Origin of the sequence: Selenomonas sp. oral taxon 136 (assembly GCF_001554015.1) — a bacterium.
In the GTDB taxonomy this organism is placed as follows: domain Bacteria; phylum Bacillota; class Negativicutes; order Selenomonadales; family Selenomonadaceae; genus Centipeda; species Centipeda felix.
Genome location: NZ_CP014239.1, coordinates 950,426 through 1,008,096 on the forward strand (window position 1 = coordinate 950,426; position 57,671 = coordinate 1,008,096).

Consider the following 57,671-nt stretch of genomic DNA (forward strand, 5'->3'; position numbering starts at 1 on the left):
ATGCACTTGTCGAGATTCATGACCATCGCGATCTGTGCTTTAATCTTCAAGCCAATCTACCTCCTCCATGCGCCGCACGACGACATACGAGTCGCGCTGGTTGCCCGTCGGGCCGTAGTAATTAAATCCATAGCTGAGCTGCCCATAGCCGCCGATGAGGTGGGTGGGCTTCATGTGAATGTGCGTCGGGGTGTTGTGCGTCCCCGCGCGCGTTCCGGAGAGCTTCGAGCCCGGCACGTTGATGTGGCGGTCCTGCGCGTGGTGCATAAAGACTGCGCCCTGCGGGATGCGCGGCGAGACGACGACGCGCGAGGCGACAACGCCGTTGCGGTTGTAGAGTTCGATCCAGTCGTTGTCCTTCACGCCGATCTCCGCCGCGTCCTTCTCACTCATCCAGACGCTCTGGCCGCCGCGGAACATCGTGAGCATCTGCTGCGCATCGAAGTACATGCTGTGCGTACTCCACTTGTTGTGCGGCGTGAGATACTTCAGCGTGATCTCCTTCTGCGGACCGTTCAGCGACTTGTTCATGGGGCGGAAATCGAGGATCGGGCGGTAGACCGCCTGTGCCTCGCCGAACTCGCGCATGACCTCATGATCCATGTAGAAATGCTGGCGTCCCGTCAGCGTGCGGAACGGAATCAGCTCCTCCACATTGTTCGTAAAGGGCGTGTAGCGGCGGTTCTGATTGCTGCCCGTAAAGGTCGGCGCCGTGATCGTCTCACGCGGCTGCGCAATGACCTGATCGTAGGTAAAGCGCTCCTCCTCGCGATCCTTCGCGAGCTTCGTGAGGTTCGAAAGTCCCGTGCGCTTTTCGACCGCCGCCCATGCACGGACGGCCGTCCTGCCGCAGGTCGTCGGCGACATGCCGAGCACCGCGTCGATCGCCTGCCGTGCCTCGTAGATCGAGGGGCAGCCGTAGGACACATAGTCCTTGTTGTCGATGATGCCGTTGCGCCGACGGATCTCCTCGTAGTCCTCTGCTGAGTCCCACGTATTGCCGTGGCTCGCCGTCTTGCCGCCCGCATTCGGCCCGAGTGCAATCCACTTCTCATAGAGTTTCGTGTAGTCGATCGTATTCGCGGCGATGTTCGGCATCGTCTTGCCGGGGATCGGCTCACACTCTCCCTTTTTCCAGTCGCGCACAACGCCGTCGGGCTGTGCCAGCTCTGCCTCGCTGTCGTGCCCGAGCGGGGTCGCGGCGATGTTCGTGTACGGAGTGAGACCCACATCCTTTGCGACGGCGGAGACCGCCTGCGCGAGCGTGCGATAGATATCCCAGTCCGTTCGCGACTCCCAGAGCGGATCGACCGCCGGCTGGAACGGATGGACAAAGGGATGCATATCCGTCGAGGAGATGTCGGTCTTCTCGTACCACGTCGCCGTCGGCAGGACGACGTCGGAGTAGAGCGCGTTGCCCGCCATGCGGAAATCGAGCGCGACGAGCAGGTCGAGCTTGCCGTCGAGCGCGCCGCCCGGCTTTTCGAGCTCCTCCTTCTCACGCCACTTGACCTCCTGCGGACGGATGGCGGCATCCTCCTCCTGGAAGATGCTGTTCTCTGTGCCAAGGAGATACTTGAGGAAGTAGTCGTTGCCCTTCGCGGACGAGCCGAGGAGGTTGCAGCGCCAGACAAAGAGGTTGCGCGGGAAGTTCTGGGGTGCATCGGGGTCCGCCCACGCGAAGTCGAGGCTGCCGTCCTTCAGACTCTTCACGACATACTGCTTGATGCCGTCCGCGCCCTCGTAGCCCGCCGACTTCGCGTCTGCGGCGATCTGGTTCGAGCCGCGGTTGAACGTCGGATAGGCGGGTGCCCAGCCGAGACGTGCCGCGAGCAGGGCGTAGTCTGCCGGATGCGTATAGCGCGCCGTCTCGTTTGCCGCCGCGAGCGCGTCCGTCTGGATCTCGTCGCTGCGCCACTGATCGGTCGCAAAATAGTAGAACGACGTGGAGTTCAGCATCTTCGGCGGAGCCTGCCAGTCGGAGCCCGACATGATGCGCGCCCAGCCCTCGTTCGGGCGGAGCTTCTCCTGTCCGACGTAGTGCGCCCAGCCGCCGCCGTTGCGTCCCTCGCAGCCCGTGAAGAGCAGGAGGTTGATGATCGTGCGGTAGACGATGTCGGCGTGGAACCAGTGGTTGATGCCGCCGCCCATGATGATCATCGTGCGCCCGTTCGTCTTGATCGCATTGTCCGCGATCTCGCGCGCCGTCTTGATGACGAGGTCGGGTGCGATGCCTGTGTACTTCTCCTGCCATGCGGGCGTATAGGGCGTATCGTCCTCGTAGGAGCCCGCACTCTCGCCGCCGATGCCGCGGTCTATCGCGTAGTTCGCGAGCGTCAGATCGTAGACTGTTGTGACGAGCACCTCGCCGTTTGCCGTCTTGACACTGCGCACGGGGAGCGCGCGCGTCAGCGTGCGCTTTTCGCGGTCGTTGCCGAAGTACGGCAGCTCGACCTCCACCGTCCCCGTCTTGTCGTCCCAGACGGAGAGACGCGGGCAGATCTCTGCGCCCGTATCGCGGTTCTCCTCGCGGATGTTCCATTTCTCCTGATCGCTCCAGCGCTCGGCAAGCGTGCCGTTCGGGATGACGATCTCGCCCGTCACATCGTCCACCACATAGTAGCGGAACTCCGCGTGCTTCTCGTCGCGTCCCATGTCGCGCGAGGAGAGCATGCGCCCCGGGATATACGTGCCGTCCGCGCGCTTTTCGATGCGCACGAGGAACGGGAAGTCCGTGTATTTCCGCGTGTACTCGACGAAGAACGGGACGGTCTTGTCAACATAGTATTCCTTCAGGATGACGTGTCCCATCGCCATCGCGAGGGCAGAGTCACTGCCGACCTTCAGCGAAATCCACGTGTCCGCGAACATCGACGACTCGGCGTAGTCGGGCGCGATGGAGACGACCTTCGTCCCCTTGTAGCGCACCTCCGCCATAAAATGTGCGTCCGGCGTACGCGTCAGCGGCACATTCGAGCCCCATGTGATGAGGTAGCCCGCGTTGTACCAGTCGCTTGACTCGGGCACGTCCGTCTGCTCGCCCCAGATCTGCGGGCTCGCAGGCGGGAGGTCGGCGTACCAGTCGTAGAACGAGAGTCCTACGCCGCCCATCAGCTGCATGAAACGGATGCCCGCCGCATAGCTCAGCATCGACATCGCCGGGATAACGGAGAAGCCGAAGATTCGGTCGGAGCCGTAGGTATACGCCGTATAGAGCACGGAGGCGGCGATCAGCTCGCTGACCTCTTCCCAGTTGGAGCGCACAAAGCCGCCCATGCCGCGTGCCTCTTTGTACTTTTTCTGCTTCACGGGATCCGAGGCGATGCTCTTCCACGCCTCGTATGCATTCGCGTGCGACGCACGCGCCTCACGCCAGAGAGCCGCGAGCTCCCCGCGCAGGTATGGGAACTTCACGCGATGCGGACTGTAGAGATACCAGGAGAACGTCGAGCCACGCGGACAGCCGCGCGGCTCGAAGTCCGGCATGTCCGGCGCCGTCTCCGGGTAGTCCGTCGCCTGATTCTCCCACGCTACGATCCCGTTCTTGACGTGGACGTTCCAGCTGCACGAGCCCGTGCAGTTGACGCCATGCGTCGTGCGTACGGTCTTGTCAAATGACCAGCGATCACGGTACATGTTCTCCCATGTACGTCCGCCCTCGCGCGTCTCCTGATGACCATCCGCAGAAGTCGACGTAGGAATCAGATACTTGAATTTTTGAAAGATACTGCTCACGCCTTCACCCCTCCGCTGTTCTGTTTAGGAATCGCTGAATTTATCAGTGCTTCCTTTACACAGAAAAAACAATTACATAGGTTCTTTTATGTTACTATAATCCTTGTCTCTAGAATGTGAGTTATATCACAGTTTTGGGCAAATTTCACAATCGAATAACATTCTCAATTCATATATGACGAATCTTGCGTGAGATTCTCATTATTGCTTCATGGCCATGCTAATTGCGTGAACATTTTGCTCATAAAAAAGGAGCACCGCACGAAGCCCTCAGCCTCATGCGGTACTCCCGTGAGTGGAAAAATGCACCGATCAATTCGACAATGTTATCTAATCAAGGTTACACCCCAAGCGTCCCTGTCAAGCGTTTTACCTCTTCCTGTGACAGTTCTGTTGCCTCAGCGATCTGAGAGAGCGTGAGCTTCCCCAGCGCGAGCAATGCCGTCGCCGTCCGACGTGCCGACTCGATACGACCTTCGGCACGCCCCTCAAGACGTCCCTCTTCCAACTTCTTCTCGCCAAATTTTTCCATCAGTTCACACATGGCATTGCCCCCCTCTGCTTCTGCCTTAAAGTAATCGGCTCGTTTCGCAAGTTCCGCATAATTCATCTGCTCCGGACATGTGGAGGATTCTAGGGCACAGACAAGGGGAAAAAGATGTACTAAGACGACGGTGCTGAGTTTATCAGTGCTTCCCTAGCCCCGTATGATACTGGTCACGGTAGGCGAAGGTCTCTTTTTCTCCCATACATCCATACGGGTCGGCAAAAACATCTTACAGTGCCAGAATCTCCGCACGCGTCAAACCGCTCGACTTCTCGATCACCTCGAGAGGGACGTTCAGCTTGAGCAACGAGCGTGCCATGTCCAGCATTCCCTCACGGTGCCCTTCAAGACGCCCTTCAAGACGCCCTTCGGCACGCCCCTCTTCCAACTTCTTTTCGCCAAATTTTTCCATCAGTTCACACATGGCATTGACCCCCTCTGCTTCTGCCTTAAAGTAATCAGTTCGTTTCGCAAGTTCCGCATAATTCATCTGCTCCGGACGCTCACAGAAGAAATCCTGCATCAGCCGCCCGAGCGGTGTATCGTCTCGGTTCGCTCCGTTAACGTAGAGGATATGCGCCCCATCATCGAATGGACGCTGCGTTTCTTGGACGATCCGCTCGACGTGATACAGTGGACATCCTTCTTGATAGATATCGTTTTCCGTGATGAAGATCACCCACGTCTCCGGGAGTGCCGCGAACTCCGCTCCTTTTGCCAGCGCGCGCGAGTCCATCATGCTGCTGTTGTATCGCGCCCGGCGCGCAGCTGCGCCTTCGTTTGCCCGCTGGACTTCGCAGTCGTAGAGTTTCCCCTCGCTGTCCTCTGCCAGCACATCAAAACGAACTCCGCGCCCGTAGAGATTGTCCGCACTCTGCTGTGTAACAACGCGCCGAACAACGAGATCATCTCGATCAAGGAAGATGCGCAGCAGGAGCTGCATCCCTTCGGTATAGTTATCAAAACAGACATTAAAGAATGTATCGTCGATCAGGCGGAGTTTCTGAATCAGTACACGATACTCCGCAGGAATGTCCTTCTTGATGATGCTCACTAACCCACTTCCTCCTCTTACTCTACTATCATAGTATGCATTGGGGCGAATATTGTCAAGGCGGGAATATCAAGGCGCTCCTCGTTCAACGACAAAAAGAGCACCGCACGAAGCCCTCAGCCTCATGCGGTACTCCCGTAGATCGTTTGACTAATGGAATCGCTGATAAAGCAGCCCCTCAGTTTAGCATAGATTTCCGCCGACGTGCGGGAAAAAAGATGCGTCAAGACGATTGTGCTGAATTTATCAGTGCTTCCCTAATGTATTGCCGAACGCTTTGCGGCTTCCCTGCGTTCAAAAATCTTGTCCAGTACCGCCGCTTCCTGTTCACGCCATGGGCGATTTGGATCATCCACATGCATTTGCTTAAGATCCTTAATCACTTCATCGCGCAGAAGATCAAACAGTGTACTCGACTGCACATCTCCCGCTTTTCGCTGCGACTGACGGCGCAGGAACGGATGAAAGGGAGAGAAGCCGAACATATCGGAGATGAGATTGTTCACTTGATAGCGTTCTTCGCGTGAAAGCCCCTTCATCGCGTCGACGAACGCGCGTTTTTCCTCAAACGAAGCATCCCGCGGCGGGTAGTAAAAGAGCGAACCGTCAGGATTCTTCTGACAGACAACAAGGCGTCCGCCGATACGCGGCTTCGCCATGGTGGAATAATCACGCAGATCATCGTTATAGAGAGCCGCAATGAGTGCCTCATCATCCGGTTCCGGATAATGCTCCGGATCAACAGACCACTTGCAAATATTCTCCACTGAGTTCCGCTTCGCGTCGGAATCGGATGTCGACAACGCCTCGCCGAGCATCGCGGCAAAAACTTCTCCATCAGCTGCCTTTTTCGACGGTTTGGCGGCGGATGAGTGGACGCGCGCCGCATCATCTGTTCCATGTACACTCAAATATGCCATATCAAGCCTTCCTTTCTTTTCTTCTAAGGAATCGCTGATAAAATGAAGTCTGCCAGATTGGCGTAGATTTTTCGTCCGAACAAGGAGGCAAACCGGACGCATAGCAAGGGCTATGTGGAGGATTTGCCGACACAATGCGGGCAAAAAAGATGCGTCAAGATGGTAGTGCTGAATTTATCAGTGCTTCCTTAACAATATTATCGTAAAAATCGCCCCCCCTTAATCCAAAATCAATTTTTATTGATGATATCCATCATCTGCCATGACGCATTGACAACAAATGTCCTTCTTATTGTATGAATCCTTCAACTGTACTATAATGTAAGATAAGTTATTGTATCTTTTCGATACGAAAGGCAGGGTTATGCAGGTACAGGTGAATGTAAAGCACATCGGCAAGCACAGGGATGCCATCGAGACGCGCCCGTATGAGATTGGCGCGGTGCACGATATCGGCGAACTGATCGATGCGTTTGTGACGGCGGAGGTCACGCGGTTCAACGCGCGTGCAGAGACGGGCGAGACGGCGCTCCGCTATCTGACGAGCGCGAAGATCGCGGATGCGAGCACGGTCGGCAAGGTCGGCTTTGGCGTGGACTATCGCGGGCAGGTGCAGAGTGCGGCGGCGGCGATTGAGAATGCGCGGCAGTCGTTCGAGGACGGCATCTACCGCATTTTCGTGAATGGAGAGGAGCTCGGCGAGACGTGCGATACGCCCGTCACGCTGAAGGAGAACGATGAGATCACCTTTGTGCGCCTGACGATGCTCGCGGGACGTATGTGGTGAGGGAGGATGTTATGCGTATAGTAACTGGAGGAATACGATGATCAACTGGTATCTGGGCGATGAGGACATGGCCGCCCTTCTCGCGGAGCTAAAGGCGGCGATGCCCGCGCTGAATGAGCAGAGCCAAAAACTGCTGAATTTTCTCTTTTTCCGCACGGACAAAAAGGGCGAGCCCGACTATGACTGGGATGTCGTTGTAGCGAATTTCCGCCGCAACAAGAAGGACGTGGTCTGTACGGTGGACGATGATGTCCTGCCGCCCGCGCTCTACCCCGCCTTTGACCTCATGATGGGCGAGGCGCTGCGGAAGGATCTCGTCGCTATCGCACACAATCTCGCCGACTATCCCTACACAACCCGCTATACGCGCCGTCTCATCCGCTCGCGTGACTATCATCAGCACGTCGGGCGCATCTGGGCGCTGGTAGAGCGGCTGATTCGCCAGCGTTTCTCCGGACTGACCGTGCCGCAGATTCTGCGCGGCGCCTACGATGTGGAAAAGTACGGCAGCAGCTTCCTCGTGCCCGAGCAGATCGCCGTGTGGATTGACCGCGGCGATGAGGAAGTCCTCTCCATCATCCGCGAGATGCTGCTCAGCGAGAACAACACGAAGGTCCTCACCTACGATGTGTTCCGCGCCATCTTCAAGGCACGCAATACGGAGCTCGCAGAACTCGTCGGCAAGCTCCTCCTCGCGGGGAAACTGCAGGAGGGTCTGCGGCAGGCGATCTGCGAGACGATGGACTGCGGGCGGCAGGAGCATTTCGTCTACATCATGGGGCTGATCGAGGAGCAGAATCTCATCCGTTTCTCGTCCGTGCGCCGCGCCATCGCGACGACCATCGGCATCGGCACGGACAGCGAGCGCGTGGACAAGAAGCTCCTCGCGCTCATCATGCGCGTGCTGCGCGATCCCGCGGAGGGAGATGCCTTCGTCCACAGTGAGGACAATGTCGAGGCGATGGTCGGGCTGTGGAGCAAGGGGCTGCACGACGTCAAGGATCTCATCGCCGCCATGGAGGAGATCATTGGGGAGGGGCGTCCGCACTCCGTCCTCCTCGTCTCGTACTTCCTGCACGCCCTGCAGGACGGCGCGGCCGAGCGGAGCGTCGCCAAGCGCGTTCTCCTCGGCATCACGGATGCGGAACTCAGTGCGGCGGATATGCAGAAAATCGCCTGCTATCTGTCCTATGTGACGGGCGATTTCTACATCCTGCGGGAACTCGACGACTTTGTCAAAAAGTTCGACGCACAGGCATATTTCGCGGACGCAGAGGAGGCCACGCGTTTCTTCGACCTCTGTGAACGCGCCCACGCACGCATGAAGCGCAAGGAGGAGGAATACCGTCCGTGCATTTTCCCGTGGTACGGGGTGACGCTGACAAAGGAAGCGCTGTCCAATGCGATGGTGCTCGCCGCCCTCTGTGCCGGCACTGCGCTGACGGATCGCGTCGCGCCCATCCTCCCCGCCTGCTACACGGGACAGCGGGCTGCGCCGCTCCTGCTCAAGGCACCGCTGAGCGCCGTGCAGGAGCAGGCGCTCATCGACCTCCTGCGCCAAGCCCCCGAGACGGCGGCGCGGATCATCCGTGAGAACCCAACGGCGTCGGTGCCCGATACGGAGGTCACCGACACGCTCCGCACGGCACCTGAGACAGCAAAGGGTCTCATGGGCGGGGACTTCGTCACGCGCCACTGTGCCGACATCGCCGCCCTGCTGCGCCTCAAGACGGCGAATGTACGCCGCACGGTGCTCGATCTCCTCTACGGGCAGGCCGACGCACAGCTCCGCACGACGATGGCAGACCTCCTCACGCAGCGTGACGTGAACAAGCGGCTCGGCGCGCTCGACCTGCTCCTGCGCTGCAAGGCGGACGGGCGCATCCCGCAGGAGGAGCTGCTCGCCCTCGCACAGACGATCAAGAAGCCGACGTCGGACGAGCAGGTGCTGATCGACGAGCTCGCACGCACGGGCGCGGCGACAGAGGCGGAGGACGCGCTGTTCGACGCAAAATATGCGCCGGACTTCTCCATAGACATCCGCGGTGCGGAGGATGCCGCCGGCATGATGGGAGGCTATGATGCGGCGACGAACACCGTACACGTCATGAATACCGTCACGCTCGAGGATATTTTCCCGTGCACGGACGAGGAACTGCTCTCGATCGTCGAAAAACTCGACGCGCTCTACACGGAACACGAGGACTATGAGTACAAGAGCCGCTGGAACGGCAGGGAGGAGACGACGCTGGCCTCGGGCTTTTACGAGCGCGCGGATACCGAACACACGAAGAGGGCACCCAACAATATCAAAGACTACCCGCTCCCGGAGGTCTGGGAGGAGTTCTATCGAAAGGAGATCAAAGACTTCCTCGTGCTCTATCAGCTCGCCATCGCCGTTCTCATGGCAAAGGCGGAGGATGCCCTCTTTACGGAGGGGCTGACGCGCATCACGGGGCGGGACTGGACGGCGTTCCCCGCCGCCCTTGCCGCGCAGAAGCTGAGTTACTTCGGCAAGGGGTACGTCGGACGGCAGACGGGGAAAAACGTCATCCGCGTGCTCTATGAAACGCACGCCGAGGAGAACCGCCCGTTCGTCTTTGCCGCAGGGCTGCTGCTGATGCGCCGCGCCTATGAATGCTATGATGAAAAGCTCTACCTCGTGGAGCAAAAGGGGCGTTGGCGTTCGAGCACGTATCGGATCACGCACGACAATGCGCTGATGCAGACCGCCCTGCACGGGGCAAGGCTCTACGCGGACGATGCGGAGTTCGCACAGTCCTATGCCCTGCGCCTGCGGCTCGCGGAGCGGATCGAGGATGTCCTCCTGCGCACGGGCAGGGAGCCCGAGGGCGGTCTGACGGGCATCATCGAGCACGCGAAGGCACACCTCCTCGGCATGGAGAAGGCGGATGGGTTTTTCCGTATGATCCTCGGCATGCAGGCGGAGGATATGGATGAGGACGCACGCCGCAAGCAGAAAAAGGTCGAACAGAACCGCGTCCGCGTGCTCGAGCGCTATCGGAGCGGCGCGCTCCCCGACCGCAATGACCCCGAGTGCCGCGGCGCACAGACGGCGGATGTGCTCTCCTTTATCAACGAGGAGGGACAGCGCGTCGTCGACAGCATCGTCACGGCAGAGCTGCGGCGCGGCGATACACCCGCGCTCCACTCCGCCGCCGTGGACAGTATCCTACGCGTCGAGGGCATCCAGCTCTTCGTGCGCATCCTGCAGGCGCTCGGTGCGCTGAAGCTCGACCGCCGCAGCTGGTACGCGGGCTCGGACGAGGCAAAGGCATCGACGCTGAGCCACCTGCTGAAGGTCAGCCACCCGCACGCGGGCGAGACGGCCGCCGACCTGAAAGCGGCGCTGAAGGACGCGGGCATCGCCCAGCAGCGTCTCGTCGAGGCGGCGATGTACGCGCCGCAGTGGATCCCGCTCATCGAGGCATACCTCGGCTGGCGCAGTATGGCGAGCGGCTGCTACTACTTCCAAGCACACATGAGCGACATCCCGAAGGATCGCGAGAGCATGATCGCAAAGTACACGCCCATCCCCATCGAGGATCTGAAGGAGGGCGCGTTCGACATCGGTTGGTTCAAGGCGGCGTACAAGGAGCTCGGCAAGGCGCATTTTGAGAGTCTCTACGACGCGGCAAAGTACATCTCGAACGGCGCAAAGCACGCGCGCGCGCGCAAATTTGCCGATGCCGTACGCGGTGCGCTGAACCTCGCCGATGTGGAGAAGGAAATCACGGCGAAGCGCAACAAAGATCTCGTCATGTGCTGCGGCCTGATTCCGCTGAAACGCGCACGGGATAAGGATATGCTCGCACGCTATGTGTTCCTCCAAAATTTCCTCAAGGAAAGCAAGCAGTTCGGGGCGCAGCGCCGTGCGAGTGAGGAGAAGGCGGTGGAGATCGCCCTCTCGAACCTCGCGCGCGCCTGCGGATTTGACGATGTGACGCGCCTCGTGTGGACGGCGGAGACGGAGCTCATCAAGGCGCACGCCGATCATTTCAGTCCGAAGGAGGTCGAGGATGTCGCGCTCTCCCTCTCCGTCGCAGAGGACGGCGCGGTGTCGCTCGTCTGCACGAAGGGCGGGAAGCCGCTGAAGGCCGTCCCCGCGAAGCTGAAGAAGAACGCCTACGTGCTCGAGCTGAAGGACGCAGAGAAGAATCTAAAGGAGCAGTACCGCCGCGCAAAGAAGATGCTTGAGGAGATGATGGAGGACGGCACACCGCTCCTCGCCCGCGAGATCGCAAACGTCATGGAGCACAACCCCGTCATTGCGCCGCTGCTGAAACCGCTCGTGTTTCAGTCGGGCGCAGCTCTCGGCTTCTATGCGGACGGTGCGCTCGTCGCTGCGGACGGCACGCGCACGGAGCTCGCGGAGGACGCGGAGGTAAAGATCGCCCACGCGCTCGATCTCTATGAGAGCGGCACATGGGCGGACTACCAGAAATATCTTTTTGAAAAGGAGATCCGTCAGCCGTTCAAGCAGGTATTCCGCGAGCTCTACATCAAGACGGCGGACGAGCACGGCAAGGAGTCGAGCCACCGCTATGCGGGGCATCAGGTGCAGCCCGCAAAAACCGTCGCCCTGCTCAAGACGCGCCGCTGGGTCATCGACGGCAGTGAGGGGCTGCAGCGCATCTACTACAAGGCGAACATTATCGCACGCATCTACGCACTCGCCGACTGGTACTCGCCCGCCGACATCGAGGCGCCGACACTGGAGTGGGTGGAGTTCTTCGACCGTAAAACCTTCAAGCGGCTGCCGATCGACGACGTCCCTGATCTCATCTTCAGCGAGGTCATGCGTGACGTCGATCTTGTCGTCTCCGTCGCACACGTCGGCGGCGTCGATCCCGAGGCGAGCCACTCGACCGTCGAGATGCGCCGCGCCATCGTGCAGTTTAACCTGCCGCTGTTCAAACTGGACAACGTGCGGCTCGAGGGTGCGCACGCGCACATCCACGGCAAGCTTGGCGACTATACCGTCCACCTCGGCAGCGGCATCATCCAGCAGAAGGCGGGCGCGATGGTGAGCGTTCTGCCCGTCCACAGCCAGCATCGCGGGCGTCTCTTCCTCCCGTTCCTCGACGAGGATCCGAAGACGGCGGAGATCCTGTCGAAGATCATCCTCTTTGCCGAGGACGGCAAGATCAAGGATCCATTCATCCTCGACCAGATCCGCGTGAGGAGGTAAGGAAGAAGCACAGCACAAAAACAGCGGCAGGAACAATCATGTTCCTGCCGCTGTTTTTTGCTTTCAGTTCTGCTGTGCAAACGCAGCGCGGTACGTCTGTCTCGCCGCCGTGTTCGCCTGCTGTGCCTTTGTACTCAGTTCAACCACGTACGCGTCCCCGAACATCTCACGCGACGCCTCCTTGCGAATATCCTCTTCCAGCGAGTGAAGCGAGCGCGCCAAGGACTCGATGTCTACTGCGTACGCATCTTCCCCCATACGTGCCAGCAGGCGGATCTGCTCACGCTGAGCAAAGTGCTGCGAACGGATATCGCCGACGTTAATCCCATCCTGTGCAAGCGTTGGTGTCGCCGTCCGCATAATCAGCGGAACAGGGATCTGCCGTGCGGGATCGTCGAGTATGGATGCAAGTGATAATACAGCCATCACAATCGCCTCATTTCCTTATGAGTTGTTTGGACAGTTCCTTTGTCCTACATACATTATAAAATCTTTCCCGTTCCTTGCCTACAGACTTTTTTCCCAATTTGTCACTGTTTATGACACATTTCAATGAAAGTTTGATAAAAATTCTTTTATATGCTATTGAAATTCATTCTCTTATATGCTATACTTACCTCACAGTTTTGAGGAATGTCTGAGAGATTTCCTGTCAGCCCTTCCTCGGGAGCCGTTCTTCACCGTACGGCTTCTCCCATACTCTCCTACAAATACACAGCAAAAAGACCGCACAGCTGCTCACTGCGCGGTCTTTTTGTCTGTTTTTCTTTCTGTTTTGTGCTCACTGACCTCCATCTGCGTGGGGCAGATGGCAGTCACGCCCCTTGATGTGGTCAAAGAGCCAGCGTGCAAGAAAATCAAGGATGTTTAGGAGATACTCCTGTTGGTTCTCGTCTACCTTTGCGAGGTCGATCTCTCCGACCTTTTTCATAAAGCGCAGGTGCAGCGCGCGGTGACTGAAACGGTGCGGGTCGCCGACGCTCTCGGCATACGCCTCCTCGCTCGCAAAATGCGTGCCGGCATAGGCGGCAAGCTCATCGAGGATCTCGACAATCTTATCGTACTTATCCTCCGACGCATCCTCCATCACAAGCTCGTAGCACTCGTTCGTCAGGTCGAACAGCTTCGCGTGCTGCTCGTCCACCGATGCAATCCCCGTCAGATAGTCATCCGTAAACTCATACTTCATGGCGCATTTTCCCTCTCCCGTCCGGCATCCGAACGTTTTCCATTTTCTGTGCGAGAAATATGCCTACTTTGCAGCGTCCTCTTCCTTTGGGATACGGCAGTCCATCACCTTGATGTGTCCATAGAGCCAGCGCGCGAGGAAGTCGAGGATGCCGAGCAGATACTCCTGCTGGTTCTCATCCACACTGTCCAGATCGACCTCGCTCAGTTTCTGGATGAAGCGCAGATGCTGATATCGCTCGCTGAAGCGCCGCTCGTACTGCACACGCTCCATGTACTCCTCCTCATGGGCGAAATGCGTCGCCGCATAGTCGCGCAGCTCGTCGATGAGCTCCACGATGCGGTCGTAGTGGTCAGTGCCCGCATCATCCATCACGAGCTCATAGCACTCGTTCGCGAGATCAAAGAGCTTTGCGTGCTCTTTGTCGATCATGTCGATTCCAGTCAAATATTCTTTCGTCAGTTCGTACTTCTTCATCGTCTGCATTTCCTTCCTTTTTTATTAGTCCCAGCCCTGAAGAGCCCAGTATCGCTCCGCCGCATCGACGAGAGCGAAAAATCCGTTCTCATCCGCCGCCGTCCGTATGCGCACGAGTTTCCATCGCCCGTCCGCCATGCGTGCCAGCTCCAGCGTAAAGGCCGCCGCCGGCAGAAGCCGTCCGTAGGTGCTGTCGCTGCCATGCAGTACAGCATCCGCATAGGCGCGGTCGCCGTCCGTGCGCACCGCGCCCACGGTCACGGTATATGCAGCGGAAAAGGCACGCATCTCGTCGGACGCCCACCGCGCCGTGCCGTCTGTGCGCGAGATCGGTACACGCGAGGAGTCAAAGTAGTAGTCCAGCGCGGCACGCACAAAGGCAATGTCCGCCGCGCGCCGCTCCGCCATATACTGCTCCATAAAGGCGGCATCGTGGCGAAAGAACCAATCGCTCGGATGGCGCGTGTGCAGGGCGTCGATGTTCTCCGTGAGCAGTGCCGCCGCATCCTCAGAGAGCCCCGCAAGGACGGCATCCGTATCGACGTATTGATCGAAGGTCACGCGGTCCTCCGCCGCAACAGCATGGGCGATATGTGCAAGTGCTGCCTCGGGCGTATGTTTCTTCCAGTATCCGAAGCCCATATATGCACAGAACATGAGCAGCACGACCAGTACAGCGGCACTGCTGCGGCGCAGGTGTCGCATGACAGAGGCTCCTTTCATCATTTTTATATTGTATCTCACACGCCATAGGGAAGCAAGCGGCGCAGTGTGTGCGCCCTATCCCTACTCTCCCGTCTCTTTGTAAATCCGAAGGCGGCGTTCCGCCGCGCCCACCGCATCAGCGAAATTCCTGCGCAGGTAGGCGTCCACCGTCTGCCCGATGTGATTTTTCCCCATATAGTCGGGGTGCAGTCCATCCGTCGTGTACGCTGCCTCGAGCTCGCCATTCGCGTCCGCAAGCGTGGAGGAGACATCGATGCTGAACTCCTGCTGACGCACCCAGTCGTTGATGTAGTCACGGTGATCCATCCAGTCCGAGGGCGGCGTCATGATCGTCATGCGCTTCGTCATCCACACGGGGCGGATCGGCGTCACCGTCAGAAAGATCGGCGTGATGCCGTGCGCGAGGCATTTCTCCCCGAGGGCGGTGAGGTTGCGCACGGTCTGTGCACCGTAGACGCCGGAGCGGTAGTCGTTCACGCCGCCCATGATGATGAGGACGCGCGGCGCGAACGGCAGCACATCGCGGTCAAACCGCGCGAGCATATCCGCTGTCGTGTCGCCGCTGTGCCCGAGGTTTTTGACGGGCACGGTGCAGTACGTCTCCCAGTCATAGAGCGTGTAGGAGGGCGGCAGTGTGATCGCCCCGCCGCCATGCGTGATGCTGTCCCCGATCGCGGCGATCGGTGTATGCAAGATGACATCGAATGTGCCGCCCGCCGACCAGTCGGAGATCGGCGTCCCCGCCGTCGTCACGCCGCGAACGCGGTAGACATAGTGTCCCGGCACAGTGAACGCCGCATCGTCATAGACATCCTGCTCGCCCGCCTGCAGGGTATGCAGGAAAACATCACGCCCATCGGCCGCGCGGCGGTAGACCTCGACCTCATGATGGGTCTGCCCGCTGAGCGGGATCCACGAGTAGACGGGGTAGAGCGGCGCGTATGCCATCTTGTCATACTCCGCCGTGAGGACGGGCGCAGGCGGGTCGGCGAGCGCCTTGCGCACCGGCTGCGGCGCCGACGCCGCAGCAATCGGCGTGCCGTCGTAGCCAAGCGGCTGCACTGTCCAGTAGAGGTCGTCCTGCGGCAGAAGCCCTGTAAAGGGGATGTGTACGCCCGTCGTATAGACACGGCTGAGCTTCTGCTGCTCGACCATACGCCCCTCCGCCGTGCGCACGAGGATGCGCACCTCATAGCGTACCGCACCATTGTAGGGCTCCCAGCGCAGGAGCACGGAGGAGGGCAGTGCTGCCGCAGGCGGTGTACGTACGCCGCTCCGCTCCGCACCACGCTCCACAGATTTCCCTGCGGCGGATGCCTGTGTCATACTCACAATAAGAAAAACGGCAAGGAGTACCCCCAGCCCATGCCGAAAAAATCGCAGCTGCATTTAGTCCTCTTCCACCAATCTGATATGCTCTTCCCCAATCGCCGCTCTGACCTCTGCGAGCGTCGGCACGAGGAGCGCACGTGCCTCCTCCGTCGTCTTTGCCGCCGCCGTCACGCGGACGAGACAGCCATCCTCCTTCGCGTATGTCGCCACCGTCGGGTTTTCTCCATCGACGAGTGCGCCGAGGCGGTCGGCGACCTGCGCCTCGCCGACAGGAAACCCCTGCTCCGCCATGGAGTAGAGCTTGATGTTCATGGAGACGAACGCCTTGTCACTCTGCTTGCGCAGGAAGACGTCACACGCCGTTTCAAACATCGGCTTCATCTCCTTCGGCGGGCCGGGGAGCATGATGCAGACGCGCCCGTCCTTCTCGATGATGACGCCGGGCGCCGTGCCGTGGTCGTTCTGCAGGACCATCGCCCCCGAGGGAACGGTCGCCTGCTTGCGCATGCTCTCCGAGAGGGGGACGCCGCGCTTTGCCGCGCGCTCCTCCAGACGGCGCAGCGCCTCCTCGTCCTCGACGGGCGTGCAGCCGAAGTAGGAGATCAGCATCTCCTTCGTCAGGTCGTCCTTCGTCGGGCCAAGACCGCCCGTGGTGATGACGCAGTCTCCGCGCGTATACGCCACATCGAGTGCGGCGCGCAGGCGCTCGGGATTGTCCCCGACCACCGTCTGATAGTAGGCATCCAGCCCCATGTGCGCGAGTTTCTGCGCGATGTGCTGTGCGTTTGTGTTCACGATATTTCCCATGAGCAGCTCTGTGCCCACGCTGATGATTTCTACGACCATGTACTTGCTCCTTTGATGGTTTTCCCACTGATAATCAGTGCTTCTATTCATTCTACTACAAAAATCCCGCCTAGAAAAGGTAATTCGCCCTTTTTTGTCGAAATTACTAAGGAATCGCGTTTCTGCGTGAAGGAATCGCTGATAAAATGAGGTATGCCAGATTGGCGTAGATTTTTTGTCCGATTGAGGCAGCAAACCGGACGCATAGCAGAGGCTATGTGGAGGATTTGCTAACGAAAAGTGGGCGAAAAAGATGCGTCAAGATGGTCGTACCGAATTTATCAGTGCTTCCTGAATACGATGAAAATAATTGGATTGACGGAAGGAATACCCATGACCCCCACGAAACTATTCGCTGCCCTTCTCACGGCCGCCCTCCTCGCCCCTGCCCTCGCCCCCGCGGCGGAGGCGGGCATCGGCGGAGGCATCGGCATCAGCATACCGACCTCGCACACGCCCGCGGTGCACGCGGCATCGAACACCTACGCGGGGGTGCGCATCGGCGATCTCTCCGAAGAGCTGACCGTGAACGAAAAGAGCGGTCGTCTCCTGCTGAAGCTGACCGTGCGCAACGAGGGCACGGAGGCGTATACCGTCGCGCATCCGACGGGGCAGAACTATGACTTTGCCCTGCTCGATGCAAAGGGGCGCGAGATCTGGCGCTGGTCGGACGGCATGGCGTTCACGCAGGCACAGCAGACGTATACGCTCGCGCCGGGCGCGTCCGAGGAGCTGACCGCCGAGATCGACCGCAAGACGTATAAGGAGCTGCGGGACCGCGCCGTCCTCGTCGCGGCGGGGCTGAAGGACACGAACGTCCTCGTCTGCGCCGTCGTGCCCGACCCGCGCAGTGCCGGCACATCCCCGCGCATCCACGGCGACATCGTGATCGGTACGGGCGGCTGGGATCGCTGGTGATGTTTCCGCGCTTCACGGCAGCTCCCTTGCTTGCAGGCGGTCGTGTGCTCGTCCGCCTAAATACCTGCGGATTCCAAACGCGCTGCGCTTGAATGAATAAAATCCGCAGTGGGCGGGTCGCACACTATTCCCGCCTGCTCCGCTAGGGATTGCCGTGAAGCACCGTTGCACTAGGGTTTTATAGAACGATCAGCAAAATAGGGAAAGCACAAGGATAGCAGACTTGAAACAGATTATCATCAATGCGGACGACTTTGGGCGGCACGTGCTCATCAACCGCGCGGTCGAAACAGCCGTGCAGGAGGGCATGCTGCGCTCTGCAACGATCATGGCAGGCGGCGCGGCATTCGCAGATGCGGCGGAGCTGGCCGTGCGGACACCCGCGCTCGGGGTCGGCATCCACCTCACGCTCGTCGACGCTGCGCCCGTCCTGCCGCCCGCAGAGATCCCGACTCTCGTCACGGCAGAGGGCAGGTTCGTCCCCGACCACACAGCGCTGACCGTGCGCGTGCTGCGCGGCAGGGTCAGCATGGATGAGGTGCGTGCCGAGCTCGGCGCACAGCTGCGCCGCGTCACAGCGGCGGGCATCCGCCCGACGCACGCCGACAGCCATCAGCACATGCACGTCCTGCCCGGCGTCATTGACGTCGCGCTCGACCTCTGCGTGGCGGCGCATATCCCCGCCATGCGTGCGCCCTACGCGCCGCTCTTTGCGGGACAGTTCGGCGGCGTGGGACAGTTCATCGGGCGCGCGGGGCTCGCTGCCCTCGCGCATCGTGCGGCGGCAAAGGCGCGGCGGCGCGGCATCGCCGTCCCCGATCACTTCGCGGGCATCGTCGCGGGTGAGGCGGTCGATACCGCCGCCCTCACACAGATCGCCGCACAGCTCGCGGACGGCACGACGGAGGTCATGCTCCATCCCGGTACGGACAGCAATACGCTCATCCGTGACTGCCGCTGGCAGCATGACTTCGCGGCGGAGCTCGTCGCCGCCTGCGCCCCCGAGGTGCGCGCGGCGCTCGCGGCGAAGGGGGCGGATATCGTCAATTTTCAGGCACTGGCACAGTAAGGAGGGCACATGGACAAGATCACCATCATCGTGCCCTGCTACAACGAGGCGGAGGTCATCCCCCGTTTCTACGAAGCGGTGACGGCGGCAACTGCCGCCGTCGAGGACTGCGTCTTTTCCTATCTCTTCATCGACGACGGCAGCCGCGACGGGACGCTCGACGCGATTCGCACGCTCGCCGACGCGCACGACAATGTCCGCTATCTCAGCTTTACGCGCAATTTCGGCAAGGAGCCCGCGATGATGGCAGGGCTCGACTTTGCGGACGGCGACGCCGTGCTCATCATGGACGCGGATCTGCAGCATCCGCCCGCCCTCATCCCGACGATGGTCGCGGCGTGGCGCGCGGGCTATGACGATGTCTGCGGCAAGCGCACGGATCGGAAGGATGAGACCTTCCTCAAGCGCACGATGACGAATCTCTTCTACCGCTCCATGCAGGCGGTCAGCCGCTTTACCCTGCAGCGCGACGTGGGCGACTTTCGCCTGCTCGATCATCGCTGCGTCGCGGCGCTGCGCCTGCTGCGCGAGAATCAGAGGTTTACGAAGGGGCTCTTTACGTGGGTAGGCTTTAAGAAAAAGGAGCTCCCCTTTCAGGTGCAGCCGCGTGCGGCGGGCAAGACGACGTGGAGCTATCTCGCGCTGCTCTCGCTCGCCGTCGAGGGGATCACGTCCTTTACGACCGCGCCGCTGCGCCTGACGACGGTGCTCGGGCTCATCGTCTCCGCGCTCGCGCTCTGCTACATGGTCGTCGTGCTCGTCGATGCGCTCGTCTACGGCGACCCCGTGGCGGGCTATCCGACGCTCATGACTGTCCTGCTCTTTCTCGGCGGCGTGCAGCTGCTCTCGCTCGGCATCATCGGCGAGTACCTCGGGCGCGTCTTTACGGAGAGCAAGCAGCGGCCATGCTATCTGATCGATGAGCTGGACGGGGAGAAATTTGACAATGCAAAGCTGGCAGGGAGGAGATACATTGACACAGGCGAATGACGGAGGGCACCGATACGGCGCGACGGCGCTCACAGCCGCCGCCATTTTTGCCTTTATGCTCGCGCTCAATCACTGGATGCCCCTTCACCGCGACGACTACGACTATCTGATGGTCTGGAAGACGGGCGTGCCCATCGCATCGCTCTCCGATGTCCTCTCCTCCGCCATGCAGCACTATCTCCTGCACGGCGGGCGCATGGTCACGGTGTTCTGTCTCGACCTCTTCCTCTGGCTCGGCAAGCCGCTCTTTGACGCGGCGAACGCGCTCATGTTCCTCGCGCTCTCCGTGCTCGTCATGATGCACGCACGCCGCTCTGCCGCACTCACCCGGACGCCGGGGCTGCTTGCATTGGCGGCACTCCTCCTCTGGCTCTCTCTGCCGCATTTTGGCGAGGTCGCCGTGTGGAAAAGCGGCTCGACGGTCTATCTCTGGTCGGCGGTGCCCGCCTTTCTCTTTCTCCTGCCGTACAATCTCACGCTGAAAACGCTGGGGGATAGACAGCGGGCGCGTCATGCGTGGGCGATCCTGCCGATGTTCCTCCTCGGCATACTCGCGGGCTGGTCGATCGAGAACCTCGCCGTGACCGTGACCCTCCTCGCGCTTGGCTGCACGCTCTATGCGCGGCGGCACGGCGCGTTCGCACCGTGGATGCTCACGGGTGCCGTCGGCGCACTCGCGGGGCTCATCGGGCTCGTCGCTGCGCCCGGCAACTACGTCCGCTACGACGCACAGGGCGCGGACAAGGGCATCCTCATCCACCTTGGCAATCAGATCGCGGGACAGGGCGAGATGCTGCTCTACCTCCTGCCCGTTCTGCTGCTCATATACACGGCATATCGTCTCTGCCAGCGCCGTCTGTCTGGGCTGCCGGTAGAGCGAGATGGATCGCTCATCCTCTACGCCAGAAAAAAACATGTCGCGGCGTTTGACAAAGGCGGCATCACCGCGGCCTCTGCAGTGCTCTGGAGCCTGCTTCTGCTGCTCACCGTCTCCTATTTTACGGGCGGATGGGTCGCGGCCGCCATCCGCGACACAGTCATCGCGGGGGTACTCACGCCGCTCGGGCAGACCAGACCAAAGACCATTTTCCTCTTCACGAATGTCATGAACGGCTTCGAGGAGATGGCGATCTACTGGCTCGTGATTCTGCTCTGCTACCATCGCATGAAAGCGCTGCTGGGACTGACGAAGGCCTCCATCCGCGACGCTGCGCAGCAGGTCTCTTGGCGCGAGGTGCTGCGCGCCTCTCCCGCCGCGCGTTACGCCGCATGCCTCATCGGGCTCGGCCTCTGTAACAATCTCGTCATGATCGCCGCGCCGACCTTCCCGGGACGTGCCACATTCAGTTCCGCCGCCATGTGCGTCGCGGCACTGCTCGCCCTGCTGAATGATCCATCGGTGCGCAGCGAATTCTCCCCCCGGGCAGGCCGCCTGCTGCGCACGGCGGCGTTCCTCCTCCTCGCCTATACGGGCGCGGCGGCGCTCCTCCTCACACACGAGATGGGGATAGAGGACGCGGCACGGATCGCACAGATCGAGGCCGCCCGCGCACGCGGCGAGACCGTCGTTCACTTCCCGCGCATCGAGAACACGCGCCGCGCCCTGCGCCACGTCTACTACGAGGACTGGGACAACGGCGTCACGAAGGACGGTGCGATGGAATACTTCGGGCTGACGGATATAGAGGTTCCCCCGCATAGGCCCCAATGACATTTCCTTCATCTTGTGGTAGAATGAGGGGCACGCATCGTATGACGGCACCATACGCCAGTGCCAACGCTCCGCTGCGTTTTCCTGCGCAGCATGGTGTTCGCATCGACGGCAGTGTCAAGCAACGCATCAACATTTGAAAGGAGCTGCATCAACTCTTGGACAGTCCTTTATCCGACGCTCTCTGTCTTTTCCTGCTCGTCGTCGCCCTCATGGCAAACGCCTACTTTGCCCAGATCGAGACTGCGCTCACGGCCTCCCATCGCGGGCGTCTTGAGCGTCTCGCCGAAAGCGGCGAAGCGGGTGCGGCCGAGGCGCTTGCCCTCCTAGAGCACGCCGACCGCCCCATCGCCATGGCGCAGGCGGGCGTCACCTGCATGAGTCTCTTTACGGGGCTCGGCATCGGGCTCTTTGCCCTGCCGATTTTCAGCAGGGTGCTCACGCGGCTCCTCCCGGGCATGGAGGTCTACGCCGCCGCGCTCGTCCTCAGCATCCTCGTCATGACGACGCTCACCCTGCTCTTCGGCGACTTTCTGCCGAAGCAGATCGCCCTCCAGAACCCCGAGGCGATGCTTCTGCGCAAACACCGCACCATCGCCCTCCTCACGCAGCTCACCGCGCTGCCGAGTGCTGCGCTCATCTCCATCTCGCGCGGCATCCTGCTCATCTTCGGCATCAACCCGGAGAACCGCGTCTCCGCCACGGAGGACGCGGTCAAGGATCTCATGGAGCAGGGCACGGAGGACGGTACATTTGAAAAGACCGAGCAGGACATGGTCGACCGCATCTTCCACATGAGCGATCAGACCGCCTCGGCGCTCATGACGCCGCGCACCCAGATCGCCTGGGTCGACCTCGCGGAGCCCCGCGCCGAACAGCTGCGCATCGTCCGCGCAGAGGCGCACGACGTATTCCCCGTCGCCTATGAGAACCTCGACGACTTCCGCGGCGTGGTCTACGCCAAGGAGCTGCTCGACGCGGCACTCGACGGGACGGAGATCGACATCACGGACTACATCCGCAAGCCGCTCTTCGTCCCGCGCACCATGGAGGGGCTGCGCGTCCTCGAAAAATTCCGCAGCGGTGCCATCCACGAGGCCGTCGTCCTCGACGAGTACGGCGGCGTCGTCGGCTTCATCACCATGGACGACATCATGGGCGAGATCATCGGCAGCGCGGATGAGGATGCGCCCACGGGCACGCGCACCGGGGCGGAGAAGGCGCAGACATGGATCTTTGACGGACTGTTCCCCATCGACGAGTTCAAGGAGGAATTCGGCATCGACGAACTCCCCGACGAGGATCACGACCACTTTCACACCCTCGGCGGCTTCGTCACCGCCCAGATCGGCCGCATCCCTACCGTCGGCGAAACCTGCACATGGGAGGACTACACCTTCGAGGTGCTGCAGATGGATCGCGCGCGCGTCGCCCAGATCCGCATGACGCGGGCAAACGCTGTGGAAACCGGCGACTGATCGAATACTGCTTCCTTCGCCTCCCCCGTCGCAACGGGGGAGGCGGCACGCACCAGCGTGACGGAGGGGGCGCCCAATGGAAATGATAGGATATAGAGGGAGACACAAAATGAACGAACGCATCTATAACTTTAACCCCGGCCCCGCCGTCCTGCCCGAGGACGTCCTGAAAGAAGTCCAGAGCGAGATGCTCAACTTCCACGGCACAGGCATGTCCATCCTCGAGATCAGCCACCGTGCCCCCGCCTACGACGAAGTACACCAGCAGGCCAAGGCGGACATCAAAGAACTGATGGGGCTCGGCGACGACTACGACATCATCTTTACCGCCGGCGGCGCCAGCCAGACCTTTGCCCTCATCCCGCTGAACTTCGCCACCGAGTCTCACCCCGGCAGCTACGCCCTCTCCGGCTCCTTCTCCCAGAAGGCATACGAGGAGGCCGTCAAACTCGGCGTCGGCACCGTCGCCGCCTCCACCAAGGAGGAGAACTACGTCCGCGTCCCGCGTCAGGACGAGCTGAACATCGCGCCCGGCGCGGCCTACCTCCACATCTGCCTCAACAACACCATCTACGGCACGGAGTACCACTACACGCCGCAGACAAACGGCGTCCCCCTCTTTGCCGACATGTCGTCCGACATGCTCTCGCGCCCGTGGGACTTCTCCTCCTACGACTTCATCTATGCGGGCGTGCAGAAAAACCTCGGCCCCGCCGGCGTCGTACTGAACATCGCGAAAAAAGAGCTCCTCGCGAACACCCCCGCCGAGCTGCCGACCATGCTGCGCTACAGCACCTTCCAGAAGAACGACTCCCTCTACAACACCCCGCCCGTCTTTGCCATCTACATCGTCGGCAAAGTCGCCCGCTGGATCAAAGAGCGCGGCGGTCTCGCCGCCATGGGCGAGGCAAACGCAAAGAAGGCGGCGCTCCTCTACGATGCCATCGACAGCTCCGACGGATTCTACCGCGGGCATGCCGACAAGGGCAGCCGCTCGCGCATGAACGTCACCTTCCGCCTGCCGACCGAGGAACTCGAAACGGCATTCGTTGCCGAGGCAAAGGAACACAACCTCGGCGGCATCAAGGGACACCGCAGCGTCGGCGGCATGCGCGCCTCCATTTACAACGCCATGCCCCTTGCGGGCGTCGAGGCGCTCGCCGCGTTCATGGCAGAGTTCCGCAAGAAACACTGATGCTCGTGGTCTGTGGAAAGAGGTGACATTTTTGGCAGGAAATCGCGCATACCGCAGCGGCGGCACGCAGGAGATGGGCGTTCCCGCGCAGCGCGGGGAGAATGCGCCCGCAGGTGTGCGCCGCATGGATGCGCCGTCCATCAGCGTGCGGCAGGACGCCATTACACCGGAGTACTTTATCGCGCATTTCTACGAATACCTCCCGCGCTACATCGCGGGCGGCGCACCGACGGCGGACACGCGCGACACGTATGAGCTCGCCATCCGCCTCTTTCTCCACTGGTGCATGGAGCAGGGACTGCATCCGCTAAGCGACGTACACGACTACCAGATTCGCGTCTACATGGAGGAGATGCGGACGCGCGGCTACAGTGCCGCCACCCTCATGATCAAGGGCGCGGCGATCCGTGCCTTTTACAAGGTCGCCCAGCGGCTCTCCTTCATCGCCGAGAATCCCTGCGCCGACCTCCAGCTGCGCAACCCGCAGCACCTCGACGAGGACTATAAATACCTCACCGTCGATCAGATCAAGGAGATCTGCGAGGGGCTCGCCGCCGACAAGAACGAGCTGCGCCGTCTGCGCAACCTCCTCATCGTCTATCTCATGGGGGTCGAGGGTCTGCGCGTCGTCGAAGTCATGCGCCTCTCCGACGAGGACATCGACTGGCAGCGCGGGCGCATCGAGATCCGCGGCAAGGGACACGCGGGCATCATCTACCCCTGCGAGGAGACCTTCGGCATCCTGCGCGCATACATCGAGACGCGCGGCGCCGTCCCGCCCGAGAGCCGCCTCACGCCGACCATCATCTCCTGCGCGAACAACAACCCGAAGGGGCGCATCTCGCGCGTCGGCATCCGCTATGTCATCAACAAGGCACTCACCGAGGCGGGGCTCAAGCAGCCCGGCTATGCCTGCCACCTCTTCCGCCACAGCTGCGGCACGAACCTCTATCAGGAGACCAAGGATCTGCGCGTCGTACAGGAAACCCTGCGCCAGCGCAGCCCCAAGGTCACGGCGAAATACGCCCATGTCCACGACCGCATGGAGCGCCGTTATACACGCGGCATCACACCGGGGCTGAATGTGGAGAGCGTGCAGGGGACGCCGCCCGCGACAAGGGAAAAGGAATGATGCAGAGCAGGAAGGACAGCTCCTGAATCTGAGACAGGAGATACGGGACGAGCTCTTCCAATTTATATACGATAAACACCCAACGGATGTAAATGACTCCGTTGGGTGTTATGTTCTGTTTACCACATTAGTCGAACCAAGAACCGATAAAATGATGTATGCAACAACTCTGTTCTGATGCCTGTTTACCGGGACAGAAATATGCCGCAGGATAAATATGAACATCACCATCCAGAACCATCGGCTGTCCATCCAGCTTTACACGATAATAACGTCCAATAATCTTGGAAATAATTCGTGTATTTGGCATAAATGTTGCGTATCCGCTAAAGTGCTTTCCTTCATACCATCGTAAAAGCAGCTCGATCCAAGGGTGATGCGGGACTGCCCCCATTACACCCGACTGGATCCGTGCGCGGACATTGCCATAGGTCTCAAATCCGGTAAATGCGCGGTGCGATAAAAACGGGTCGAATGATTTCAGCATCTCGATGTCTGTATCGAGATAAATTCCGCCATGTTCATATAAGGCAGCGAGCCGTGCAACATCCGAAGTGAAGGCATATTTCTTCTTGTCGTACGCCTCCTGTGCAAAAGGATATTTTTCAATGGGGAAGTTATCCTCATTCCAGAGAACAAATTCATAATCCGGCAATACACGCTCCCATGTTGCCATACATTTTTTGATCAGCGAAGAGTACTCTCCGCACCCAAACCAGCAATAATGAATGACCTTAGGAATAGCAACGGGAGGACACTGTGACTGCCAATCCGTTAGCTTGATATTGCTGCAGTAACTGTACAGATCGATATAGAACTGTATCTTATCTCTGTAGTCTGTCAGGCAATATGCCATCTTATCTTTCAAGGTATCCAACATCATGTCTTCTCCCCCACATCTTTAAGCAACCGCCCCATCGACGTCTCTATTTCCTCATCCAATGCATCAAGAAATGCAAACCGTCGCCGATAGACCGCACGCTTGCGCGTCGGAACCTCCTCCATCGTCTTGCGTGGATAGACGAGCGGAAGCTCGTAGAAGCGGCGATCGTCCGTCTCCCATCCGCCAACCTCCTCCCAGAATGCGCCGAAATCCGTCTTCAGCTTGCGGTCAAGGCGGACGTGGTTGTTAGCGTAGTAGCCTGCATTCGAGACAGCAAGCATGCGTTTTATGCCGAGCGCACGTGCCACAGCCTGCGTCATATAGAGGATCAGATTCTTCGTGCGGAAACGATGGGCGCGCTTCGTCATCTCACGGACGAAGTCCTGCGCGTTCTCTGTGTTCGGTCCCTGCATCGCTCCGATCACAAACGTCGGCTGATCGTCTCTCTGCTCGATCCAGAAGATGATCTGATAGAGATGCTCCCCATCCACGTCCATCATCACGGAGAGCAGCCCCTCCTTGCGCTGTCCGGGTTCAAACTTCAGATACGCATGCCATGTCATATCCGTCTCTGGCGTGCGCCAAATCTCGTATGCCGTATCATAACCAAGCGATACAAATGCCGTAGGTTCTAACTTCTGCTCAAGATAAGCATAGTGCTCTTGGATGAGTTTCACCCGCATACGCACCGTCGAGCCTGCATAAAAAAAGGCGCGCGTTGCCTGTTCGAGGGGAAATGGATTGCGCGCATAGAGGGCTCTGCGCACCTCTGTCTCTTGGAAGAACTCATAGAGCTCACGCAGCTGCCGCCGATGCAGCAGCCCGCGTACCATAAAGACGAGAGCGCGATGGCGCTCTCGCAAGATATGAAAACGATAGGCGCGATGCGCAACATCATAGATCTCAGTGATCATATCGGCTCCCTGTCCTTATCTTCCCCTCCAGCAACAGCTGCGATGCGCGCGGCGAAACGTGATGGTGCATAGACTGCGGCGGCATCACTGAGTGCCTTATGCCATTGCGGCGCACGCACATCGTACTCATTAATAAAACGCTCCAGTGTTTTCCGAAGGGCGTCCATATCGCCGCTGGGAAACGTCTCCCCGATGGCGTATGCAGCAAACACCTCAGGATTCATATCGTCACTCGTAAGAACCGGCTTCTGAAAACCAATCGCCGTAAAGAGCATTGCCCCCCAATGATACCGATACCGCGGTGCAGAGTACGGCAAAAGCAGTGCATCCACCTGCATGATTGCACGCTGCCACTCGGCTCCGATCAGCCCACGATGCAGGAACGTAATGCCTTTTCCCTCATAGCAGGAGATAATGCGCTCAAACTCTGCCGCATCCTCCTCGTGCATGGTCGATCCCTGCACGAGCAATTTGACGGGACGCGTATAATTCCCCGCCAGATACACTTTCAGAAGATCCTCAAGGCGTTTTTCCCGGCGAAATTGACCAAAGAAGCCAATGGTTATCGCTTCATCTGACCGTATCGGGGCATATTGTCCATGCTCTACATCGCGCGGGACAAACGCCGGCGGCGGCATCAGGTGCACATTCGCTCTCCGTTCGCCAAAGAGCTCGTCTCCAAACGTCAGCACGACGGGGCGGATATTTGGATATTTCGCCAAAGCATCTGCCGCACTAAAAAATTTGGGAGCCTCGCTTGGGTTGATGCCGTGCTGAATAAAGATGACCGGAACAGGTGATCGACGCAGAACGCTTCGACGCAGTGCGCGAAGATAACGATAGGTGGAGGTAGGAACAATCAGCGCATCAAACGCCCCCCTCTGTGCCTCCTCATAGAGAGCGCGATACCAACCGAAGCGTCTGCGTTCCCGGCGGACAGAGCGGAGGAGTTTGCGAATCCCGCGTGCGTTTGTATAGGAGACCGATGCACCTGGCAGATAGTGAACGTCCGTATGGTAATCCATACCAAAATGAAACCCCTCCGGCACATAGAACACGACCTCATGTCCAAGTGCCCGCAGTTCTTCCGTAAGAATGCGGTCAAAGTCGACCTCATGTCCTCCCGGCGTCATGATATTTTCAAATATGGCGATCTTCATATACGTTCCTATCCCCGTTCATGGTCAAATCATGCAGTTTCACATACTTCGCCATCGTATAGAAACCGTGAAACATGGCGAGAATAAAGCCAATCCGCCCATCGAGGAAACCGCACTGCAGGATATAGTAGCGAAAAAAGGCAAACGGCGGATCAAGGAGAATTTTCAGGAAGGACGCGTGCCGCCCCTCTCTATGCTGCCGTTCTGCCATGAGCGTTGTATATTGATTGAACTTCTGAAAATACTGTTCCCAGCTTTCGTATGTATGGTGCAGGAGGCTCCCTCCCATACGGCGTACGGGGAGTTCAGACTCCGCACGCTCGTGCACCAGCCCTGTCCAGTGCACTGCATCGCGCGGAAAAAATCGCCGAGGGTAGTCCGGTCGATGCCCGCCGCAACACATACGCTGTCCAAAGACGACGTTGATGCGTTTGATCTCGTACACAGCACGTACATCTGCCGCCATAATACGGCGCAGCTCCGCCTCTGTCCCCTCGTTCACGCGCTCATCCGCATCCACATAGAGTACCCAGTCCGCATCCGTCTGCATCAGGGCAAAGTTCCGCTGACCCGCGAAATCTCCCGCGAGAGAGTGCGTGACAACACGTGCGCCGAGGCTCTGTGCCAGTTCCGCCGTACGATCCGTGCTCATATCGTCGATCACAAGAATCTCATCAGCAAACGATGCACTCTGAATGCACGCCTCGATGTGATGTTCCTCGTTATGTGTAAGAATGATAACGGCAAGTCTCACCCGTCTCCCCTCCCCTATATTATGCCGGCGCATAGTGATCCAGACGCAGCCATTGCAGACAGAGCCCCATTAGTACCCAATACAGCTTCATCACTGCTGCATTCCCCATATTGTATTCCGTCAGTCCCTGCAGAATGAGTCCCAGAAGAATGGCAGGTATAAGCAGTGCCGCAATATGACGGGTTGCCATCCATGTGCGGAATCCATAGGATAGGAACGTATACCAGAAGAACAGCAGAGCGAGAAGACCAACTCCTCCACACTCTGCAAGCATATGCATTACATTGCTGTGGGCATGTGCCAGCCAAGGTTCCTTTGCCTCGGGGGAAACGTATTCCCTATGATATGATGTCTGAAACTCGGCAAACCCAACGCCAAACAACGGATGATCTACGAACATGTGATAGGCACTTGTCCAAAGAAGAAACCGCTCTGAGTTACTTTGATTATGTGTATCGCCGATGGAGACAAACCGTGACGAGAGTGACGGCGACATCATAAAGATTCCTGCAAACACGCTCAACGCAACGAGTGCACCGATAACAAACTGCTTCTTTTGACGGACGAAAACGACAGTGCAAAGACACATGGCAACGGGAACGGCAAGCCATGCTCCGCGCGTACCATTGTACAGCAAAGCCCCGCAGCCAAGGAGGAATGAGCCTGCTGCAAGGGTGCGCCAGCGTACATCAAGATGATCACCGAGCGAAAGAAGGAGCAGGGCAGGGAGCAGCATGGAGAGGATTCCTCCCACTGTCATATAGGAAGAAAATCCGACGGCCCGATAATCACCCTGCACGACACCTTGAAAGACAACAGCCACATCGTTGATGAAGAGTGAAATGCCGATACAGGCCGCAATCCAAATCAGCTGTTTTCGCTGTCGAATCATCAGTAGGACAGCAAATAGTCCGACCGCACGCGTTCCATACTGATGACTGAATACGCGCAAACTATGCAGGATATCGCTGGAAAAAAAAGAAGACAAAACGACTGCGCCCATCAGCAGCAAAAGTGCCAGACAAAGCTGCCCATCGGGCAGCGCATCTTGCCAGTCATCATGCTTCACCCACAAGCGGAAGAGAAGCAGCGCCGTGAGCAGGCTGAGAAAAATACTGGTAACCGTAGTCGAAACACTACTAAAAAGTCCAAACCCGCAGAGCAGATAGAATGCCCACGTATGGAGCCGTATAACAGGAGTTCCCTTGAGTTTCTGCAGCATGTTACAGACCATCTTCGCTTTCTCTGTATGTTACCATCGCTACGATGCCAGCGCCTCCCGCACGCAGTCCGCGAGGCTCCCGCACGCATAGCGCACGCCGCGCACCCCCGCCTGCTTTGCTGCCGTGACGTCGCTCGCCGCATCGCCGACCATCAGCGATGCAGCGGGGTCAATCTCGTGTTCTGCCATCGCGCGCAGGAGCATCCCGGGCGCGGGCTTGCGGCAGTCACACACCCGTGTATACGCCGGCACACGCCCCGCAGGATGATGCGGACAGTAGTAGAATGCATCAATGTGCGCGCCCTGCCGTGCGAGCTCCGCATTCATCCAGTCGTGCAGACGATGCACCGCCGCCTCGTCGTAGTAGCCGCGCGCGATGCCGCTCTGATTCGTGATGACGATGACGAGATAGCCGTGCTCGTTCGCCCAGCGAATCGCCTCGATGGCGCCCTCCACCCACACGAAGTCCGCAGGATCGTGGAGGTAGTGCACGTCAACGTTAAGCGTGCCGTCACGGTCGAAGAAGAGCGCCTTATTCGGCATAGGAGAAGTAGCCGCCCGCATTCAGGAAGTCGCAGTACTCCTTCACCGCCTGCTCCATCGGCGTGAAACCGCCCGTGTAGCCCGCAGCGATCAGTGCAGCCGTATCCGCCTGCGTGTAGTTCTGATACTTGCCGCGCAGCACCTCGGGGAAGTCGCGATAGACGATCTGCCCCCTGCCGAGCGCGGCGATCACGGCACGCGCCGCTTCGTTGTACGTATGCGCCGTCCCTGTGCCGCAGTTGTAGACGCCGCTCTCCCCGCCATTTTCAAAGAAATGCAGGTTGACACGCACGACGTCACCGACGTAGACGAAGTCGCGCCGCTGCTCGCCGTCTGCGATGCCGTCTGTCCCGCGGAAGAGCCGCGCCTCCCCCATATCGAGAATCTGATGATAGAGCTGATAGAAGATCGACGCCATCTTGCCCTTGTGATGCTCCTGGGGACCATAGACGTTGAAGTAGCGCAGTCCGACGACGGGGCTGCGCGCCTCGGGGATAACCTGCCGCACATAGCGGTCGAACGCGAGCTTTGAGAACGCATAGGGATTGAGTGCGTCCTCACACGCATCCCCCTCGGTAAAGCCATGTGCTCCGCCGCCATACGTCGAGGCGGAGGAGGCATAGAAGAACGGGATGCGCGCGCCCATCGCAAAGTGCAGGAGTGCCTTGGAGTATGCGTAGTTGACCTTCATCATATAGTTGACGTCATACTCCATCGTATCCGAGCATGCGCCCTCGTGGAAGATCGCGTCGATGTCCGTCCCGTCGAAGTCCCCCTCCTCGACGAGGTGGAGAAAGTCGTCCTTGTGCTGATAGTCGATGAAATGGAGACCGCGCAGATTCTTGTAGTTCTCGCCGTCCTCCAGATCGTCGACGATGAGGATGTCGCGATAGCCGCGCGCATTCAGCGCATGGACGATATTGCTGCCGATAAAGCCGGCACCGCCGGTAACGATAATCATAGATCTTCCCCTTCCTGCCGATCGAGCACGCGGAGCAGTTCCTCACGGCTCACGGCATACGTACCGAGTTTCGAGACAACGACGCTCGCTGCGAGATTGGCGAGTGCCGCGCCGTCCTCGGGCTTCAGCCCGCCTGCGAGGGCGAGCCCGAAGACGGCGATCACCGTGTCGCCCGCCCCCGAGACATCGAACACCTCCTGTGCGCGCGTCGGGATGTGGACGGCCGTCTGCCCGTGGATGAGCGAGATGCCCTTTGCCGAGCGCGTCAGGATGACGTTCTTCACGCCGAACTTGCGTATGGCATAGTGTGCCGCCCGCTCCGCCGCGCCGTTCTCGTTGACGATCGGTTCTAAGAGGATCTCGTTGATCTCCTTCAGGTTCGGCGTCACATAGTCCGCCCCCTTGTACTTCGCCCACTGCGGTCCCTTCGGATCGACGATGACAGGGACGCCGTGATCGTGTGCCGCATGGATGATGTGCTGGCAGGCGTGCTCCGTGCACGCGCCCTTGCCATAGTCCGAGATGATGACGCAGTCCATGCTCTCGTTCAGCTTCTGATCGATGTAGGCGAGGTACTGCTCCGCATCCGCGCCGTCGATGGGCTTTACGTCCTCAAAGTCCAGCCGCAGCATCTGCTGATGCCCGCCGATGATGCGGATCTTCGTCGTCGTCGGACGCTCCGTATGGACGAGTCCTGCATAGTCAATGCCGCGCGATTTGAATTTATCCAGCAGGCTGTCGCAGTGCGGATCCCTGCCGACATAGCCCGCGATGCTGACGTTCGTCCCAAGGAGCGCCAGGTTGTGCGCGACGTTTGCCGCCCCGCCGAGCGTCTCGCGCGTCCCCGTCACGTGGGTGATCGGCACCGGCGCCTCGGGGGAGATGCGCGTCACCTCTCCCGTATAATACTTGTCGAGCATGACATCGCCGACGACGAGGATGTTGCTGCGCGCGCTCTTTTCGGCAACGACGCTGCGGATTTTTTCCATATCCATGAAAATGCTCCTATCTGCTCTGCGGTAAACTCGAACGAACGACCCGACCTGCCGCTCCGCGTGGTGCGAGGGCAAAATGCCCGTCTGCCATCTCCACCACACGCGTCTCAAAATCCGTCGGTGCGGGCAGTTCGCACGCGGGACGCTCGCCCTCCTCGCGCAGGATCTGATCGGCATACTGCAAAATGAGGTCAGTCGGCATCCGCTTCATGCACATCATGTGCTCCTCTCCTGCGAGCGGGCACTCGTGGATGCGGCACGGATGACACGAGACGGGCGCACGGACGGAGATGCTCCGCGCATCGTAGGGGTAGAACCCGGGAATCGGCGACGAGCCGAACATACAGATCACGGGGACGTGCATTGCGACACCGACGTGCATTGGCCCGGAGTCCGTCGTGATGAAGAGGATGCAGCGGGAGAGGAGCCCTGCGAGCACGCCGAGGCTGACCTGCCCCGTAAAGATATGGAGGTGCGGATGCTCGCGTTCCTCCATGCGGGCACGGCATTCCTCCACCATCTCCATATCCATCGGGCCGCCCATGACGGCGATGTGATAGCCGCGTCGGAGATAGGTGTCAGCCACGACGGCGAAGTACGCATCAATCCATCGCTTGGTCGCCCAGCTCGCGCCGATGTTGAGCGCAATCACCTTGTCGGTCGGAGCAAAATGCACCTGCCAGAGACGCTCTGCCTCCTCCTTCGCCGCAGGCGGAATCCACATCTCGAGCCCCGCCGTCCCGTCTGCATTGAGTACGCCCGCCGCGCGCAGTGCCGCATAGTGCGAGTGCACCTCGTGCATCACCTGATTCTGACTCGGGCTGACATGGTCGAAGGCGAGAGCGAAGCCCGGCTTTGCATAGCCGACGATGCGCCGTCCGCCGCTGAGTGCGGCGAGTGCTGAGGAGCGCTCGTTGCGGTGGAGATTGATGACGAGATCGTAGCGGTTTTTCCGCAGGCGCATTGCATAGCGCAGGATGCCGAGAATGCCGCCGTCTGCGCCCTTTTTGTCAATCAGGAGGCATTCGTCGAGATGCTCGTTCGCGGCGACGACATCCGCAAGCTTCTTGTCCGCGAGGAGCGTGATGCGCGCCGCCGGATACTGCTGACGCAGGGCGGCCAGCACGGGCGTGCCGAGCATGAGATCGCCGAGGTGCATGAGGTGGATGACGAGAATGTTTTGATACAACTCTTTCCCCTCCGATGTCCGTTCGTCAGTCATGGCACAGCAGCGTGCAGAACAGCCGTGATCTTCTTCTCCGCCTCATCCACCGTGATCGCCGCGAGGCAGTCGAGCCCCTTCGGGCAGGCGCGTTTCCAGCAGCTGCGGCAGGAGCGGTCCACCTCGATGGCATTCTCCTGCTGCCCGTACGGGCCGTTGCGGTTCGCATCCGTTGGTCCCATCAGCATGACGGTCGGCCGTCCGAGCCCCGCAGCGAGATGTACGGGTCCCGTATCGCCGCCGAGGACGAGCGCGGCACGCGTAAAGAGATGTGCGAGCTGCTTGAGGTTCGTCCGCCCGACGAGATTCACGGGCGGGATCCGCGCCGCCGCCATGATGTCGGCGGCAATCGTCGCATCGAGATGCCCCCCGCCAACGAGCACGGGAACGATATGTGCCTCATAGAGGCGGTCGCCGAGCGCGGCGAAGTGCTCCGCCGGCCAGCGCTTGTTCGGCCAGTTCGCCCCGACGGCAAAGGCGGTAAACGTCCGCCCCTCCGGCACGCCCTCGCGCTGCAGCAGCATCTCCGCCGCCATGCAGTCACGATCCGAGACGGTGATGGGAAAACGCACTGCATCCACACGGCAGCCGATGGCACGTGCTACATCGAGATAGCGCTCGACGATGTGTCCGTGTGCGTGCGGCCCGCGCACAGGGCGGCTCACACGGTCCGCACCCTCGCGCATATTCGCCGTGCCGACGCGCTCCCTCGCCCCCGCTGTATAGACGATCGCTGCCGACTTGAAGAGCCCCTGCAGATCGAGCGAGACATCATAGCGGCGCGCGCGCAGACGGCGGTGCAGGGGCGGATATTCACGGAGGAATCCGCCGATGCTGCGGAACTTCGCCTTTTCAAAGAGGATGAGCTCGTCGATGTACGGATTTCCCTCAAGCAGAGGATAGGCGGGCGGCTCGACCACCCACGTCAGATGTGCATCGGGATAGGTCTCCTTGATGGCATAGGAAACGGGCAGCGCATGAATCACATCGCCGATCGCACTGAGTTTGACGACCAAGATATTCTTCATGGACTGCCCTCCTTTCTTTCGCTATATGTTCGCGCATACACAGCGTGTCCGCCTGTAGCCAACACCGTGTGATTCCCTGAGCGAATGCCTCGTTACGCAAACGGGCGCGTGCTCGTCCGCCTAAATACCTGCGGATTCCTTAACGCGCTTCGCTTGAACGATAGAAATCCGCAGGGGGCGGGTCGCACGCTCTGCGCCGTTTGCTTCTCTAGGATTCGCTCAGGGAATCCTCACGGGTGCCTACGCTACGAACACTACGCGCGATTACCCGCGGCCCGCCTTCTCAATAATCCCCGTCGTGGACTTCCCCGCGACGAGCGGGACCAAGGCGACCTCGCCGCCGTACGCCTCGACGATGCGCGCCTCGGGCAACGTCTCGCGCGTGTAGTCGCCGCCCTTGACGTAGACTGCAGGACGCACCTTTGCGATCAGCGTCTCCGCCGTATCCTCGCCAAAGATCACCACCGCATCGACGGCGGCGAGCGCCCCGACGACCTCCGCGCGATCCTGCTCATTGTTAATGGGGCGCGACGGCCCCTTGAGCCGCCGCACAGAGGCGTCGCTGTTCAGCCCGAGGATGAGCACATCCCCCTGCGCACGCGCCGCCGCCAGGTAGCGCACATGCCCCGCATGAAGGATGTCAAAGCAGCCGTTGGTAAAGACGACACGCGCACCTGACGCGCGCAGTGCCGCCGCGTACGCCTCGATGTGTTCGTCAGGAATGAGCATGAGCGTCTCCTTCCGCTGTGAGTGCCGCGTGCAGCTCCGCCCACGCCACCGTCGCCGTCCCGCGTTTCCGCACGGCAATCCCCGACGCCGTATTGCTGAGCCGCGCCGCCGTCACGGGATCCACTCCCGCCGCAAGAGCGAGTGCCATCACGGCAACGCACGTATCGCCCGCACCGGAGACATCGAAGATCTCACTGTGGTCGCTCACGGGGATATCCGTCGCTGACCCATCTGCGAGAAAGAGCGTCATGCCGTCCGCCCCACGCGTGATGAGCACGCCGTCCGCCGAGAGGCGTGTGAGGAGTTCACGTCCCGCCGCATGGATGTCGGCCGCCGAGCGGAGTTCACGCCCGAGTGCCGCCGCGAGCTCCGCGTCGTTCTGCTTGACGTAGCCGATGCCCGCATAGCTGAGGATGTCATAGCGTGCATCCACGATACTCGGAATCCCCGCCGCACGTGCCGCGTCAATCACCGTACGGCGCACGCGCTCCGTCACCGTACCCGACCCATAGTCGGAGAGCACCACCGCGCGCACCTGTGGGAGGAGGCGCGTGATCTCCGTGAGGAGACACTCCTCCACCGCCGCCGCAAGCGGCGTATGCCACTCACGGTCAACGCGTACAATCTGCTGGCTGACCGTCGCGCGTCCGCCCGCAATGATGCGCGTCTTCGTGATGGTCGGACGCGCCGCGTCGCGGACAAATCCCGCCGTATCGACGGCGTTTTCTCCGAGCACGGCGCAGAGCGCATCAGCGCCCGCATCCGTCCCGCAGACGCCGACGGCATACGAACGCCCACCGAGCGTCGCTGCATTGTTCGCCACATTCGCCGCACCGCCGGCCACGACGCGCTCCTCGCGCTGCTCCAGAACGAGCACGGGGGCCTCACGCGAGATGCGTGCGATCGTCCCGTCGAGATAGACATCCGCCACCATATCCCCGATGATGAGCACAGGGGCGTTCTTCAGGCGCTCCAGTGCACTCACCATGGCGTGAACTCCCATTTGATCCGCCACGCATCCTGCTTGGAACGGTAACGCAGGATGATCTGCGAGCAGTGCAGGTCGTGGAACCAGTAGTAGTCCACATCCGTCCACGCACGCGGCTCGACAGCGTACTTCGCGCCAATGGCAATGCGGTCACGTTCGCCGAGGCGATAGCTCAGCCCGCCCATAAAGACCTTGGAGTAGTCCTCTTCGTTGTAAGAGAAAAGGGCATTTTCTTTGGAGCTCTTCGTGTAAATACCGCCGGCGTAGGCCGCAAATCGGTCGTTAAATTTCTTCGTCAGGAAGGCACTGGCACTGAGCCCCTGTACACGTGAATGATCGTAGCTCTCACGCGTCACGGAGTAGCCCGCCGAAAGATCAAGCCCATAGCCGTGCAGGGGAATCGTGTCGTGTGTAACGGAGATCCCATACCTAAGATGGTTGCTGTGGATCCCACCGCCGTACCAGCGTCCGTATTCCGAATACAGGCTGTAGGTGATGGGGGACTGTCCGACGCGCTGCCCATAGCCAAGAGAGAGCGACGGCATCTTTTTGACCCACTCGTTGTCGCCGTCCTCAAAGACGCCGTAGGTCAATGCGGCACTCGCGCCCCCGTTCGCCCAGCCGAGATCATAGGAGCTGCGCCATCCGCGCTTCGTCGTCACATGGATATTTGCTCCGACGGTCACGCGCGGGGCAACGTTCTGCTCAAACCGCTGTTCCAGCCAGAGCCCGTCGTCACTGTCATAGCCCGCGCGCGGGAAATTGTTCTGCATCGGGTGCGAAACATCGACCTCATGCCGCTTTTTAGAAAAGATCACCTTGTTCTTTACCCAGAACTTCACGTTGTGCAGGATGAGTCGGTCGCCGGGATAGAGCTCCGCCATCTCCGAGCTGAGATGATAGTCAGGGCTCTTCGCCCCGCACTTCGTCTGCGTGCCGTCATAGACAACGATCTTGTCGGGGTAGAACTCAAAGCGCTTGCCCGTCATATAGTAGGCGCCGACCTTGCCGTCCGCCCGTTCCATCGTCCCCGTGTGTTTCTGATAGTTGTAGTTAATGTGATAGCCGTCGAGCGTCACGCGCGACGTCCCCTCCGTCAGCTGCAGCACGTGCGCGCGATCCGGCACGGATACCACGCCGCGCACCGTATTGCCCGCCACATAGTCCCCCTGAAAGCGACGCGCCTCCAGCTGGACAATATCCACATGCCCCGTCGCCGTAAAGTCGCCCGTGCTCTCATCATACGTCAGGTCATCGCCCTCAAACGCGATCGGAGAGGGCTGATCCGCCGCCACGGGGTGACGCAGATGCTCTCGCATCGCCGCCACGTCGGCAAGCAGCTTTTCCTGCTCCGGCGTGAGACGATTGGCACGCTCCGCACGCCGCTGATTTTCGATAAAATCTAGGCGCTCGATCCCCGTATCCGAGTCTGAGCTGTACGCCGCGTGCGCCGCTCCCGGAAAAATCGCACAGGCGGTGGTCAGTGCGAGCAGAATACGGGTGGTGTGGGCTGTACTCATCGGCGCGTTCTCCTGTCCTTTAAAAGTGATTTGACGTTCTTATACTACATCATAAACGGAATTTTCGCAACTGAAAAGAGCGCACGCGCCCTGCTCGTTCCAAGGGAAACACTACGACAGAAAATCCCCCAGCATTCGTTTTCCCGCAGTCCTCAAAAAATCTACACCAATCTGAGAAACTTCATTGTATCCATACGTCCATAGGATTTGACGCGTAAAAATTTTTCCTCTATAATAGAGCGAAATCAGAGAGAAAGACAGGTACGGAAGGAGTCCTGCGGATGCGGCGTATTGTAGTGTGTGGATTTTGGGCGGTGCTGATTGGCCTTTTCACTGGCCTCAGCAGCGTCGAAGCGGCAGAGGATATGCGCTTTGTCGACGCGAACGGCGACACGGGCTACTACGTGGATGCCGCGAGCATCACACGCCTCTCGGATGCCGAGCGCGAGGCAGGCGTCGCCGTGGTCAAAGCAACGGAGAACCGTCGCCTCCTCTACCGCATCCGATTCAATCGGCAGATGCGCACCTACCAGATTCTCTCTGGTCAGGTCGGGGTCTACGACACGAAGGAGGTACTGCGCACGACGCCGGGCATGGCAGCGCCACAGGTCTACACGCCCACCTCGCCGATGCAGAGCATCGAGGACTTTATCGAAGAACTGCTCGCAAAGCAGAAGACGACACCATAAGGAGGATGAATCCATGCGACAGAAAATCTGCGCTCTCATGCTGACGCTCGCTCTGGCACTCACGTCCATCGGTACGGCGTTTGCCGCAGAGCCGCCGAACGCCGTCCAGTCAAAGCTCGCCCTCATCGAGCAGGACACCTACGGACGCGAGCAGACGGGTGCGCTCATCGACCGCATCAACCGCCTGGAGCGCGACTACGACGGAAAACATCGCGGCGGCAGCCTCATGGCGCGCATCGATGCGATCTACGAGGAGGTCTATACGAACAGCGCATCGCCGTCCGTTCTAATGGATCTCAACGCCATCGAGTGGAACATCAACCACGAGACGAGCATGCGCTCCGTGCAGGAGCGCGTCGGCGAACTCGAAACGGCACTCCTCGGCAAGACTTCCGAGGGTACGTTCAAAAAGCGCATTGCCGCCCTCTCGACCGCATCCTTTGGACGTGCAGAAATCCCCGTCACCCCCGTCTCCGTTCCTGCAAACACACTCATCAAGATTGCCCTTGTCACCCCGGTCAACGCGAAGGAACTCAAGGTCGGCGATACGATCGAGTATCAGGTCGCCGACGATGTATTCGTGAACGACGTGCTCGTCTTCACGAAGGGCTCGCGCGGTGAGGGCACGGTCACGAAGGTGCGCCAAGCGCGCAACTTCGGCCGCAACGCACAGGTCGAGATCGACTTTAAGGAGACCAAGGCACTCGACGGCACGTACGTGACGACCTTCATCGGTGAGGAGTCAAAGAAAGAGATGACCCATCTCGCCATGGCAGCCGGTGCATCCCTCGCTGGCATCGCCGTCCTCGGCCCCATCGGCGTTGTCGCGGGTGCGTTCGTCCACGGCAAGAACGTCGACCTCCCCGCCGGCACGGAGCTCTACATCCAGACACAGCACGAGACGACTCTCTTCGGCGTGCAGACCACCTACGACAGCGCGGCACCGTTCCAGCGCGACGCAGAGGTACCTGCGGCCAAGGCAGACAGCACAAACGACCAGAGCGTCTACCACGACGCGGCGTAACACACGGCATCATAAAGGGGCTGTTGCATATTCCCCCATCGGCTCGCTACGCTCGCCACTTCCCCCGTTAGCGGGGGAAGCTAATATACCGTTATCCTAAGCCTTCCCCGTTATCACGGGGAAGGGGGACCGCGCAAGCGGTGGAAGGGGCACAAAGAAGGGGCTGTTGCACGAAGTTTACGACTTCGTACAACAGCCCCTTTTTGCTGCAATCAAGGGATCCGTCAGCGGATGAAGAATCCTGCGAGCTTCATGTTCTGGTCGTAGCTAAGACGGTAGACCACAGCCGTCGCCTTGTAGCCGACAGCGATCTCGCAGACCGCGAACCACGCATTATTCTCCTTGCCTGCCGTCATATACGGCTTGCCAACGGAGACGCGTGCGCCCCAGTCCTGTGCGAACTGAGCCTTTGCCTCTTTCAGCTGATCGGCCGAGAGATGCGCCTTCAGATCGGCGGTCGCCTCATTCTGCAGGCCTGCGATATCCCCCTTTTCGAAGCGGTCAATCGTCGCCATCATGTGCTGCTGGACGACATCACCCTGGAACGGTGCCTGCTCCTCCTGCGCCTGTGCAGCGGGAGCATCCGCCGCATAGACCACCGGTGCGGCAACAAATGCGCTGCCCGCAACGAGCGCGGCAGCAAGGAAACGGGAAAGGGTACAAGACTTCATAGAATATCCTCCTTCACTTGAGTAGGCATCCCCCTACTTTACACAGGAAAAACAAGCGAGCGATTCCACGCACTCCACAGAGACCTCCGCATAGAGCGCACGCAGGCGCTCCGTCAGGCTCTCCCGGGTGTCATACGGCGGCGTAAAGAATCCCATGCGCGTGTAGAGCTGCGTCACGACGAAGTCCGTCCGCGCATTCTCCCCCAGGACAAACACCGACCCCGTCAGACGTCCGCCGGGACGCAGTACGCGGTGTACCTCGCTCCATGCCGCTTCCTTGTCGGGAAACGCATGAACCCCATTGATCGAAACCGCCGCATCGAACGCAGCGTCGCCAAACGTCAAATGCCCGACGTCCCCCTCGGTAAAGGTGACGTTCCGAATGCCGAGTGCCTCCGCACGCGCACGCGCCGCCGCAAGCATCGCGGGCGCGTAGTCGAGACAGGTGATGTCCGCCTCCGGGAGCTCCGCATAGACGGGCAGCGAGAGACATCCCGTCCCGACGGGTACCTCAAGCAGGCGTCCTGTAAAGCCCTCGTGCGCCGCACGCAGCGCAAGCGTCACATAGCGGCGCACGCCGCTGCGATCCAGCCCCCACACGAGCCGTGAGACCAGCTTCCCCGACCACGTCGAGTACGTCATCATTCCGTCATAGAGGCTCGCGAGCCGCCCGACCGAACAGTACGCTCCGCGTATCTTCTCGTAGCGGCGCAGTTCCTCATCCATCATGGCATCCTTTCTCCGATCCGATCGCAATTTATTCTAGCACAAAAAAATGGCGGTTTCAATGACCGAAAATATCTTGTGCAGCGCGCTCTTTGCATCGTCGGCACAGCCGATGTCCATAGCGCTGCGGGTGTAGTAGGTAATGCGCACTTCCTGTGCAGCTGTTCGCGGCGAGAGATCACTGCACCGTCGGTGGGACGCTTGTCCTTCATGAACCGTTTCACCTGCGATACACCGATATCCGCTGTCACTTCTCTGTGCCGTCGCGAACTTCAACATGCGGGGAAGGCTTTCCCCCCGATTTGATGGCGTCCATCATGCGGCGAAAATTCCCGCCCCGGCTTTCGTCGTTCGTACACACAGAAAATTTGGGCATAGAAAAGCCGTCCTAAGTACCATTATCACGCCCGAACAGTTCGCCGTCATCCCCACAGGCGGCACATATTATCCTGCGCCCCAACTCATGTATCGTATCTTTGAACGGCTTGCAGACAAATGATTTTTGTAGGCAATCGGTAGACAAGCAGATGTATACACGCGCGAACCCCCTTTCCTATCAAGGGATATATCCTTTTTCTGTATTTTCTGTTATAATGATAAAATCGTTTTTATAGAAATGATAGGATGCGCTTTGTGTATGTGAGGATGTGTTTCCGCATCCCAGCGGGAGAGAAGTGCCATGAAAGGTGAGCTGTATATCAAGGAAAAGCGGTGCAAGGGCTGCGGCATCTGCGCGGCATTCTGCCCGAAGAAGGTGCTCGAGGTGAGTCTGCTCGGCAAGATTGTGCCCGTGCGCCCCGAGGACTGCATCGCGTGCGGGCAGTGCGAGATGCGCTGTCCCGATTTTGCGATTTTCGTGGAGAGGAGGGCGTAGGATGGAAGGCACAAGACTGATGCAGGGCAACGAGGCAGTCGCCGAGGGTGCGATTGCCGCCGGGATCACGTTCTTCGCAGGCTACCCCATTACGCCCTCGACGGAGATCGCCGAGCAGATGGCAAAGCTGCTGCCGAAAATCGGCGGCACATTCCTCCAGATGGAGGACGAGATCGGCGCGATGGGCGCGATTCTCGGCGCATCGCTCGCAGGGGCAAAGGTCATGGACGCGACGAGCGGCCCGGGCTTCTCACTGAAGCAGGAGCTGATCGGCTATGCCGCGTGCGCGGAGATCCCCTGCGTGGTGGCGAACGTCCAGCGCGTCGGCCCCTCGACAGGACAGCCGACCGCGCCCTCGCAGGGCGATGTGATGCAGGCGCGCTGGGGCACACACGGCGATCATCCGATCATCGCGCTCTCCCCGTGGAGCGTGCGCGAGTCATTCGACATGGCAGTCATGGCAGTGAACTATGCGGAGCGTTTCCGCACCCCCGTCATTTTGCTGACGGACGAGATCATCGGGCATCTGCGCGAGAATGTGACACTGCCCTCCCCTGAGGAAATCGAAATCTACCCGCGCCGCCTGCCGAAAGCAACGCGTGCCGAGGGCTATCAGCCCTATGCCGTGGGCGAGGATCTCGTACCCGATGCGGCGCGTTTCGGCGACGGATATCACATCCACGTCACGGGACTGCTCCACGATGAGACGGGGTTTCCCTCAGGCAGTCCTGCAGTGACGGAGCAGCTCATCCGCCGTCTCCACGAGAAGATCAGCCGCGTGGGTGAGGAGATTATCCACACAGAGGAATCCTTTATGGAGGACGCGGAGTACGCCGTCGTCAGCTACGGCGGCACGGCGCGTACGGCATACGAAGCGGTGCGCACGGCACGCGCCGAGGGAATCAAGGTCGGCTTCCTGCGGCTCCAGACGATCTGGCCGTTCGCGGATGCGGCAGTCGCACGGCTCGCGGCACGTGTCAAGGGCATCCTCGCCGCGGAGCTGAACTACGGGCAGCTCGTGGGTGAGGTCACGCGCGCTGCACACGGCACGCACGTCCGCTCCTGCCTCAAATACAATATGCTGGACTTCACGCCGCAGGAGATCACGGCGGCGATCCGTCAGATGAGCGAGGAGGTGCGGGCATGAGCACAGCACATACAAAGGCCGATATACAGCGTCCGTTCGAGCAGTATTTTCGTCAGAACCGCCTCCCTCATCTCTGGTGTCCGGGCTGCGGCAACGGTACGGCAATGAAGTGCATCGCGGAGGCGGTGGACGGTGCGGAGGGATTTTCGCAGGACAACACGGTCATCGTCTCCGGCATCGGTTGTTCCTCACGCGGCTCGGGCTATATGGACTTTGACACCGTACACACGGCGCACGGGCGAGCGATTCCTTTTGCAACGGGGATCAAGCTCGCACGACCCGAGCTGAACGTCATCGTCATTACAGGAGACGGCGACTGCACTGCCATCGGCGGCAATCACTTCCTGCACGGCTGTCGGCGCAACGTCGATCTCACCGTCGTACTTTTCAACAACAATATCTACGGCATGACGGGCGGACAGTCCTCGCCGACGACCCCGCCGGGCAAGATGACGGCGACGGCACCATACGGGACAATCGACCGTCCGCTCGACGCGTGCCGCATCGCCGAGGCAGCAGGAGCGACCTACGTCGCACGCTCGACGGCCTTTCACGTCAAGCATCTCACGCAGATGATCACAGGCGGTCTCGCAAATCACGGGTTTTCCCTCATCGAGGCGATGGTGCAGTGCCCGACCGCCTACGGGCGTAAGAACAAGATGGGGTCGCCCGCTGCGATGCTTGAGTGGATGCGGGACTCTGCCGTCATGAAGGCGGCATGGGACAAGCTCCCGCCCGAAAAGCGCACGGCGGAGAAGTTCCCCATCGGACTTCTCTGCGCGTGCGCGGGTGAGGAGTACGGCACGGCAAACGCCGAGATTCAGCGGCGTGCGGGAGGGCTCTGATATGCAGAAGGAACTTCGTCTCTCAGGTTCGGGCGGACAGGGCGTGATCACCGCCGCCATTATCTTCGCCGAGGCGGCGGCTGCATGCGGCAGAAACGTTGCACAATCACAGTCCTATGGCCCAGAGGCGCGCGGCGGTGCGTCCCGCTCCGAGGTTATCATCAGCGATGACGTGATCTATCATCCGCACGTCGAGCACCCTGACATCGTGCTCGCCATGACACAGGCAGCGGCGGACAAGTACGCGGGCGACCTGGATCCCGCGACGGGTATCCTGATCGTGGACAGCGAACTCGTACCAAACGTGCCGACCGCCGCACACACGGTCGCTGTTCCCATCACCACGCTCGCCACCCGCGAGCTCGGCAAATCTCTCTTTGCGAACATCGTCGCCCTCGGCGCGATCACGCGCGTCTCGGGAATCGTCCCATTCGCCGCTGTGAAAAGTGCCGTGGCGAACCGTGTCCCGCCGCACACCGTCGACCGCAATATGCAGGCGCTCATGGTCGGCTATGAGGCGGCGAAGGAATAGGAACAGAACATAAGATAGAGAATCCCCGCTCGCGAGTCCAATCGTGAGTGGGGATTTTTGACATAGAAAAACGCAGGATAGATGCTATAGATTTCTTGACAATGCACGTATTTTGCACTATCTTAATAAAAAGGAGTGATTCAGATGGGACAGACCAACGTCAGCATTCGCATGGACAATGACCTGAAGGAGCAGTTCAATGCTTTTTGTACGGATATGGGTATGACAATGACGACAGCATTCAACATTTTTGCCAAGAAGGCTGTACGTGAGTACCGCCTCCCTTTTGAGATCGGTGCGCCCCGCCCCAACGCAGAGACACAGGAGGCTCTTGACGAAGTGCGCCGTATGAAGGCAGACCCTAGCCTAGGCAAACGCTACACCGACGTTGACGAGATGATGAAAGACCTGCTCTCATGAAATACATTATCCGCCCAACCTCACGTTTTCAGCGGGATCTAAAACGCGCTGCCAAGCGTGGCTATAACACAGAGCTGTTGACCGCTGTCATCAAGAAACTGGCAAATGGCGAACATCTCGCACAAAAACATTGTGACCATGCGCTCATAGGAGATTACGCCGGCTGTCGGGAATGTCATATTACGCCGGACTGGCTGCTCATCTATGAAATTTCCAATGACACACTGCTGCTCTACTTGACACGCACAGGAACACACAGCGATCTGTTCAAAATGTAACCCCCCGCTCACATTTTTGTATGTGGGCGGAGGTTCTTTTATACAAAAAAAGATGCGCTAAGATGGCGCATCTGAATTTATCAGCGATTTCTTGACTGAATCATAAAAAACCAGCACTTGGAAAATGACCAAGTGCTGTTTTTACGCTGACAAGATGAGTGAGTGCACAGCCTTTACTTCACGCCCGCACCGTCGAGTGCGGCACGGACGCTCTTCTGCGCACGGGAAAGTTTTTCCATCTCATCGTCGGCAAGGCGCACCTCGAGCGAGCGGACGATGCCGTCCTGTGCGATCATGCGCGGAATGGAGAGTGCCACATCCTTCATGCCGTACTCGCCGTTCATGACGGCGGCACAGGGCAGGATCGTATGCTCATTGTAGAGAATCGCCTTGATAAAGCGGCAGGCAACCATAGCAATTCCCGTGTTGGTAAATCCTTTGAGGTTGATGACATCGTATGCCGTCTGTATGAGTCCCTGCTCGATGTCATGACGATTCAGCCGCTCCTTAAAGTGGAAGTATTCATCGAGATGATCGATCCCGAGCCCCGCACAGTTGACCGTCGACCACGCAACAAAAGCATCGTTGCCATGCTCTCCGAGGACATAGCCGTGGATATTCTTCGGATCCATATCATAATGCTCCGCGAGAAGGTAACGGAAGCGATAGGTCTCGAGCATCGTGCCCGTGCCAAGGATCTTTTCGCGCGGGTAGTCGAACTCGGTTGATACGACGTAGGTCGCAACGTCAAGCGGATTCGTAATCATGATGACCATGGCTTCCTTCGTGTATTTCACGATCTCAGAGAAGATGGAGCGCATGATCTTCGTGTTCGTGCTCGCGAGCTTCAGTCGGTCAGGCTTCTCCCCGGGCAGGATCGAAGGTCCCGCCGTAATGACGATGAACGCCGCATCGCGGCAGTCCTCATACGTCCCCGTATGGATCTTGATGTTCGTGCTGTACGGCGAGGACATGGCGTGGCTCGTATCGAGTGCCTCGCCGCGCGCACGATTCATATCGAGATCGATGAGGGCAATCTCCGAGGCCAGCTGAAAGTCTGCGATTTTGTTGAGCACGGCGGAGCCGACATTGCTCGTACCGATGATGACGACTTTTCCCCGGTTGATGGACATAATAATGACCTCCTAAATAATAAAAAGCCCGAACGCGAAAACGCACTCGGACACTACGGTCGAAGAAGAATTTGTACAGATAGTAATTGTTTCATGGCGAATCACACCTCTTCTCGGTCAAATCATCGCCGCAGGATTTCCTGCGCCATCATAGTAGCACCACAGGGAATCATTGTCAACAGATTTTTCACGGAGTATAACGTGTATACAGGAGAGTTCGTATTGCCAACCTGTCAATATGAAACAACAGTTCACAGGCAGATGTTTTCATGCTATAAATGCACACAGGTGTTGCCACGAGCGGTAGGCGATTAGTCTCCTCAAGAGAGGGGGCGATACTTGTGACTCTGTACGATTTTCTCTCGTTCATCTTTCTTGTAACGATCTGTATCGTAGCCTTGAGACCATAAGAAGACCCGCCTGCAGTCACCAACTCTAGGCGGGTTTCTTATAACCATTTCTTAGATTACGGGGGCTGACCGTTTACCGGCAACACCTTTTTCTATGTCCATTATACGATGTTCGGCGTTTTTCGTCAACCCTTATCCGACTCCGCGTTGTAGACATCCTTGAGCAGGGTCTCCTTGCGCAGGCTGCGGCATTCGCACGCGCTCTCCTCGGCGGGGACGCTGCGGATCGTCGCGAGGAGGATGTCGCCGATCATCGGTGCATCGTCGTAGAAGATCTGCTCTAGCGTGTCGTGCGACCACGGGCGGATGCCCTCGCCGTAGTTGACGACGAAGTACAGCCCCGCATAGCACGCGCCGATCTCGCGAGCAAGGTAGACCTCGGGCGCGAGGCTCTGCCCCACGATGTCCGCGTGCCCTTTCAGCATCGCGATCTCGGCAGGGCTCTCGAAATGCCGCCCGTCGGTGACGGCGTAGATGCCGCGGTCAAAGATGCGCCCCGTATAGCGTTTCTTTGTCTCCGCAACGAGTGTCGTGCGAAGTTCCGAGCAGAGTGCGTCGCGCATCACGAGCAGATAACGTCCGTCGAGCATGACATCCTTGCGTACGGAGAGGTCAAGATAGTCGTCGGGGATGAGGAAGTCGCGCGGGTCGAGCAACGGGTTCACCGTGCCGACGCCGCCCTCGGAGAGGATGCGCCGCACGCCCGCCTCCCGCAGCACCCAGAACACCTGCCGCGACGCATCCGCGCGCGTCACGCCGCTGCGCCAGCCGTGCATGCGGCAGGTCAGCACGCGCCGTCCCGCGACGGAGAAGAGGCGGAACGCAGGGCTCTCGCCGTAGGGTGTCGCAAAGTGCAGCCCGTCCGCAAGGATCTCCACATCCGCCGCCATCGACGCACGCGGGAAATCGCTTGAGAGCGTCCCCGAGCCGCCGATGACGGCATAGCCCGCTGTCGGAACCTGTTGCTCTGCCATATCAAAACCTCCGTATCACGCGATACTGCGTGTCACGCTGTGCCGGCTCTCTGCCCGCACCGCGAATCAGATCGATCATCTTCTTGATCGACATATTGTACCGCGTCCCCGCCGCACGCACGACATTCTCCTCAAGCATGATGCTCCCGAGATCGTCCGCGCCAAAGCCGAGCGTCAGCTGTCCGATGCGCTCGCCCTGCGTCACCCACGACCCCTGGATATGCGCGACATTGTCCATGTAGAGACGTGTGACGGCAAGTGTCCGCATATAGTCCCAGCTCGAAGTCTTTTCCCCGCCGAGTGCGGTATTGCCCGGCTGAAATGTCCATGTGATGAACGCACGAAAGCCGCCCGTCTCCTCCTGCAAACGGCGGATGTGCTCCATGTGCTCCACGCGCTCCGCCATCGTCTCACCAAAGCCGATGACCATGGTCGCCGTCGACTCCATACCGATCTTGTGCGCCGTCCGCATCACGCGCAGCCAGTCCTCGGTCATGATCTTTTTCGGTGCGATGAGCCTCCGCACGCGATCCACGAGGATCTCCGCCCCGCCGCCTGGGAGCGACGAGAGCCCCGCATCCTGAAGCCGCCGCAGCGTGTCCTCAATCGTAATGCCTTCCTTTTCCGCAAAGTACAGAATCTCCGTCGCGGTGAACGAATGAATCACGATGGAGGGATAGCGGTCGCGGATCGTACGCAGCATATTCTCATAGTAGGAAAGCGGCAAATCGGGGTGAATCCCTCCCTGAATCATGACCTGCGTGCCGCCCGCCGCCGCCGTCTCGCCGACCTTCGCGAGGATCTCCTCCATCGGCAGGAGATACGCATCCTCCGCATCCTGTTTCGTATAGAAGGCACAGAAACGGCACTCATTCACGCAGATATTCGTATAGTTGATGTTGCGGTCAACGATGAACGTCACCGTATCGCCGAACCGCCGCCGCCGCTCCGCGTCCGCCGCACGCCCGAGGTCGATGGGGTCGCCGTGCGTGAGGAGATCGGCAGCCTCCTGCTCCGTGAGTCTCATGCGCCCTCCCCTGCCGCAATCGGCTGATAAAACGTATCGCGCTCCACAGGCTCGTAGCCCGCCTCGCGGATCATCGCGTCCAGTTCGCGCCGCGTGATGCCCGTCTGCGTCTGTGCGCCCGCCGCGTGAATGATCTTCTCCTCACCGATGGTGCCGTCAAGATCATCCGCACCGAAGCCAAGGGCAAGCTGCGCAATGGGCTGCGTCAGCATGACCCAGAATGCCTTGAAATGAGCCACGTTGTCGAGCACAAGGCGAGAAAGGGCGAGCATCTTCATATCCTCCCACGAGCCGACGCGCGTGATTTTACACTCCGCGCCGAGCGCCGTGTTCTCGGGATGGAACGGAAAGAGCATGAACGCCTGAAAGCCGCCCGTCTCGTCCTGCAGCTCGCGCAGAGCAAGCAGATGGTCGATACGCTCCTCGACCGTCTCGATGTGTCCGTACATCATGGACGCATTTGTGCGGATGCCGAGTTCGTGGGCCGTACGCATACAACCCAGCCACTCCGCACGCGTCGCCTTGTTCGGGCAGATAATTTCGCGGACGCGGTCGGACAGAATCTCCGCACCACCGCCGGGGAGGGACGAGAGTCCGACCAACTGTAACCTGCGCAGGATGTCACGGACGGAAGTCCCCTCCGTCTTTGCAAAGTTCACAACCTCCACGGGCGTGAATGCCTTGATGTCCGCATGCGGAAGCGCCGCACGCACCTGCCGCACCACGCCCTCGTAGTAGGAAAAGGAACGGTCGGGGTGGAGGGCGCTCACGATGTGGATTTCCGTGAGGCGCGGTGTCTTTTTCGCCAGCTCCAATACACGCGCGACATCGTCCGTTTCCATAATATAGCCGCGCGCATCCCCCTGCTCCACCTGAAAGGCGCAGAGGGGGCAGTTCGCACGGCATATATTCGTGAGATTGATGTGACGGTTCACCGTATAGTAGACGCTTTTCCCGCTCGCGCGCTCCTTCGCCGCACGCGCCCACTGCGCGAGCGCAAGCAGGTCGTTGTCCTCATAGAGGAGGAGTGCATCCTCCCTCGTCAGCCGCGCCCCGCCCTCGGCAGCGGCACGGGCCGTTCTCAAATCGCTCATGTACTCTCCTCAAAGGAATGTCCGAAAATCTGAAAAAAATCGAGCAGGCGCCGCATTGTATCCTGCCCATCATAGCAGGTATCCACGAGATACCCGCGCTCGCGCTCATACTCCTTCAGTCCACGGTAGTAGAATGCCTTCTTTGTGTCCTCAATGATGAACGGAACAATATTGTACTTCAGGCACTCCTTGAACGCGATAAGCCGCCCGACACGCCCGTTGCCGTCCTGAAACGGATGAATCCGCTCAAAATGGTAGTGGAAGTCCACAATGTCCTCAAAGGCGATCTTCTCTTTGGCCTGACAGCGGTCAAGGAGCCTCCGCATCGCCGCTGCAACCTCCTGCGGCGGAGTCGTTTCCACGCCGCCCGCCATATTGGGACGTTCCTTGTAGTCGCCCACGCGAAAGTAGGGGAGCAGCTCGTCAGACGTTCTGCTTTTCAGCAAATCATGGAGCTTTTTGATGATCATCTCATTGAGCGGCTCCTCCGCACAGTCGATGCAGTAATCCATCGCCCGAAAGTGATTGACCGTCTCGATGATGTCATCCACATGCGCATCCCCGCCCACGGTATTCGTCTCAAAGATGCGCCGCGTCTCCTCCTCGCTGAGGCGGCTCCCCTCGATGTGGTTTGAGTTGTAGGTCATGCGCACCTGCAGCTCATGGTAGATGCCGCCCGAGAGGCGATGCGCCTTCTCCTCCCGCAGCCGCAAAAGGAGCGGATTCTCCCCTGAGCGCATAGCATCACCTCCAAAACTTGGGAAATACGGATAAATTCAGCGATTCCCTTCTTCTATTATATATAGATTCAGCGAAAAGGTAAAGGAAGCGCGGGGATTTTCGTCGCCTTCTCATTTACTTTCCCAAAAGACCTATTGAAGCTGCTCCACATCCGTATTATTATCAGAATGAATCGATATGTCTAAATGGGAAAGGAGCCGATCATGACGCTGCCCTACCAATGCCCCGACTGCGGCACGGAGCTCGGCTACGAGGGGCTCTGCTGGCGCTGCAGGACGGCGGCGAATCGCCGTGCGGCACTCGCATGGACGCCCGCGGAGGTCTCGGCAAAGGAGCAGGAGATCATCGCGCAGATCGAGGATGTTCCCGATGATTTCTGGTATCTGCTCTGCTGTCGCGGACGGCTCGTGCCGGAGATCCCACGCGCGGCACTCGCGGCACGTTCCTTCTGGCCCTCGGCACTCTACTATCATGCACCGACGGACGTGCGGGACGGACTGATCGCGGCACTGATGGAGACGGATGCCGCACATGAGGCGAACGAGCTGATGATGTGCCTCGGTATGCAGGGAGACGACCAATCCCTTGCGGCACTCCTTGCGCTCGAACGCAATCCGCGCCCGTGGCGCGGGAAGCTGCACGTCAACCCCTCTGTCTATGCGCAGTGCGGCGGCTGGACATTCGACCGTGAGGGGCGACGGCGCACGCTGAATTTCGACACCTGCTATACGCTGGTGCATGCCGCATCGGAGGAGGAGCTGCGCCGCTCGCCCCTCCGCATCGCTCGTCCGCGGGAGGAGCACTGCCCGCACTGCGGCTGCCGCATGGCGGATATGCTCGTCCTCGACGGACGGGATGCGCGTCTGCACTTCCTCGGCATTGACGGCATCCTCACAGCGACCTGCTGTCCGAACTGCGTTTCGTATGAGGGACCGAGGCTGAGCCGCTATACACTCGACGGCGGCAGCGAGGTGCTTTCCTGCGAGGATGCGGGCGATACCATGTATATCGAAGAGGAGCTTGTCAGGATTTTTGAAAACGATCTCATCCTCGGCGAGACGCCTGTTCCTCTGTTCTACGGCGCACGCTTCGAGGACACCTGCACGCTCGGCGGCTTTGCGCTCTGGTGGCAGGACTGGGAATACACGACCTGCCCCGACTGCGGGCAGCCGATGAAGTATCTCATGCAGATTCATTGGGATGCGCTGACGGACTATATGGAGGGCACGCTCTACATCGAGTTCTGCCCCGACTGTCAGATTGTCTCCATGCAGCACCAGCAGACGTGAGGTACGCCATGACCGAACATGATGATACCGTACTGGCAGAAAAGTTCCGCACCCTGTACGCGCACCTTTGCCGTGAGCGCATCCTCCCATCCATGCCTGTCACAGAGGATGCCTCGCCCGCACAGATGGCGACAGCACTCCGACAGGCACTATGCAAGGCATACCCGGCGACAAAGCTGAAGCGCATGATGAAGAGTATCCATTACGCCAACTCTTTCACCGACACGGCGCTCAGGGAGTGTGCCTTTACCCTCGACGATGTCGGGCAATATTTAAGGAAGCACTGATAAATTCAGCACTACCATCTTGACGCATCTTTTTCGCCCGCACTTCGGCGGAAAATCCTCCACATAGCCTTTGCTATGCGTCCGGTTTTCCACCTTGTTCGGACAAAAAATCTACGCCAATCTGAGAGACTGTTTTATCAGCGATTCCTTAACACGGAATCACTTCCTTGACCACGACCATTCCGTCGATTTCTTCAATGAAAAAATCACGGCGGAGGGATTCGTCATCACACCGACAAGCCTTCTGGAAACGATGCTGGAGAGCCTGTTCCTCAGTCATAAAGGAGAACACAATGAAAAAAATCGTCCACAATAATTCTTCGCATGGAAAAAAGCCCGTGCCCACGGAGGTCTACACCGAGGAGGAGATGGCTGCCGTCGAGGACTTCATCGAGACGAGCTTCGGCACGTATGCGAACGTCTTTCATGAGATTGTCTCGCCGGACATCCACCTGGACATCTGCATCGTCGATCCGACCGAGGAACGGAACTACTACATGCTCGTCACCCTCGGGATGGGGGCGCACCGCATGAACGTGCCAAAAGAGCTCGCCGAATACAAGCTCGAACGCGCGGAACTCGCGATCGCCCTGCCGCCCGACTGGAAGATCCACGAGGACGACGAGGAGCACTACTGGCCGATCCGCCTGCTGAAGAGCCTCGCACGTCTGCCGATCGAGGATGATACATGGCTCGGCTGGGGGCATACCATCGACAGCAGGACAAACAACTACGCCGAGAACACCAAGCTGACTGCCTCCCTGATCATCGGGGCGCAGGTAAAGGGAGACAACACGGTCTGTCCCCTGCCGGACGGCGACGAGGTCAATTTCTATCAGATCATCCCGCTCTACCGCGACGAGCTCAACTACAAATTCGACCGCAGTGCAAAGGAACTGCTGAGCCTCTTTGACGAGCGGCACGTGAGCTTCGTCATTGATCCACAGCGGCGCAGTGCATGCGCCCCTGAGGACTTTGAGGACCTCGTGATGGACAACGCGGAGTGGCATCTCTCCACCCTGCACGAGAAGAAGCTCCCCGTCGATGAGATCGAGGCGTACAGTCACATGGCGGTCTACCTGCGGTGGTGCATCCTGCATGACCTGATGGCAGACTGGTTCATCCGCGAGTACGAGGTGACCGTCCGTGCCGTAAAGGAACATCCGGCGGAGACAGACCTGCGCCCCTTCCTCCGCGACGAGCTGCACGGAATCCTGATGCGCGGCTTCTTTAACGAGGAAGGCGCGGCGTTCGCGCGTTACTATTACGACGGCGAGGCTCCCTCCTACCCATCGGACGTCGACAATCACGCCCTCGCGTATTTCGGAGCGGAAAAATACTACTCGAAGGAGTTTGATGACGAGGCATATCTCTTCGTCCCATTCGACGAGCAGCTCTATCGGGAGATGGCGCAGCTCATCGAGCGCCACTGGGATGCGTGGAAGCGCAACACTGAGGAGCAGGTGGACGCCGATCCGAGCTACGTTGCCATCGCAACGATGCAGTACCTGAACGCCAGTAGGGCGAGCTGCTCTCTGATGTACCTCCCGCCGCTGGCGGACGACGACCCGATCACATCATGGTACAGCTACGCCACGCGCACGGCCGCACGCGACGGCATTGTCCCCGTCATCATCGTCCCGAGCGACACACTCTGGGAGGCACTGACGATGAACGCCGAGGCGGAAAAGGGCGCGTTCGAGGACTATGAATTCGACGCAGACGCCGTCATCGCATACCGCGAGCGTATGGCGAAAAAGCTGGTCAAGGACGGCAAAAAGATCCTCATGACGCGGCGTGCCGAGCGCACGGAGGACATGACGGTGAAAGAGAGCACGATGGGTGACACCAATGACCGCCCCATCACCTACTGGAACTGCGAGACGGGGAAAACGCATCCCGTGATCCTCGCCAAGATCCCCGTCAAGCATCCGTGGGAGATCTTCACCTACCTGCCCTTCGGCGGGTGGAACGACTGCCCCGACACCGCCGCGCATACGGCGGTCGCAAAGTACTGGTACGAGACGGACAGAGCCGTCCCTGCCGTCCTCACCTACGACACGCTTGAGTACCGCGTCCCCGCGCCCGTCGCGCCGGAGCACGCCGCCGCGCGTGCCGTGGAGCAGTACGCCTACTGCAGCGACATCATCGAGCAGGGCACCCCCGGCATGAGCATCAGCAGGCTCGCCGACAGCCTGCGGAAATCGCATATTTGGTATTTCTGGTGGGATTAGGAACAAGCGCCCCCACCACCGCTTCGCGGTCCCCCTCCCCCGTGTCGCACGGGGGAGGCATTGGATGACGGTATATTCGCTTCCCCCGTCGCGCGGGGGAAGCGGCGAGCATCACGAGCCGATAGGGCGCCCTGAGCGCAACTTAGACCCAGACAAGAGGAGCAGCAGATGACATTACTGGAACAGTGTCAAGCATGGCACAATCACGGAGATTACGAGAAGATCATCACGGCGATTGAGGAGATCCCCGCCGCAGAGCGCACGCCCGAGCTCGATGGCGAGCTGGCGCGCGCCTACAACAACTTCGCGCAGCCGAGCGAGTGGTGGTATTTCAAAAAAGCGATCGACCTCCTCGCGCCGCACGCAGAGGATTCTGCCGACGATCACGTCTGGAACTTCCGCATGGGCTATGCCTACTACTACCTCGATCAGGAAAACCGCGCCCTGCCCTACTTTGAGGCGGCGCTTGCGGCGCTGCCGGGCGACGAGGACACCGAGCAGATGATCGAGGACTGCCGCCGCGGACTCTCTCTCCCGCTCTTTTCGCGCCCGTTCCGCATCCGCGTGCAGGAGGCATGGCTCGCGTTCTCCGAGGCAGAGGAGGAGCTGCGCGCGCTGATGGATGCGGGACCGGATCACGGCGAGGAGCTCATCGAGCGGTGCAGCTCCGCTCTGCACATCGCCTTTGACGATGTCTCATTCGAGCTCGGAAAGGGCAACGAGAAATATGAGCTCATCCTCACGCCCGAAGGTCTGCGCGCAAAGCTCTTTCCGCTCGTCTATTTCGCGTGCCATGCCCCTGCCTCTGTGCGCGAGCACTGGGACATCCACGTCGGGCGCACGTCCTCTCTTGGCTTTTCCCTGCGCACGGACGACTACAGCATCGAGATGACGGATGTCGCCGTCTGGTTCGCGCCGGACGGCGACGGGATCGCCCTCACGGTCTACTGTGAAAAGCTCCTGCCGCTCCTGCAGGAGGACGAGAGCCGCGCGTGGTGGATGCTCTCCACGCTCGTCGATCAGGTACTCGGCGAGATCGCCGCCATCCGACTCATCCATGATTTTGATCTCCTCGATGCGCCGCGCGAGGAGCCGTCGACCCTGCTGGCGGATCTGCCGCAGGCACTCGCAGAGGCGGGGTACTCCCTCGCGAACGATGCAGAGGAGTACCTTGACCACTGCTATCTCGCCTACGAGCGCGAGCCGGACACATCGGACGATGCGGATCTGCGGCTCGATGTCTATGCGGGCAGCACGCGCCTGCCCTCCCTCCTCAGTTCCTATATGGATAACGATGCGACGCTCGTGGACATCTACCATGCGGATGGGATCGCGGCGGGCTTTATCGCCTATCCGCTGACGGATGAGATGCGCGAGAGTGCCGACGGGATTCTCGATTTTCGCGATGCGCTCATGCAGGCGATTGAGGAGGAGACCGATTGTCTGCACGCGGTGACCTTCCTCGGCGGAGCGACGGGCACGAACTACGGCTATCTGGACTTTCTCGCGTGGGATCTGCACGCCGTCCTCGTCGCCGCAGAAACCGTTCTCAAGAGGACGAATCTGCCGGGGGCGGTGTTTCACTCCTTCCGACGAGACGCGGCGGGCACCGTCAACATTTTTGATCGCGACGAGGAGGAGGAGGACGCCGCCGACGCGCCGGAGAGCTCCGACACAGAAAAAGGCCCCCTGCTCACAGCAGAGGCCGTCGCCAAACTCGAGGCGATGGAGGATGGATCCACGGGCTATTTCTTTAAAATGCTCAGCTATCTGAACAAATACATCAAGAACGGCATCATCAAGGGGCGGTTCACACGCGAGGAGGTGCATCGTGACCGCGACATTGCGCTGTGGTATGCCTATGCGTGCAACAATGTCGATCAGTACCCCTACTTCTACCGTGCGATACAGTGGATGCCGGACTCCGAGCCGAATGCGTGCGGGTGCGGGACGTGGTACTATCGCTACGCCGTCGCCCTCATGCACTGCGGCTATCTGGAAAAGGCGCTCCGCTATGCCGCGCAGGGAACGCGTGAGGAGCCAGACTATCCGTGGTGCTATCTCGAGCTCGGCAAGCTGCGCGCCCATTTCGGCGACCGTGGCGGTGCGCTGGACGCCGTGCGGCAGGGGCTTTCCCTCGTGCCGGACGACCACGAGTTCCTGACGCTGGAACGTGAGATCGAGGAGGGTGCAACGATTGAGCAGATGTGCTTTCACTGGGTCGACGGAGCGTATGACGAGGAGCTGCAGCAGGCATCGCGTGCGGCCGAGGTTCCGCAGGAAGGCGCGGCGGCGGATGCCGTCGATGACATGTACCAAAAGCAGCGATCCATCCTCTGCATCCGCGTCGACGAGGAGGGACTCTCCCGCGTCCTGCGCCTCTTCTCCCCCATATCGGCGGGCAGCTACACGCGCAACGCGCCCTACTGCCATTTCCCGCGCAAGGCCGGGGATACAGAGGTGGAGATCGTATTCCGCATGAATGAGGCAGGCATGTCCAAGCTCCCCATCACATGGCTGACCGAGGTCAGGGATCACATCGACAGCGGGGCATGGGTAAAACATACGGATGAGCACGGCACGGCACAGCTCATCGCCGTGCACATCTTACTCGATCACACCGTCGTGCTCGAGTACAAATACCCGTGGAAGGAAAAAAGCGTCTACTTCGAGGTGGATGCCGACTGGAATGTCGGCGAACGGAAGGGATAAGGCTAGTACCTCCATTGACACTCGCCTAAAAAAACATCCGCCCTATTTATACATGGCAGACGAACTGCCCGCAAAGATATTCCATACTGGAGGTTGGCTGCACCTGCTTCGATGGGATGAACACATAGTCCCATGGCTTGTAGTGCAGCTCACGGCACACGGCAGTGGCTGTCTGACAGTATCTAATACCCACTTCCTTCTTTGCCAGCACCCCAGTATCGTTCAGCTTGTCCTCCCCCTTGATCTCCACCAGATAACATCTGTCGGCGGTTTCCACCACGAAGTCCGGCTCGTAGTTGTGTCCCCTGCCGTACTTGAGATCAAAAT

General features: G+C 59.6%; 54 protein-coding genes and 2 pseudogenes (2 of these 56 running past the window's edge). 23 read left to right on the plus strand and 33 right to left on the minus strand.

Features of this window, described 5'->3' with window-relative positions; translation table 11 throughout:
* The 5 genes and pseudogenes from narH to AXE86_RS04585 form a co-directional block, all read right to left on the minus strand.
* Window positions 1–50, minus strand: the start of a protein-coding gene (gene narH, locus AXE86_RS04565) for a nitrate reductase subunit beta (RefSeq protein WP_061945148.1). 1,369 nt of this gene lie to the left of the window's left edge; 50 of the gene's 1,419 nt are visible here — the first part of the coding sequence; the start codon lies at window positions 48–50; its stop codon lies beyond the left edge, outside the window.
* The gene (locus AXE86_RS04570) at window positions 40–3,735 is read right to left on the minus strand and encodes a nitrate reductase subunit alpha (RefSeq protein WP_061945150.1); all 3,696 of its coding nucleotides are present in this window, start codon (window positions 3,733–3,735) and stop codon (window positions 40–42) included. The genes narH and AXE86_RS04570 overlap by 11 nt, the downstream gene beginning before the upstream one ends.
* 340 nt (window positions 3,736–4,075) lie before the next feature.
* A pseudogene (locus AXE86_RS04575) lies at window positions 4,076–4,354 on the minus strand (nuclease); the annotation flags it as partial.
* A 157-nt stretch (window positions 4,355–4,511) separates the two neighbouring features.
* Window positions 4,512–5,336, minus strand: coding sequence for a PD-(D/E)XK nuclease family transposase (locus AXE86_RS04580; RefSeq protein WP_061945154.1), 825 nt, complete (start codon window positions 5,334–5,336; stop codon window positions 4,512–4,514).
* Between the two features lie 257 nt (window positions 5,337–5,593).
* Window positions 5,594–6,256 carry a hypothetical protein gene (locus AXE86_RS04585; RefSeq protein ID WP_061945156.1) on the minus strand — a complete coding sequence of 221 codons (663 nt, stop codon included), beginning with the start codon at window positions 6,254–6,256 and terminating at the stop codon, window positions 5,594–5,596.
* A gap of 66 nt (window positions 6,257–6,322) precedes the next feature.
* On the opposite strand from AXE86_RS04585, the gene AXE86_RS13145 reads away from it, so the two are divergent.
* The 3 genes from AXE86_RS13145 (at window position 6,323) to AXE86_RS04595 (ending at window position 12,255) form a co-directional block, all read left to right on the plus strand.
* On the plus strand, window positions 6,323–6,448 hold the full coding sequence (locus AXE86_RS13145; RefSeq protein ID WP_071586098.1) for a secretion protein HlyD: 126 nt from the start codon (window positions 6,323–6,325) through the stop codon (window positions 6,446–6,448).
* A 184-nt stretch (window positions 6,449–6,632) separates the two neighbouring features.
* Window positions 6,633–7,043, plus strand: a complete 411-nt coding sequence (locus tag AXE86_RS04590; protein ID WP_232294925.1) for a hypothetical protein — start codon at window positions 6,633–6,635, stop codon at window positions 7,041–7,043.
* Window positions 7,044–7,080: 37 nt separating this feature from the next.
* Entirely contained in the window at window positions 7,081–12,255 is a 5,175-nt protein-coding gene (locus AXE86_RS04595) for a DUF4132 domain-containing protein (protein ID WP_061945160.1), read from the plus strand.
* Window positions 12,256–12,318: 63 nt separating this feature from the next.
* Here AXE86_RS04595 and AXE86_RS04600 read toward each other — a convergent pair whose 3' ends face one another.
* The 6 genes from AXE86_RS04600 to AXE86_RS04625 form a co-directional block, all read right to left on the minus strand.
* Entirely contained in the window at window positions 12,319–12,681 is a 363-nt protein-coding gene (locus AXE86_RS04600; protein ID WP_061945162.1) for a hypothetical protein, read from the minus strand.
* A 355-nt stretch (window positions 12,682–13,036) separates the two neighbouring features.
* Entirely contained in the window at window positions 13,037–13,444 is a 408-nt protein-coding gene (locus AXE86_RS04605) for a bacteriohemerythrin (protein ID WP_061945165.1), read from the minus strand.
* Between the two features lie 63 nt (window positions 13,445–13,507).
* Window positions 13,508–13,930: a bacteriohemerythrin gene (locus AXE86_RS04610; protein WP_083501152.1), complete on the minus strand. Its 423-nt coding sequence runs from the start codon at window positions 13,928–13,930 to the stop codon at window positions 13,508–13,510.
* A gap of 15 nt (window positions 13,931–13,945) precedes the next feature.
* Window positions 13,946–14,626 (minus strand): hypothetical protein, encoded by a 681-nt coding sequence (locus tag AXE86_RS04615; RefSeq protein ID WP_061945167.1) that lies wholly within the window; start codon window positions 14,624–14,626, stop codon window positions 13,946–13,948.
* Window positions 14,627–14,707: 81 nt separating this feature from the next.
* Window positions 14,708–16,036: an SGNH/GDSL hydrolase family protein gene (locus tag AXE86_RS04620; protein ID WP_061945169.1), complete on the minus strand. Its 1,329-nt coding sequence runs from the start codon at window positions 16,034–16,036 to the stop codon at window positions 14,708–14,710.
* Window positions 16,037–16,825: a molybdopterin-binding protein gene (locus tag AXE86_RS04625; RefSeq protein ID WP_009753273.1), complete on the minus strand. Its 789-nt coding sequence runs from the start codon at window positions 16,823–16,825 to the stop codon at window positions 16,037–16,039.
* A gap of 170 nt (window positions 16,826–16,995) precedes the next feature.
* Here AXE86_RS04625 and AXE86_RS13150 point away from each other — a divergent pair.
* The 8 genes and pseudogenes from AXE86_RS13150 to AXE86_RS04660 all read left to right on the plus strand — a co-directional run.
* Window positions 16,996–17,118, plus strand: a pseudogene (locus AXE86_RS13150) (secretion protein HlyD); the annotation flags it as partial.
* A 40-nt stretch (window positions 17,119–17,158) separates the two neighbouring features.
* Window positions 17,159–17,743, plus strand: coding sequence for a BsuPI-related putative proteinase inhibitor (locus AXE86_RS04630; protein ID WP_039981168.1), 585 nt, complete (start codon window positions 17,159–17,161; stop codon window positions 17,741–17,743).
* A 223-nt stretch (window positions 17,744–17,966) separates the two neighbouring features.
* Window positions 17,967–18,812, plus strand: coding sequence for a ChbG/HpnK family deacetylase (locus AXE86_RS04635; RefSeq protein ID WP_009753276.1), 846 nt, complete (start codon window positions 17,967–17,969; stop codon window positions 18,810–18,812).
* A 9-nt stretch (window positions 18,813–18,821) separates the two neighbouring features.
* The gene (locus tag AXE86_RS04640) at window positions 18,822–19,802 is read left to right on the plus strand and encodes a glycosyltransferase family 2 protein (protein ID WP_061945171.1); all 981 of its coding nucleotides are present in this window, start codon (window positions 18,822–18,824) and stop codon (window positions 19,800–19,802) included.
* Complete coding sequence (locus AXE86_RS04645; protein WP_083501153.1) at window positions 19,786–21,513, plus strand: DUF3329 domain-containing protein; 1,728 nt, start codon at window positions 19,786–19,788, stop codon at window positions 21,511–21,513. Before AXE86_RS04640 ends, AXE86_RS04645 begins: the two co-directional genes overlap by 17 nt.
* Before the next feature lie 158 nt (window positions 21,514–21,671).
* Window positions 21,672–22,991, plus strand: coding sequence for a hemolysin family protein (locus AXE86_RS04650; protein WP_050342454.1), 1,320 nt, complete (start codon window positions 21,672–21,674; stop codon window positions 22,989–22,991).
* 109 nt (window positions 22,992–23,100) lie between these two features.
* Entirely contained in the window at window positions 23,101–24,186 is a 1,086-nt protein-coding gene (serC, locus tag AXE86_RS04655; protein ID WP_061945173.1) for a 3-phosphoserine/phosphohydroxythreonine transaminase, read from the plus strand.
* A 73-nt stretch (window positions 24,187–24,259) separates the two neighbouring features.
* Window positions 24,260–25,318, plus strand: coding sequence for a tyrosine-type recombinase/integrase (locus tag AXE86_RS04660; protein ID WP_157064454.1), 1,059 nt, complete (start codon window positions 24,260–24,262; stop codon window positions 25,316–25,318).
* Window positions 25,319–25,445: 127 nt separating this feature from the next.
* Here AXE86_RS04660 and AXE86_RS04665 read toward each other — a convergent pair whose 3' ends face one another.
* The 13 genes from AXE86_RS04665 to AXE86_RS04725 form a co-directional block, all read right to left on the minus strand.
* Entirely contained in the window at window positions 25,446–26,201 is a 756-nt protein-coding gene (locus AXE86_RS04665) for a glycosyltransferase family 32 protein (RefSeq protein WP_083501154.1), read from the minus strand.
* Entirely contained in the window at window positions 26,198–27,115 is a 918-nt protein-coding gene (locus AXE86_RS04670) for a VirK/YbjX family protein (protein WP_009753283.1), read from the minus strand. The genes AXE86_RS04665 and AXE86_RS04670 overlap by 4 nt, the downstream gene beginning before the upstream one ends.
* Window positions 27,112–28,275, minus strand: coding sequence for a glycosyltransferase (locus AXE86_RS04675; protein ID WP_061945179.1), 1,164 nt, complete (start codon window positions 28,273–28,275; stop codon window positions 27,112–27,114). The genes AXE86_RS04670 and AXE86_RS04675 overlap by 4 nt, the downstream gene beginning before the upstream one ends.
* Window positions 28,256–29,029 (minus strand): glycosyltransferase family 2 protein, encoded by a 774-nt coding sequence (locus tag AXE86_RS04680; protein ID WP_061945181.1) that lies wholly within the window; start codon window positions 29,027–29,029, stop codon window positions 28,256–28,258. The genes AXE86_RS04675 and AXE86_RS04680 overlap by 20 nt, the downstream gene beginning before the upstream one ends.
* A gap of 19 nt (window positions 29,030–29,048) precedes the next feature.
* Window positions 29,049–30,251 carry an O-antigen ligase family protein gene (locus AXE86_RS04685; RefSeq protein ID WP_061946943.1) on the minus strand — a complete coding sequence of 401 codons (1,203 nt, stop codon included), beginning with the start codon at window positions 30,249–30,251 and terminating at the stop codon, window positions 29,049–29,051.
* A 39-nt stretch (window positions 30,252–30,290) separates the two neighbouring features.
* Window positions 30,291–30,794, minus strand: coding sequence for a D-glycero-beta-D-manno-heptose 1,7-bisphosphate 7-phosphatase (gmhB, locus tag AXE86_RS04690; RefSeq protein WP_061945183.1), 504 nt, complete (start codon window positions 30,792–30,794; stop codon window positions 30,291–30,293).
* Window positions 30,784–31,755, minus strand: coding sequence for an ADP-glyceromanno-heptose 6-epimerase (gene rfaD / locus AXE86_RS04695; protein ID WP_061945185.1), 972 nt, complete (start codon window positions 31,753–31,755; stop codon window positions 30,784–30,786). Before rfaD ends, gmhB begins: the two co-directional genes overlap by 11 nt.
* Window positions 31,752–32,750, minus strand: coding sequence for a D-glycero-beta-D-manno-heptose-7-phosphate kinase (rfaE1, locus tag AXE86_RS04700; RefSeq protein ID WP_061945187.1), 999 nt, complete (start codon window positions 32,748–32,750; stop codon window positions 31,752–31,754). The genes rfaD and rfaE1 overlap by 4 nt, the downstream gene beginning before the upstream one ends.
* Window positions 32,751–32,760: 10 nt before the next feature.
* On the minus strand, window positions 32,761–33,939 hold the full coding sequence (locus tag AXE86_RS04705) for a glycosyltransferase family 9 protein (protein WP_198145290.1): 1,179 nt from the start codon (window positions 33,937–33,939) through the stop codon (window positions 32,761–32,763).
* A gap of 29 nt (window positions 33,940–33,968) precedes the next feature.
* Window positions 33,969–35,000, minus strand: a complete 1,032-nt coding sequence (locus AXE86_RS04710) for a glycosyltransferase family 9 protein (protein ID WP_061945191.1) — start codon at window positions 34,998–35,000, stop codon at window positions 33,969–33,971.
* 264 nt (window positions 35,001–35,264) lie between these two features.
* Entirely contained in the window at window positions 35,265–35,729 is a 465-nt protein-coding gene (rfaE2, locus tag AXE86_RS04715; RefSeq protein WP_061945193.1) for a D-glycero-beta-D-manno-heptose 1-phosphate adenylyltransferase, read from the minus strand.
* Window positions 35,716–36,717 carry a bifunctional heptose 7-phosphate kinase/heptose 1-phosphate adenyltransferase gene (locus AXE86_RS04720; RefSeq protein WP_061945194.1) on the minus strand — a complete coding sequence of 334 codons (1,002 nt, stop codon included), beginning with the start codon at window positions 36,715–36,717 and terminating at the stop codon, window positions 35,716–35,718. The genes rfaE2 and AXE86_RS04720 overlap by 14 nt, the downstream gene beginning before the upstream one ends.
* Window positions 36,711–38,237 carry a hypothetical protein gene (locus AXE86_RS04725; RefSeq protein ID WP_061945196.1) on the minus strand — a complete coding sequence of 509 codons (1,527 nt, stop codon included), beginning with the start codon at window positions 38,235–38,237 and terminating at the stop codon, window positions 36,711–36,713. Before AXE86_RS04725 ends, AXE86_RS04720 begins: the two co-directional genes overlap by 7 nt.
* Window positions 38,238–38,518: 281 nt before the next feature.
* Between AXE86_RS04725 and AXE86_RS04730 the strand changes: the two genes are divergently transcribed.
* Both AXE86_RS04730 and AXE86_RS04735 read left to right on the plus strand, forming a co-directional pair.
* The gene (locus tag AXE86_RS04730; protein WP_050342430.1) at window positions 38,519–38,926 is read left to right on the plus strand and encodes a hypothetical protein; all 408 of its coding nucleotides are present in this window, start codon (window positions 38,519–38,521) and stop codon (window positions 38,924–38,926) included.
* Window positions 38,927–38,939: 13 nt separating this feature from the next.
* Window positions 38,940–39,950, plus strand: coding sequence for a hypothetical protein (locus tag AXE86_RS04735; protein WP_061945198.1), 1,011 nt, complete (start codon window positions 38,940–38,942; stop codon window positions 39,948–39,950).
* 224 nt (window positions 39,951–40,174) lie between these two features.
* Here AXE86_RS04735 and AXE86_RS04740 read toward each other — a convergent pair whose 3' ends face one another.
* Both AXE86_RS04740 and AXE86_RS04745 read right to left on the minus strand, forming a co-directional pair.
* Window positions 40,175–40,621, minus strand: a complete 447-nt coding sequence (locus tag AXE86_RS04740; protein WP_061945200.1) for a DUF3887 domain-containing protein — start codon at window positions 40,619–40,621, stop codon at window positions 40,175–40,177.
* Window positions 40,622–40,654: 33 nt separating this feature from the next.
* Entirely contained in the window at window positions 40,655–41,350 is a 696-nt protein-coding gene (locus tag AXE86_RS04745; protein ID WP_009753298.1) for a class I SAM-dependent methyltransferase, read from the minus strand.
* Between the two features lie 676 nt (window positions 41,351–42,026).
* On the opposite strand from AXE86_RS04745, the gene AXE86_RS04750 reads away from it, so the two are divergent.
* From AXE86_RS04750 to AXE86_RS04775, 6 genes are all read left to right on the plus strand, one after another.
* Complete coding sequence (locus AXE86_RS04750) at window positions 42,027–42,221, plus strand: 4Fe-4S binding protein (protein ID WP_006690537.1); 195 nt, start codon at window positions 42,027–42,029, stop codon at window positions 42,219–42,221.
* Between the two features lies 1 nt (window position 42,222).
* A complete protein-coding gene (locus tag AXE86_RS04755) occupies window positions 42,223–43,368 on the plus strand; it encodes a 2-oxoacid:acceptor oxidoreductase subunit alpha (protein WP_061945202.1) in 1,146 nt (381 codons plus the stop codon).
* Window positions 43,365–44,213, plus strand: a complete 849-nt coding sequence (locus AXE86_RS04760) for a thiamine pyrophosphate-dependent enzyme (RefSeq protein ID WP_061945204.1) — start codon at window positions 43,365–43,367, stop codon at window positions 44,211–44,213. The genes AXE86_RS04755 and AXE86_RS04760 overlap by 4 nt, the downstream gene beginning before the upstream one ends.
* A gap of 1 nt (window position 44,214) precedes the next feature.
* A complete protein-coding gene (locus AXE86_RS04765) occupies window positions 44,215–44,745 on the plus strand; it encodes a 2-oxoacid:acceptor oxidoreductase family protein (protein ID WP_061945206.1) in 531 nt (176 codons plus the stop codon).
* A gap of 144 nt (window positions 44,746–44,889) precedes the next feature.
* Complete coding sequence (locus AXE86_RS04770; protein ID WP_061945208.1) at window positions 44,890–45,165, plus strand: type II toxin-antitoxin system RelB/DinJ family antitoxin; 276 nt, start codon at window positions 44,890–44,892, stop codon at window positions 45,163–45,165.
* Window positions 45,162–45,443 (plus strand): type II toxin-antitoxin system YafQ family toxin, encoded by a 282-nt coding sequence (locus AXE86_RS04775; RefSeq protein WP_061945210.1) that lies wholly within the window; start codon window positions 45,162–45,164, stop codon window positions 45,441–45,443. The genes AXE86_RS04770 and AXE86_RS04775 overlap by 4 nt, the downstream gene beginning before the upstream one ends.
* A 173-nt stretch (window positions 45,444–45,616) precedes the next feature.
* On the opposite strand, the gene AXE86_RS04780 is transcribed toward AXE86_RS04775, so the two are convergent.
* The 5 genes from AXE86_RS04780 to AXE86_RS04800 all read right to left on the minus strand — a co-directional run bounded on the left by AXE86_RS04780 (window position 45,617) and on the right by AXE86_RS04800 (window position 50,821).
* Complete coding sequence (locus tag AXE86_RS04780) at window positions 45,617–46,576, minus strand: L-lactate dehydrogenase (protein ID WP_006690543.1); 960 nt, start codon at window positions 46,574–46,576, stop codon at window positions 45,617–45,619.
* A gap of 535 nt (window positions 46,577–47,111) precedes the next feature.
* Window positions 47,112–47,960: an MTAP family purine nucleoside phosphorylase gene (locus tag AXE86_RS04785; RefSeq protein WP_061945212.1), complete on the minus strand. Its 849-nt coding sequence runs from the start codon at window positions 47,958–47,960 to the stop codon at window positions 47,112–47,114.
* Between the two features lies 1 nt (window position 47,961).
* Entirely contained in the window at window positions 47,962–48,987 is a 1,026-nt protein-coding gene (gene mqnC / locus AXE86_RS04790; protein ID WP_061945215.1) for a cyclic dehypoxanthinyl futalosine synthase, read from the minus strand.
* Window positions 48,984–50,081, minus strand: coding sequence for a radical SAM protein (locus tag AXE86_RS04795; RefSeq protein ID WP_061945216.1), 1,098 nt, complete (start codon window positions 50,079–50,081; stop codon window positions 48,984–48,986). The genes mqnC and AXE86_RS04795 overlap by 4 nt, the downstream gene beginning before the upstream one ends.
* Entirely contained in the window at window positions 50,078–50,821 is a 744-nt protein-coding gene (locus AXE86_RS04800; protein ID WP_061945218.1) for a Fic family protein, read from the minus strand. The genes AXE86_RS04795 and AXE86_RS04800 overlap by 4 nt, the downstream gene beginning before the upstream one ends.
* 186 nt (window positions 50,822–51,007) lie before the next feature.
* Here AXE86_RS04800 and AXE86_RS04805 point away from each other — a divergent pair, with 186 nt between their 5' ends.
* The gene (locus AXE86_RS04805; protein ID WP_232294926.1) at window positions 51,008–52,111 is read left to right on the plus strand and encodes a hypothetical protein; all 1,104 of its coding nucleotides are present in this window, start codon (window positions 51,008–51,010) and stop codon (window positions 52,109–52,111) included.
* Window positions 52,112–52,119: 8 nt separating this feature from the next.
* On the plus strand, window positions 52,120–52,398 hold the full coding sequence (locus AXE86_RS04810) for a hypothetical protein (RefSeq protein WP_232294927.1): 279 nt from the start codon (window positions 52,120–52,122) through the stop codon (window positions 52,396–52,398).
* On the opposite strand, the gene AXE86_RS13155 is transcribed toward AXE86_RS04810, so the two are convergent.
* Window positions 52,384–52,509 carry a secretion protein HlyD gene (locus AXE86_RS13155; protein WP_071585461.1) on the minus strand — a complete coding sequence of 42 codons (126 nt, stop codon included), beginning with the start codon at window positions 52,507–52,509 and terminating at the stop codon, window positions 52,384–52,386. The two genes, AXE86_RS04810 and AXE86_RS13155, sit on opposite strands and share 15 nt — an antisense overlap.
* A gap of 182 nt (window positions 52,510–52,691) precedes the next feature.
* Between AXE86_RS13155 and AXE86_RS04815 the strand changes: the two genes are divergently transcribed.
* Both AXE86_RS04815 and AXE86_RS04820 read left to right on the plus strand, forming a co-directional pair.
* On the plus strand, window positions 52,692–54,632 hold the full coding sequence (locus AXE86_RS04815) for a suppressor of fused domain protein (RefSeq protein WP_061945222.1): 1,941 nt from the start codon (window positions 52,692–52,694) through the stop codon (window positions 54,630–54,632).
* Window positions 54,633–54,800: 168 nt separating this feature from the next.
* Window positions 54,801–57,344, plus strand: coding sequence for a tetratricopeptide repeat protein (locus AXE86_RS04820; protein WP_061945224.1), 2,544 nt, complete (start codon window positions 54,801–54,803; stop codon window positions 57,342–57,344).
* Window positions 57,345–57,390: 46 nt separating this feature from the next.
* On the opposite strand, the gene AXE86_RS04825 is transcribed toward AXE86_RS04820, so the two are convergent.
* Window positions 57,391–57,671: the 3' portion of a hypothetical protein gene (locus AXE86_RS04825; RefSeq protein WP_061945226.1), read on the minus strand. Its footprint extends 274 nt past the window's final position; 281 of the gene's 555 nt are visible here — the last part of the coding sequence; its start codon lies beyond the right edge, outside the window; the stop codon is at window positions 57,391–57,393.

Excerpts from the sequence above, each read along its gene's own strand:
- AXE86_RS04585 (WP_061945156.1), bottom strand. The coding sequence starts at position 6,256 with ATGGCATATTTGAGTGTACATGGAACAGATGATGCGGCGCGCGTCCAC.
- AXE86_RS04595 (WP_061945160.1), top strand. The coding sequence starts at position 7,081 with ATGATCAACTGGTATCTGGGCGATGAGGACATGGCCGCCCTTCTCGCG.
- AXE86_RS04600 (WP_061945162.1), bottom strand. The coding sequence starts at position 12,681 with ATGGCTGTATTATCACTTGCATCCATACTCGACGATCCCGCACGGCAG.
- AXE86_RS04605 (WP_061945165.1), bottom strand. The coding sequence starts at position 13,444 with ATGAAGTATGAGTTTACGGATGACTATCTGACGGGGATTGCATCGGTG.
- AXE86_RS04610 (WP_083501152.1), bottom strand. The coding sequence starts at position 13,930 with ATGCAGACGATGAAGAAGTACGAACTGACGAAAGAATATTTGACTGGA.
- AXE86_RS04615 (WP_061945167.1), bottom strand. The coding sequence starts at position 14,626 with ATGCGACACCTGCGCCGCAGCAGTGCCGCTGTACTGGTCGTGCTGCTC.
- AXE86_RS04620 (WP_061945169.1), bottom strand. The coding sequence starts at position 16,036 with ATGCAGCTGCGATTTTTTCGGCATGGGCTGGGGGTACTCCTTGCCGTT.
- AXE86_RS04625 (WP_009753273.1), bottom strand. The coding sequence starts at position 16,825 with ATGGTCGTAGAAATCATCAGCGTGGGCACAGAGCTGCTCATGGGAAAT.
- AXE86_RS04630 (WP_039981168.1), top strand. The coding sequence starts at position 17,159 with ATGACCCCCACGAAACTATTCGCTGCCCTTCTCACGGCCGCCCTCCTC.
- AXE86_RS04640 (WP_061945171.1), top strand. The coding sequence starts at position 18,822 with ATGGACAAGATCACCATCATCGTGCCCTGCTACAACGAGGCGGAGGTC.
- serC (WP_061945173.1), top strand. The coding sequence starts at position 23,101 with ATGAACGAACGCATCTATAACTTTAACCCCGGCCCCGCCGTCCTGCCC.
- AXE86_RS04660 (WP_157064454.1), top strand. The coding sequence starts at position 24,260 with ATGGGCGTTCCCGCGCAGCGCGGGGAGAATGCGCCCGCAGGTGTGCGC.
- AXE86_RS04665 (WP_083501154.1), bottom strand. The coding sequence starts at position 26,201 with ATGATGTTGGATACCTTGAAAGATAAGATGGCATATTGCCTGACAGAC.
- AXE86_RS04670 (WP_009753283.1), bottom strand. The coding sequence starts at position 27,115 with ATGATCACTGAGATCTATGATGTTGCGCATCGCGCCTATCGTTTTCAT.
- AXE86_RS04675 (WP_061945179.1), bottom strand. The coding sequence starts at position 28,275 with ATGAAGATCGCCATATTTGAAAATATCATGACGCCGGGAGGACATGAG.
- AXE86_RS04685 (WP_061946943.1), bottom strand. The coding sequence starts at position 30,251 with ATGCTGCAGAAACTCAAGGGAACTCCTGTTATACGGCTCCATACGTGG.
- gmhB (WP_061945183.1), bottom strand. The coding sequence starts at position 30,794 with ATGCCGAATAAGGCGCTCTTCTTCGACCGTGACGGCACGCTTAACGTT.
- rfaD (WP_061945185.1), bottom strand. The coding sequence starts at position 31,755 with ATGATTATCGTTACCGGCGGTGCCGGCTTTATCGGCAGCAATATCGTC.
- rfaE1 (WP_061945187.1), bottom strand. The coding sequence starts at position 32,750 with ATGGATATGGAAAAAATCCGCAGCGTCGTTGCCGAAAAGAGCGCGCGC.
- AXE86_RS04710 (WP_061945191.1), bottom strand. The coding sequence starts at position 35,000 with ATGAAGAATATCTTGGTCGTCAAACTCAGTGCGATCGGCGATGTGATT.
- rfaE2 (WP_061945193.1), bottom strand. The coding sequence starts at position 35,729 with ATGCTCATTCCTGACGAACACATCGAGGCGTACGCGGCGGCACTGCGC.
- AXE86_RS04720 (WP_061945194.1), bottom strand. The coding sequence starts at position 36,717 with ATGGTGAGTGCACTGGAGCGCCTGAAGAACGCCCCTGTGCTCATCATC.
- AXE86_RS04725 (WP_061945196.1), bottom strand. The coding sequence starts at position 38,237 with ATGAGTACAGCCCACACCACCCGTATTCTGCTCGCACTGACCACCGCC.
- AXE86_RS04730 (WP_050342430.1), top strand. The coding sequence starts at position 38,519 with ATGCGGCGTATTGTAGTGTGTGGATTTTGGGCGGTGCTGATTGGCCTT.
- AXE86_RS04735 (WP_061945198.1), top strand. The coding sequence starts at position 38,940 with ATGCGACAGAAAATCTGCGCTCTCATGCTGACGCTCGCTCTGGCACTC.
- AXE86_RS04740 (WP_061945200.1), bottom strand. The coding sequence starts at position 40,621 with ATGAAGTCTTGTACCCTTTCCCGTTTCCTTGCTGCCGCGCTCGTTGCG.
- AXE86_RS04745 (WP_009753298.1), bottom strand. The coding sequence starts at position 41,350 with ATGATGGATGAGGAACTGCGCCGCTACGAGAAGATACGCGGAGCGTAC.
- AXE86_RS04750 (WP_006690537.1), top strand. The coding sequence starts at position 42,027 with ATGAAAGGTGAGCTGTATATCAAGGAAAAGCGGTGCAAGGGCTGCGGC.
- AXE86_RS04755 (WP_061945202.1), top strand. The coding sequence starts at position 42,223 with ATGGAAGGCACAAGACTGATGCAGGGCAACGAGGCAGTCGCCGAGGGT.
- AXE86_RS04760 (WP_061945204.1), top strand. The coding sequence starts at position 43,365 with ATGAGCACAGCACATACAAAGGCCGATATACAGCGTCCGTTCGAGCAG.
- AXE86_RS04765 (WP_061945206.1), top strand. The coding sequence starts at position 44,215 with ATGCAGAAGGAACTTCGTCTCTCAGGTTCGGGCGGACAGGGCGTGATC.
- AXE86_RS04770 (WP_061945208.1), top strand. The coding sequence starts at position 44,890 with ATGGGACAGACCAACGTCAGCATTCGCATGGACAATGACCTGAAGGAG.
- AXE86_RS04775 (WP_061945210.1), top strand. The coding sequence starts at position 45,162 with ATGAAATACATTATCCGCCCAACCTCACGTTTTCAGCGGGATCTAAAA.
- AXE86_RS04780 (WP_006690543.1), bottom strand. The coding sequence starts at position 46,576 with ATGTCCATCAACCGGGGAAAAGTCGTCATCATCGGTACGAGCAATGTC.
- AXE86_RS04785 (WP_061945212.1), bottom strand. The coding sequence starts at position 47,960 with ATGGCAGAGCAACAGGTTCCGACAGCGGGCTATGCCGTCATCGGCGGC.
- mqnC (WP_061945215.1), bottom strand. The coding sequence starts at position 48,987 with ATGAGACTCACGGAGCAGGAGGCTGCCGATCTCCTCACGCACGGCGAC.
- AXE86_RS04795 (WP_061945216.1), bottom strand. The coding sequence starts at position 50,081 with ATGAGCGATTTGAGAACGGCCCGTGCCGCTGCCGAGGGCGGGGCGCGG.
- AXE86_RS04800 (WP_061945218.1), bottom strand. The coding sequence starts at position 50,821 with ATGCGCTCAGGGGAGAATCCGCTCCTTTTGCGGCTGCGGGAGGAGAAG.
- AXE86_RS04805 (WP_232294926.1), top strand. The coding sequence starts at position 51,008 with ATGGGAAAGGAGCCGATCATGACGCTGCCCTACCAATGCCCCGACTGC.
- AXE86_RS04810 (WP_232294927.1), top strand. The coding sequence starts at position 52,120 with ATGACCGAACATGATGATACCGTACTGGCAGAAAAGTTCCGCACCCTG.
- AXE86_RS04815 (WP_061945222.1), top strand. The coding sequence starts at position 52,692 with ATGAAAAAAATCGTCCACAATAATTCTTCGCATGGAAAAAAGCCCGTG.
- AXE86_RS04820 (WP_061945224.1), top strand. The coding sequence starts at position 54,801 with ATGACATTACTGGAACAGTGTCAAGCATGGCACAATCACGGAGATTAC.